At 45.1% G+C, this 57,671-nt stretch carries 61 protein-coding genes and 1 riboswitch (2 of these 62 only partly in view); of the genes, 27 read left to right on the forward strand and 34 right to left on the reverse strand.

Going from position 1 to position 57,671, the window contains the following annotated elements:
* Both motB and motA read right to left on the reverse strand, forming a co-directional pair.
* Window positions 1-757 carry the 5' portion of a flagellar motor protein MotB gene (motB, locus tag ACSQ2E_RS20005; RefSeq protein ID WP_435993496.1) on the reverse strand. Its footprint begins 35 nt before the window's first position, so 757 of the gene's 792 nt are visible here — the first part of the coding sequence; its start codon is at window positions 755-757; its stop codon lies beyond the left edge, outside the window.
* Complete coding sequence (gene motA / locus ACSQ2E_RS20010) at window positions 744-1,535, reverse strand: flagellar motor stator protein MotA (protein ID WP_435993498.1); 792 nt, start codon at window positions 1,533-1,535, stop codon at window positions 744-746. The genes motB and motA overlap by 14 nt, the downstream gene beginning before the upstream one ends.
* Window positions 1,536-1,712: 177 nt before the next feature.
* Between motA and ACSQ2E_RS20015 the strand changes: the two genes are divergently transcribed.
* Window positions 1,713-3,194, forward strand: a complete 1,482-nt coding sequence (locus ACSQ2E_RS20015; RefSeq protein WP_435993500.1) for a methyl-accepting chemotaxis protein — start codon at window positions 1,713-1,715, stop codon at window positions 3,192-3,194.
* A gap of 44 nt (window positions 3,195-3,238) precedes the next feature.
* On the forward strand, window positions 3,239-3,424 hold the full coding sequence (locus tag ACSQ2E_RS20020) for a histidine kinase (protein WP_159361192.1): 186 nt from the start codon (window positions 3,239-3,241) through the stop codon (window positions 3,422-3,424).
* Window positions 3,425-3,462: 38 nt separating this feature from the next.
* Here the strand turns inward: ACSQ2E_RS20020 and ACSQ2E_RS20025 are convergent, their stop codons facing one another.
* Complete coding sequence (locus ACSQ2E_RS20025; RefSeq protein WP_435993503.1) at window positions 3,463-3,840, reverse strand: DUF1992 domain-containing protein; 378 nt, start codon at window positions 3,838-3,840, stop codon at window positions 3,463-3,465.
* Window positions 3,841-4,012: 172 nt separating this feature from the next.
* On the opposite strand from ACSQ2E_RS20025, the gene ACSQ2E_RS20030 reads away from it, so the two are divergent.
* Window positions 4,013-4,180 carry a hypothetical protein gene (locus tag ACSQ2E_RS20030; RefSeq protein WP_435993505.1) on the forward strand — a complete coding sequence of 56 codons (168 nt, stop codon included), beginning with the start codon at window positions 4,013-4,015 and terminating at the stop codon, window positions 4,178-4,180.
* A gap of 165 nt (window positions 4,181-4,345) precedes the next feature.
* Here ACSQ2E_RS20030 and hmpA read toward each other — a convergent pair whose 3' ends face one another.
* Window positions 4,346-5,554, reverse strand: a complete 1,209-nt coding sequence (gene hmpA / locus ACSQ2E_RS20035) for an NO-inducible flavohemoprotein (protein ID WP_435993507.1) — start codon at window positions 5,552-5,554, stop codon at window positions 4,346-4,348.
* A gap of 161 nt (window positions 5,555-5,715) precedes the next feature.
* Between hmpA and ACSQ2E_RS20040 the strand changes: the two genes are divergently transcribed.
* Window positions 5,716-6,168: an Rrf2 family transcriptional regulator gene (locus tag ACSQ2E_RS20040; RefSeq protein ID WP_435993509.1), complete on the forward strand. Its 453-nt coding sequence runs from the start codon at window positions 5,716-5,718 to the stop codon at window positions 6,166-6,168.
* Window positions 6,169-6,299: 131 nt separating this feature from the next.
* Here ACSQ2E_RS20040 and ACSQ2E_RS20045 read toward each other — a convergent pair whose 3' ends face one another.
* Window positions 6,300-6,692 (reverse strand): hypothetical protein, encoded by a 393-nt coding sequence (locus ACSQ2E_RS20045; RefSeq protein ID WP_034761232.1) that lies wholly within the window; start codon window positions 6,690-6,692, stop codon window positions 6,300-6,302.
* A 226-nt stretch (window positions 6,693-6,918) separates the two neighbouring features.
* Here ACSQ2E_RS20045 and ACSQ2E_RS20050 point away from each other — a divergent pair, with 226 nt between their 5' ends.
* On the forward strand, window positions 6,919-8,151 hold the full coding sequence (locus ACSQ2E_RS20050; protein ID WP_435993511.1) for an aminopeptidase: 1,233 nt from the start codon (window positions 6,919-6,921) through the stop codon (window positions 8,149-8,151).
* A gap of 326 nt (window positions 8,152-8,477) precedes the next feature.
* On the opposite strand, the gene ACSQ2E_RS20055 is transcribed toward ACSQ2E_RS20050, so the two are convergent.
* Entirely contained in the window at window positions 8,478-8,921 is a 444-nt protein-coding gene (locus ACSQ2E_RS20055) for a DUF6944 family repetitive protein (RefSeq protein ID WP_435993513.1), read from the reverse strand.
* 184 nt (window positions 8,922-9,105) lie between these two features.
* Between ACSQ2E_RS20055 and ACSQ2E_RS20060 the strand changes: the two genes are divergently transcribed.
* Entirely contained in the window at window positions 9,106-10,395 is a 1,290-nt protein-coding gene (locus ACSQ2E_RS20060) for an MDR family MFS transporter (protein ID WP_435993515.1), read from the forward strand.
* 42 nt (window positions 10,396-10,437) lie between these two features.
* Here ACSQ2E_RS20060 and ACSQ2E_RS20065 read toward each other — a convergent pair whose 3' ends face one another.
* Window positions 10,438-12,027, reverse strand: a complete 1,590-nt coding sequence (locus ACSQ2E_RS20065) for a hypothetical protein (protein ID WP_435993517.1) — start codon at window positions 12,025-12,027, stop codon at window positions 10,438-10,440.
* Window positions 12,028-12,060: 33 nt separating this feature from the next.
* A complete protein-coding gene (locus ACSQ2E_RS20070; protein ID WP_435993519.1) occupies window positions 12,061-13,251 on the reverse strand; it encodes a hypothetical protein in 1,191 nt (396 codons plus the stop codon).
* Between the two features lie 382 nt (window positions 13,252-13,633).
* On the opposite strand from ACSQ2E_RS20070, the gene ACSQ2E_RS20075 reads away from it, so the two are divergent.
* Window positions 13,634-13,762: a YflJ family protein gene (locus tag ACSQ2E_RS20075; RefSeq protein WP_098438104.1), complete on the forward strand. Its 129-nt coding sequence runs from the start codon at window positions 13,634-13,636 to the stop codon at window positions 13,760-13,762.
* A 63-nt stretch (window positions 13,763-13,825) separates the two neighbouring features.
* Here ACSQ2E_RS20075 and ACSQ2E_RS20080 read toward each other — a convergent pair whose 3' ends face one another.
* On the reverse strand, window positions 13,826-15,640 hold the full coding sequence (locus ACSQ2E_RS20080) for a solute:sodium symporter family transporter (protein WP_435993521.1): 1,815 nt from the start codon (window positions 15,638-15,640) through the stop codon (window positions 13,826-13,828).
* Window positions 15,641-15,832: 192 nt separating this feature from the next.
* Window positions 15,833-15,934, forward strand: a riboswitch (purine riboswitch).
* 144 nt (window positions 15,935-16,078) lie between these two features.
* Here ACSQ2E_RS20080 and ACSQ2E_RS20085 point away from each other — a divergent pair.
* The 9 genes from ACSQ2E_RS20085 to ACSQ2E_RS20125 all read left to right on the forward strand — a co-directional run bounded on the left by ACSQ2E_RS20085 (window position 16,079) and on the right by ACSQ2E_RS20125 (window position 25,714).
* Complete coding sequence (locus ACSQ2E_RS20085) at window positions 16,079-17,272, forward strand: NupC/NupG family nucleoside CNT transporter (protein WP_435993524.1); 1,194 nt, start codon at window positions 16,079-16,081, stop codon at window positions 17,270-17,272.
* Window positions 17,273-17,363: 91 nt separating this feature from the next.
* A complete protein-coding gene (locus ACSQ2E_RS20090) occupies window positions 17,364-17,867 on the forward strand; it encodes an acyl-CoA thioesterase (protein WP_435993526.1) in 504 nt (167 codons plus the stop codon).
* Window positions 17,868-18,139: 272 nt separating this feature from the next.
* Window positions 18,140-19,117, forward strand: coding sequence for a BMP family ABC transporter substrate-binding protein (locus ACSQ2E_RS20095; RefSeq protein WP_435993528.1), 978 nt, complete (start codon window positions 18,140-18,142; stop codon window positions 19,115-19,117).
* A gap of 21 nt (window positions 19,118-19,138) precedes the next feature.
* Window positions 19,139-20,800 carry a methyl-accepting chemotaxis protein gene (locus ACSQ2E_RS20100; RefSeq protein ID WP_435993530.1) on the forward strand — a complete coding sequence of 554 codons (1,662 nt, stop codon included), beginning with the start codon at window positions 19,139-19,141 and terminating at the stop codon, window positions 20,798-20,800.
* 456 nt (window positions 20,801-21,256) lie between these two features.
* Window positions 21,257-22,261, forward strand: a complete 1,005-nt coding sequence (mreBH, locus tag ACSQ2E_RS20105; protein WP_435993532.1) for a rod-share determining protein MreBH — start codon at window positions 21,257-21,259, stop codon at window positions 22,259-22,261.
* Between the two features lie 191 nt (window positions 22,262-22,452).
* Window positions 22,453-23,016, forward strand: a complete 564-nt coding sequence (locus tag ACSQ2E_RS20110; protein WP_435993534.1) for an RNA polymerase sigma factor — start codon at window positions 22,453-22,455, stop codon at window positions 23,014-23,016.
* Entirely contained in the window at window positions 23,013-23,723 is a 711-nt protein-coding gene (locus ACSQ2E_RS20115) for an anti-sigma factor (protein WP_435993536.1), read from the forward strand. The genes ACSQ2E_RS20110 and ACSQ2E_RS20115 overlap by 4 nt, the downstream gene beginning before the upstream one ends.
* Before the next feature lie 161 nt (window positions 23,724-23,884).
* Window positions 23,885-25,240, forward strand: a complete 1,356-nt coding sequence (locus ACSQ2E_RS20120; protein WP_435993538.1) for a copper amine oxidase — start codon at window positions 23,885-23,887, stop codon at window positions 25,238-25,240.
* A gap of 252 nt (window positions 25,241-25,492) precedes the next feature.
* The gene (locus ACSQ2E_RS20125) at window positions 25,493-25,714 is read left to right on the forward strand and encodes a hypothetical protein (RefSeq protein WP_435993540.1); all 222 of its coding nucleotides are present in this window, start codon (window positions 25,493-25,495) and stop codon (window positions 25,712-25,714) included.
* Here ACSQ2E_RS20125 and ACSQ2E_RS20130 read toward each other — a convergent pair.
* The 8 genes from ACSQ2E_RS20130 to queF all read right to left on the reverse strand — a co-directional run bounded on the left by ACSQ2E_RS20130 (window position 25,665) and on the right by queF (window position 32,994).
* Entirely contained in the window at window positions 25,665-25,928 is a 264-nt protein-coding gene (locus ACSQ2E_RS20130; RefSeq protein WP_435993542.1) for a nitric oxide synthase oxygenase, read from the reverse strand. The genes ACSQ2E_RS20125 and ACSQ2E_RS20130 overlap by 50 nt on opposite strands.
* Window positions 25,929-25,954: 26 nt before the next feature.
* Complete coding sequence (locus ACSQ2E_RS20135; protein ID WP_435993544.1) at window positions 25,955-26,143, reverse strand: hypothetical protein; 189 nt, start codon at window positions 26,141-26,143, stop codon at window positions 25,955-25,957.
* Window positions 26,144-26,220: 77 nt separating this feature from the next.
* Complete coding sequence (locus ACSQ2E_RS20140; protein WP_435993546.1) at window positions 26,221-27,192, reverse strand: NAD(P)/FAD-dependent oxidoreductase; 972 nt, start codon at window positions 27,190-27,192, stop codon at window positions 26,221-26,223.
* A gap of 86 nt (window positions 27,193-27,278) precedes the next feature.
* Window positions 27,279-29,153 (reverse strand): ribosomal protection-like ABC-F family protein, encoded by a 1,875-nt coding sequence (gene abc-f / locus ACSQ2E_RS20145; RefSeq protein WP_435993548.1) that lies wholly within the window; start codon window positions 29,151-29,153, stop codon window positions 27,279-27,281.
* A 216-nt stretch (window positions 29,154-29,369) separates the two neighbouring features.
* On the reverse strand, window positions 29,370-29,489 hold the full coding sequence (locus tag ACSQ2E_RS20150; RefSeq protein ID WP_435993550.1) for an RAxF-45 family protein: 120 nt from the start codon (window positions 29,487-29,489) through the stop codon (window positions 29,370-29,372).
* Window positions 29,490-29,568: 79 nt separating this feature from the next.
* Window positions 29,569-31,206 carry a DUF2339 domain-containing protein gene (locus ACSQ2E_RS20155; protein WP_435993552.1) on the reverse strand — a complete coding sequence of 546 codons (1,638 nt, stop codon included), beginning with the start codon at window positions 31,204-31,206 and terminating at the stop codon, window positions 29,569-29,571.
* 110 nt (window positions 31,207-31,316) lie between these two features.
* On the reverse strand, window positions 31,317-32,165 hold the full coding sequence (locus ACSQ2E_RS20160; RefSeq protein ID WP_435993554.1) for a YitT family protein: 849 nt from the start codon (window positions 32,163-32,165) through the stop codon (window positions 31,317-31,319).
* A 331-nt stretch (window positions 32,166-32,496) separates the two neighbouring features.
* A complete protein-coding gene (queF, locus tag ACSQ2E_RS20165) occupies window positions 32,497-32,994 on the reverse strand; it encodes a preQ(1) synthase (RefSeq protein WP_034761195.1) in 498 nt (165 codons plus the stop codon).
* A gap of 346 nt (window positions 32,995-33,340) precedes the next feature.
* Here queF and ACSQ2E_RS20170 point away from each other — a divergent pair, with 346 nt between their 5' ends.
* The 4 genes from ACSQ2E_RS20170 to ACSQ2E_RS20185 all read left to right on the forward strand — a co-directional run bounded on the left by ACSQ2E_RS20170 (window position 33,341) and on the right by ACSQ2E_RS20185 (window position 36,100).
* Window positions 33,341-33,991 (forward strand): cobalamin B12-binding domain-containing protein, encoded by a 651-nt coding sequence (locus tag ACSQ2E_RS20170; RefSeq protein WP_435993556.1) that lies wholly within the window; start codon window positions 33,341-33,343, stop codon window positions 33,989-33,991.
* A gap of 106 nt (window positions 33,992-34,097) precedes the next feature.
* Window positions 34,098-34,595: a hypothetical protein gene (locus ACSQ2E_RS20175; protein ID WP_435993558.1), complete on the forward strand. Its 498-nt coding sequence runs from the start codon at window positions 34,098-34,100 to the stop codon at window positions 34,593-34,595.
* A 23-nt stretch (window positions 34,596-34,618) separates the two neighbouring features.
* Window positions 34,619-35,176, forward strand: a complete 558-nt coding sequence (locus ACSQ2E_RS20180) for a beta-class carbonic anhydrase (RefSeq protein WP_435993560.1) — start codon at window positions 34,619-34,621, stop codon at window positions 35,174-35,176.
* A 480-nt stretch (window positions 35,177-35,656) separates the two neighbouring features.
* Window positions 35,657-36,100: an N-acetyltransferase family protein gene (locus ACSQ2E_RS20185; RefSeq protein WP_435993562.1), complete on the forward strand. Its 444-nt coding sequence runs from the start codon at window positions 35,657-35,659 to the stop codon at window positions 36,098-36,100.
* Window positions 36,101-36,145: 45 nt separating this feature from the next.
* On the opposite strand, the gene ACSQ2E_RS20190 is transcribed toward ACSQ2E_RS20185, so the two are convergent.
* Window positions 36,146-36,460: a phospholipase gene (locus ACSQ2E_RS20190; protein ID WP_435993564.1), complete on the reverse strand. Its 315-nt coding sequence runs from the start codon at window positions 36,458-36,460 to the stop codon at window positions 36,146-36,148.
* Window positions 36,461-36,633: 173 nt separating this feature from the next.
* On the opposite strand from ACSQ2E_RS20190, the gene ACSQ2E_RS20195 reads away from it, so the two are divergent.
* Window positions 36,634-37,137, forward strand: a complete 504-nt coding sequence (locus ACSQ2E_RS20195; RefSeq protein WP_435993566.1) for a peroxiredoxin family protein — start codon at window positions 36,634-36,636, stop codon at window positions 37,135-37,137.
* Between the two features lie 44 nt (window positions 37,138-37,181).
* Here the strand turns inward: ACSQ2E_RS20195 and ACSQ2E_RS20200 are convergent, their stop codons facing one another.
* Window positions 37,182-37,622, reverse strand: coding sequence for a hypothetical protein (locus ACSQ2E_RS20200; protein ID WP_435993568.1), 441 nt, complete (start codon window positions 37,620-37,622; stop codon window positions 37,182-37,184).
* A gap of 110 nt (window positions 37,623-37,732) precedes the next feature.
* Here ACSQ2E_RS20200 and ACSQ2E_RS20205 point away from each other — a divergent pair, with 110 nt between their 5' ends.
* Window positions 37,733-38,752, forward strand: coding sequence for an NADP-dependent oxidoreductase (locus tag ACSQ2E_RS20205; RefSeq protein WP_435994661.1), 1,020 nt, complete (start codon window positions 37,733-37,735; stop codon window positions 38,750-38,752).
* 169 nt (window positions 38,753-38,921) lie between these two features.
* Complete coding sequence (aldA, locus tag ACSQ2E_RS20210; RefSeq protein ID WP_435993570.1) at window positions 38,922-40,373, forward strand: aldehyde dehydrogenase; 1,452 nt, start codon at window positions 38,922-38,924, stop codon at window positions 40,371-40,373.
* Window positions 40,374-40,496: 123 nt separating this feature from the next.
* Here aldA and ACSQ2E_RS20215 read toward each other — a convergent pair whose 3' ends face one another.
* Window positions 40,497-40,619, reverse strand: a complete 123-nt coding sequence (locus ACSQ2E_RS20215; RefSeq protein WP_435993572.1) for a hypothetical protein — start codon at window positions 40,617-40,619, stop codon at window positions 40,497-40,499.
* On the reverse strand, window positions 40,613-40,846 hold the full coding sequence (locus ACSQ2E_RS20220) for a hypothetical protein (RefSeq protein ID WP_435993574.1): 234 nt from the start codon (window positions 40,844-40,846) through the stop codon (window positions 40,613-40,615). The genes ACSQ2E_RS20215 and ACSQ2E_RS20220 overlap by 7 nt, the downstream gene beginning before the upstream one ends.
* 397 nt (window positions 40,847-41,243) lie before the next feature.
* Here ACSQ2E_RS20220 and ACSQ2E_RS20225 point away from each other — a divergent pair, with 397 nt between their 5' ends.
* Window positions 41,244-41,531, forward strand: a complete 288-nt coding sequence (locus tag ACSQ2E_RS20225) for a hypothetical protein (protein WP_201714874.1) — start codon at window positions 41,244-41,246, stop codon at window positions 41,529-41,531.
* Window positions 41,532-41,580: 49 nt separating this feature from the next.
* Here ACSQ2E_RS20225 and ACSQ2E_RS20230 read toward each other — a convergent pair whose 3' ends face one another.
* Both ACSQ2E_RS20230 and ACSQ2E_RS20235 read right to left on the reverse strand, forming a co-directional pair.
* Window positions 41,581-43,539 (reverse strand): phospholipase D-like domain-containing protein, encoded by a 1,959-nt coding sequence (locus tag ACSQ2E_RS20230; RefSeq protein ID WP_435993576.1) that lies wholly within the window; start codon window positions 43,537-43,539, stop codon window positions 41,581-41,583.
* A 277-nt stretch (window positions 43,540-43,816) separates the two neighbouring features.
* Entirely contained in the window at window positions 43,817-44,620 is an 804-nt protein-coding gene (locus ACSQ2E_RS20235; RefSeq protein WP_435993578.1) for an RDD family protein, read from the reverse strand.
* A gap of 104 nt (window positions 44,621-44,724) precedes the next feature.
* Between ACSQ2E_RS20235 and ACSQ2E_RS20240 the strand changes: the two genes are divergently transcribed.
* On the forward strand, window positions 44,725-45,681 hold the full coding sequence (locus ACSQ2E_RS20240) for a stage II sporulation protein M (RefSeq protein WP_435993580.1): 957 nt from the start codon (window positions 44,725-44,727) through the stop codon (window positions 45,679-45,681).
* Here ACSQ2E_RS20240 and ACSQ2E_RS20245 read toward each other — a convergent pair.
* The 11 genes from ACSQ2E_RS20245 to ACSQ2E_RS20295 all read right to left on the reverse strand — a co-directional run bounded on the left by ACSQ2E_RS20245 (window position 45,673) and on the right by ACSQ2E_RS20295 (window position 56,428).
* Window positions 45,673-47,031, reverse strand: coding sequence for a DUF58 domain-containing protein (locus ACSQ2E_RS20245; protein WP_435993582.1), 1,359 nt, complete (start codon window positions 47,029-47,031; stop codon window positions 45,673-45,675). The genes ACSQ2E_RS20240 and ACSQ2E_RS20245 overlap by 9 nt on opposite strands.
* Window positions 46,982-47,911: an AAA family ATPase gene (locus ACSQ2E_RS20250; RefSeq protein ID WP_435993584.1), complete on the reverse strand. Its 930-nt coding sequence runs from the start codon at window positions 47,909-47,911 to the stop codon at window positions 46,982-46,984. The genes ACSQ2E_RS20245 and ACSQ2E_RS20250 overlap by 50 nt, the downstream gene beginning before the upstream one ends.
* Complete coding sequence (locus tag ACSQ2E_RS20255; RefSeq protein ID WP_435993586.1) at window positions 47,908-49,038, reverse strand: DUF4350 domain-containing protein; 1,131 nt, start codon at window positions 49,036-49,038, stop codon at window positions 47,908-47,910. Before ACSQ2E_RS20255 ends, ACSQ2E_RS20250 begins: the two co-directional genes overlap by 4 nt.
* 36 nt (window positions 49,039-49,074) lie before the next feature.
* Window positions 49,075-49,704: a DUF4129 domain-containing protein gene (locus ACSQ2E_RS20260; protein ID WP_435993588.1), complete on the reverse strand. Its 630-nt coding sequence runs from the start codon at window positions 49,702-49,704 to the stop codon at window positions 49,075-49,077.
* Between the two features lie 63 nt (window positions 49,705-49,767).
* Window positions 49,768-50,694, reverse strand: a complete 927-nt coding sequence (locus tag ACSQ2E_RS20265) for a hypothetical protein (protein ID WP_435993590.1) — start codon at window positions 50,692-50,694, stop codon at window positions 49,768-49,770.
* Window positions 50,695-50,919: 225 nt separating this feature from the next.
* The gene (locus ACSQ2E_RS20270) at window positions 50,920-51,552 is read right to left on the reverse strand and encodes a response regulator (protein WP_435993592.1); all 633 of its coding nucleotides are present in this window, start codon (window positions 51,550-51,552) and stop codon (window positions 50,920-50,922) included.
* On the reverse strand, window positions 51,545-52,594 hold the full coding sequence (locus tag ACSQ2E_RS20275; protein WP_435993594.1) for a sensor histidine kinase: 1,050 nt from the start codon (window positions 52,592-52,594) through the stop codon (window positions 51,545-51,547). The genes ACSQ2E_RS20270 and ACSQ2E_RS20275 overlap by 8 nt, the downstream gene beginning before the upstream one ends.
* Window positions 52,591-53,322, reverse strand: a complete 732-nt coding sequence (liaF, locus tag ACSQ2E_RS20280) for a cell wall-active antibiotics response protein LiaF (protein WP_435993596.1) — start codon at window positions 53,320-53,322, stop codon at window positions 52,591-52,593. The genes ACSQ2E_RS20275 and liaF overlap by 4 nt, the downstream gene beginning before the upstream one ends.
* Window positions 53,323-53,457: 135 nt before the next feature.
* Window positions 53,458-54,111, reverse strand: a complete 654-nt coding sequence (locus tag ACSQ2E_RS20285) for a PspA/IM30 family protein (RefSeq protein WP_435993598.1) — start codon at window positions 54,109-54,111, stop codon at window positions 53,458-53,460.
* Window positions 54,112-54,126: 15 nt separating this feature from the next.
* Entirely contained in the window at window positions 54,127-54,471 is a 345-nt protein-coding gene (locus ACSQ2E_RS20290; RefSeq protein ID WP_435993600.1) for a flagellar basal body rod protein, read from the reverse strand.
* A 169-nt stretch (window positions 54,472-54,640) separates the two neighbouring features.
* Window positions 54,641-56,428, reverse strand: a complete 1,788-nt coding sequence (locus ACSQ2E_RS20295) for a M3 family oligoendopeptidase (protein WP_435993602.1) — start codon at window positions 56,426-56,428, stop codon at window positions 54,641-54,643.
* Window positions 56,429-56,643: 215 nt separating this feature from the next.
* On the opposite strand from ACSQ2E_RS20295, the gene ACSQ2E_RS20300 reads away from it, so the two are divergent.
* On the forward strand, window positions 56,644-57,363 hold the full coding sequence (locus ACSQ2E_RS20300) for a TspO/MBR family protein (RefSeq protein WP_435993604.1): 720 nt from the start codon (window positions 56,644-56,646) through the stop codon (window positions 57,361-57,363).
* Between the two features lie 235 nt (window positions 57,364-57,598).
* Window positions 57,599-57,671 carry the 5' portion of a hypothetical protein gene (locus ACSQ2E_RS20305; protein WP_435993606.1) on the forward strand. It continues 62 nt past the right edge of the window, so only the first 73 of its 135 coding nucleotides appear in the window; the start codon lies at window positions 57,599-57,601; its stop codon lies off the right edge, out of view.

Genomic DNA, 57,671 nt, shown 5'->3' on the forward strand with positions numbered 1-57,671 from the left:
CCCGACGGTTCTGTCCCCGTCCTTCTGCTGTTCCATTGTCTGCGATCGGTTCGAATTCACCGAATCCTTTCGCGCTGAACCATTGGGGGTCAAGAGCGGAATTGTCTAAAATGATTTTCATGAAATTGACCGCCCGCATGACGCTAAGCTCCCAGTTCGAGTCGAATTCTGCATTCCGGATGGGCACATTATCTGTATGACCGCTGATGATGATGTTTCGCGGAGGATTCATTTCGAGAAGGCCCGATAATTCCTCAGCAACATTCTGGTCACTGCCCTGGACCGTGGCAGACCCCGAGTCGAATAATACATTGTCGCGAATCGTGAGGAGGAGCCCTTCATCCGTCAGCTTGGTGACGAATTGAAGCTCCAGATTATTCGTTTTGATGTATTCGTTTATTTTTTTCTGGATTTCCTTCAGCTCTTCCTGGTCCTTTATAAAGGCCTGCTTTTCAAGTGCTTCTTTACTTAATTCTTTTTCTTTTTCCTTATCTATCCCGGCTGATGCAGCCTGCTTCTGTTCTTGATCGCTTGACTGCTGGGGGGCGACAGGGCTTGGATGCTCCATCATCCCCGTGCCTCCGGTGAAGATTTCACTGAATACCTGAGAGAGTTCCTTGAACTTCTGGGCGTCCACCGAGCTTGATGCGTACAAGACGATAAACAGGGCCAATAACAGGGTGAGTAGGTCAGCATACGGAATGAGCCAGGATTCATCCATATGTTCGTCATCATGTTTCTTCTTACGCCGCCTCATCCTCATCCCCCTTTAGTAACATGATCCGTTCACTTGCCGGCAAATAGGATGCAAGCTTCTGTTCAATCACCCGGGGAGATTCTCCCTCAATGATGGAAAGAATGCCTTCCACCATCATCATTTTCATTTGGACTTCACGCTTGGATTTCCGTTTCAGCTTGTTGGCAAAAGGATGCCATAAAACGTAACCTGTGAAGATACCAAGCAATGTCGCAACGAAGGCTGCAGAAATCGCATAGCCGAGCTCATCGGTATTATCCATGTGGCTGAGGGCTGCGATCAACCCAATGACGGCCCCCAGGACCCCAAGTGTCGGCGCATACGTCCCTGCCTGTGTAAAGATGAGGGCTCCTGCACTATGACGCTCTTCCATGGCATCGATTTCTTCATGAAGCACATCCCTTATGTAATCGGCACTCTGACCATCCACCGCCAAGGAAAGTCCGTCCCTGAGGAATGGATCATCCACTTCCTGGGTTTTCGCTTCCAGTGCTAGCAGCCCTTCTTTCCGTGCAAGATCCGCCACTTGTGAGAAGAATTGGATCGTTTGTTTGGGGTCCTGCAATTTTTGTTCTTTAAACAATATGCCGAAGAGTTTCGGTACTTTTTTGATTTCGTGTGTCGGGAACGCGATGGTCACTGCGGCCACCGTCCCCAGTAAAATAATTAAAATAGCTGCAGGGTTCAATAAGGCAACCGGGCTTACTCCTTTGAACACCATCCCTACTCCCACCGCTATCAATCCTAAAATGACTCCTATTAAAGACGTCTTATCCATCTGATCGCTCCACCTTACTCATCGTAGTCTATTACTAATATCGGATAAAGCCGCTGATTATTGAGTGATAGTTTTATTCAAAATTTTGTAAAAATTACTGTAAAACGTTATGAAGAATCAGTCTGCATTTGTCGATATATGGAATATAAGGGATTTTATTAAAAGGAGAGAAACGTCATGACCCCCAAGCAATTGAAAGAAATCGATAGTAAAAGGAAGAATCTTCTGCTTCTGATCACGTATGGAATCAGCCTTGCTGCTGCGCTCTCGTATTCGATCATCCATAAGTCAGGAACGATTACCGTCACGATATTTTCCCTGCAGATCGCTTTTCTTGCAGGATATTTCGTTGTGCTGCAATTGATATTAAAGAAACCTCATTCCTATGTTTATTTCAGCATCCCGACTGTGTATGCCCTGATGGGAATCTGGCTTTTTCTTGAAGGAGCCAATCCACCCGATTTGGTCATCCTTTTATTTTTAGCAGTAATCAGTGCTATTCACTTTAATCCTGTCATCTTTGGAATCGGCTTCACATCCGGTCTCGTCCTACTCGTCATGAATGGGGTGCTTGCTCCAAAGGGAGATCCGATTTACGCCGAACTATTTGTCCCTGCTTTACTGTGCTATGTATTGCTGGGCATCGTCCTTTGGGTCGTCATCCGCTTAAACCGCACTCAATTCATGCAGCTTCAGGAATTCATTCATCGGACAGAAAGTGAAAGTAAGGAAAAAGAAAACCAGCGAAACTTTTTACAAAAAGAACTGGCGACCATCTCAGGAAGCATTCAACAAATCAATGAACAGGTCCAAACCCATCTCGTCTCCCATGATGAAATGAAGACGGCAGTGAATGAAATTTCAGCAGGGAGTGTCACACAGAGTGATCAGATCAATAACATCGCCCTGGTAACAGAAACGACAATGAGTAAAATGGAAGAAGTCGCAAAGCTTTCAGATGATCTTACCGCCCACTCAACCGATGCGAATGCGATTGCCGCCTCAGGGAGCGAACGGGTCATGGACCTGCAGGAAAACATGATTGAATTGAAAAACATCATCGAAGGCCTACACCAGACCTTTAAAGAGCTCACCAGCAAAATTGAAGAAACCAACAGCTTTATCGGCAGCATCCAGGATATTACAGACCAAACCAATCTTCTCGCTTTGAATGCATCCATCGAGGCTGCACGGGCAGGAGAAGCAGGACGCGGCTTCAGCATCGTAGCCGATGAAATAAGGAAATTGGCCGAAATCACGAGGAATACGGCGACTCGCATCAACGACAATCTCGCATCCGTCAATGCGGTGAACTCCTCTGCTGTTGAAATCATGAATCTAAGCTCTGAGAAACTCAATGAAAATGTGGGGGCTACCGGTGAAGTCACGGCGTATTTCAAATCATTGCGAGAGAAGCTTGACGCTCTGTCAAATGAATTCCAGCGCCTCACCACCACCGCTTCTGACGTAAGGGGGCAGACCGAGGAAGCCGAGCTCTCAACGAAGGAACTGGCGGCTGTCATCCAACAGACATCTGCGGGCCTTGAGGAAATCAGCGCCACCATCGAAACCCTTCACGGTGACAACCGGACGATTGCGCAATATGTTCAAGATACTGCCACAAGTGCAGCCCGTATTCAGAACAGTGTCAACACATAATCTGTGGTAAACTGAGAAGAGAAGCTTTAAAGGATGTGGCACTGTTGAAAAAACGATTCACCATGATCATTCCCATCATGATACTCGTAGCCGTTGCATGTTATTGGATGCTCGGCAAATATTATTCCGAGATCGAACCTGGTTCAAAATTCATGCTGATCATCGGAGGCACTCTACTATCCGGCGTGATTTCCTTCTTCTTATTTAAAGAAGACGGAGAACCAAAATAAAGAAAACACCACTTTCATCACGGAAAGTGGTGTTTTCTTTATTTCAGCAACTTGTCTTCCAGCTTATGCTCATAATTTTTGAATAAGGAACTATTTGTTTTGATTCTCTTCTTCGAAAGCATGCTGTTGTATTTCAGCAATTTCTCATTCAGATTCTGCTTTAATTCCTGTTCTTCCTCTTCATTATCACAGACTCTGATCAAGTCCTCGATCCTCATCATTTCTTTTTTTATATTCATTTCATCGGTTGTGAATCCTGCGTTCTTCATGATGCGATGGGCCATTTTCAGTTCTTCGGGAACGCCTCTATCATCGTCAAGGTTAAGCGGTTTTCCATAGCCGGGAAGGTTCTCGAACTCCCCGTCCTCGTAAGCCTTCTTAATTCGTTGCTCCGAAACAATGGTTGAAAAATCCAACACTATCACCCCTTAGGAATGGATTAAAGTAGCCACCCGTTACTACCAGTATATTCAATCGGACGGGTTGCTGCACATGTGAGATGCGTCTATTTTCTGACAATTCACTTTCACATATTTTCAGTTCCCCTGGAAAAACTACCTGTATCAAAGACGAAAAGGAGTGGCTGATATGGCACGTGGTAAATCTTTCGAATCAAAGAAAAAAGGACACCCGGGGAACTTCCCTCAAAATAGTACATCTAGTAAACATTCTGAGGATGCAATTGGTGATGAAGAATTGATCGTGACACAGGAAGCGTTTAAAAATCGTGAAGATAACGATGAACATCGCTACTAAGGTCGAAAAACGCTAGGAATCCTAGCGTTTTTCTGTTTTCCATCATCGAAATGAACTAAATCTGGATGTTTATTTTCAAATCAGGAGGATTTATTTTCATTGTTACAAGTTTATTTTCAAATCGGCAGCTTTTATTTTCAAAACCGCGATTATATTATCAAATCATTAAACCGTCACACTTTCCTGCTTACTTAAATCCATTGCCGGACCGAAGAACTCGAAACGTACCTTTGCTACACCCATTTCCTTTAATGTGCCGATGACAGCTTTCATAAATGGTGCAGGGCCACACACATAGCATTCGGTTCCAGCGTCCACATACTGTTTCAGGATCTCTTTATTTACATATCCAGTAAAGTGGGATGGAGATTCTTCCCGTGGATTTTCATAAACAAAGCACGCTTCCCCGTTCTCAAGTTCCGTCATAAGCCTTTCGACGTCCCCTTTAAAGGCATGCACGCCTTCATGTCTGCTCGCATGGATAAATGCTGTCTTGCGTTCCGGTGTGGATTTGGCCACTTGTTCGAGCATACTCATCATAGGTGTGATCCCAACGCCTCCGCTTATAAACGCAACAGGTGAGTCCCCATCCTCTAAATAGAAATCCCCGGCAGGCGCGCTGACTTCTATCTCGCTTCCTACGACTGCTTGATCATGTAAGAAGTTGGATACCTTCCCTTGTGGATCGCACTCTGCTTCTCTTTTAACAGAAATTCTGAATTGATGGTCCATGGGCGCACTTGATAAACTGTACTGACGAATATGGGTGAATTCTTCTTCAGGGATCGTCACTCTGACAGATAAAAATTGACCAGGCATGTAGGTTGGGACACTGCCGCCTTCTTTCGGTTGAAGATAAAAAGAAGTGATGACGTCACTTTCCACTACTTTTTTAGCAATGATGAACGGTTTAAAGTCTCTGTAGCCGGCATCCTTGTTTTCAGTTTCTTTATACATTTCTTCTTCTACATCGATGAATACTCCGGCGATGACACCGTATGCGTCTCCCCATGCTTCGATGATCTCATCTGTCGCTGCATCTCCAAGAACCTGTTTGATGGCTTGAAGCAGATGCTCGCCAACGATCGGATAATGCTCAGGCTTAACGCCTAAACTTCTATGCTTGTGAGCGATTTGCTTTACAACAGGCAGGATCATCTCGAGCTTATCGATATTCTGAGCGGCAGCATACACTGTATTGGCCAGCGCGGTTTGTTGTCTGCCCTTTTTCTGATTGGCATGATTGAAAATATTTAGTAATTCCGGGTGATTGGCAAATAAATTTTTATAAAAAACAGATGTAATTTCTGTTCCTTTGACTTCTAATACAGGAGCAGTGGATTTCACGATTTCAATGGTTTTTTGAGATAGCATTTTGGTCACCTCTAAAGATATATTTTGAATACATCTTTAGCCTACTCCTGCTCACGGATTAAAGCAATATATTAAATACATCTTTAACAAAACATTCACATTTAGACACAAACTTGCTTCCTTTTGTATAATGGGGATAATGGAACGGAAAGGTGAGATACATGAGACTAACTTTATACACTGACTACTCACTGAGGGTCCTGATTTTTCTGGCTTCAAAACCGAAGGACGAACTCTCTAATATAAAAGAAATCGCTAATGCCTATAGCATCTCAAAGAATCATCTGATGAAAGTGACATATGAACTCGGAAAAATGGGGATGATCGAAACAATCCGCGGCAGAAACGGTGGAATCAGGCTTGCACAGGCAACAGACGACATCAATATAGGCAAACTCGTCCGTGCGACGGAAGAGGATTTCCACCTTGTCGAATGCTTCGATGCCGCAAACAACTCTTGCATCATCACGCCGGTATGCGGTTTGAAGCATGTCCTTGGCAAAGCATTGAACGCCTATCTCTCTGTCCTAGATGAATACACCCTGTCCGACCTTATCCAGAATCCCATGGACTACCGGTTCCTCTTTCAAGAGCAGAAACAGGTTGAATCGTGAACTTGAAGATACTTCTCACCCATTTGCGGTGGGGAGTTTTTTTATTCAGCTGCTGAATATTTCTCAATAATCAGCAGCTGAACGATTGACCGCCATACACCCAAAAGCCTGCCCTCCAACCAGAACGGGCCTTACTTCTTACTCTCGCTATACTTGAATGTCATCAATAGAAACAGGAAAAAGCTGAGTAACAGCGTGCTTCCCCCAACAATATAAAAGACGGTCGTAAAGCCAGCAGGCAGATTGAATGGATTTAAATTGTACATCCACATCCCGACTGTCAATCCGATCGAACCGATGATCGCCGTCCACACGTGGGCAAATGCCAGTTTAGAAGATTTCGGTACCTGATAGGATCGATAATAGGAAGAGTAGGCAAATAAGCTCAACCACCCGACCACCAGGATATGGGCGTGGATCGGCTTGAAAGCATACGATCCGGCCCCGGCCATATGAGACCCGAGAAACGCTCCGATAAACCCATAAATGGCAGACATTCGTAATAATAGGACATTCCAAGGCATGTCGTTTTCCCCCTTTTTATAAACGCGCTCCCATCATTATAATATAGTTGTCCGAATGGAGGCTATGAATCTTGAGTCGATGCCATACAACGTTCAAATTCAGCCTGAATAAATACTTTCCACTTCTTTAACATACGATACAAAGATAGGTGTAAACACTTGCAAACGGTGGGCGCCCTGATACAATAAGAATGTAATGGAACATTCTGAAAAAAGGAGAATACATATGACTAATTTCCAACAAAATTTAGAGAAATACGCAAGTCTTGCAGTCGAAGTCGGAGTGAATGTTCAAAAGGGTCAGACCCTCGTCATCAACACGTCCATCGACTCTGCAGAATTCGTCCGCTTAGTAGTAAAGAAAGCCTATGAAGTAGGAGCTAAGCATGTATATGTAAACTGGAGCGATGACACTGTCAACCGTACGAAATATGACCTTGCTCCGGATGAAGCATTCCAGGAGTTCCCCGAGTGGAAAGCACGTGAAGTCGAAACGCTTGCTGAAGGCGGAGCTGCCTTCATGAGCATCGTCTCTTCAAGCCCTGACCTGTTAAAAGGCGTCAATCCGGATCGCATCTCGAACTTCCAGAAGGTTGCCGGTAAAGCGATGTCCAAATACCGTCAATTCATCCAATCTGACAAAGTCAGTTGGTGTGTGCTGGCCGCCCCTTCGAAAGACTGGGCTGCAAAAGTATTCCCGGATGCTTCTGAAGAAGAACGAGTGGACCTGTTATGGGATGCGATCTTCAAAGCGGTTCGTGCCGACCAGGCTGATCCTGTTCAGGCATGGAAAGATCACGACGCAAACCTTCACGAAAAAGTGGAATACCTGAACGAAAAGAACTATAAGAAGCTTCATTACACAGCACCAGGGACGGACCTTACTATCGAGCTTCCGAAAGGTCATCTGTGGGTAGGAGCAGGAAGTGTGAACGAAGAAGGAACGACTTTCATGGCGAACATGCCGACGGAAGAGGTATTCACAGTTCCACTTAAAACCGGTGTAAACGGTACGGTATCAAGCACGAAGCCACTTAGCTACGGTGGTAACGTGATCGACAACTTCACGATCACATTCGAAAACGGCCGCATCGTGGACGTAAAGGCTGAAGAAGGCGAAGAAATCCTGAAGCGCCTCGTCGATACCGATGAAGGGTCTCATTATCTTGGGGAAATCGCCCTTGTTCCACATCAATCGCCGATCTCTCAATCGAACGTGTTATTCTACAACACATTATTCGATGAGAATGCATCAAATCACCTTGCCATCGGTAATGCTTATGCATTCTGTATCGAAGGCGGAAAGAAAATGAGCGAAGAAGAGCTTGAGAAAAATGGCTTGAACAACAGTATCACTCACGTTGACTTCATGATTGGTTCTGACAAAATGAACATCGATGGAGTGAAAGAAGACGGCTCGACTGAAGCAGTATTCCGCGATGGCGGTTGGGCGTTTTAATTTTCGTATGTAGTGTGAACCCCTGGGAGGCGGCTTGGCTGTCTTTTTGGGGTTTTTTGTTTTGGATGGGGGGCTGGTTGGTTGGTACACGGACATTTGACTGAGCGCTCACTCGAATGGATACAATTGTAAAAAGACGCAATTCTATTTGAAAAAGACGCAAATATTTAAAAAATGACGCAATAAATTTTATTTTGACGCAATCACCATTAAAAATGACGCAATTCCTTCTTCCAGACTGAGTTTGAAACATTCAATCCCCTTGCCAAACTAGCAAATATCCATTTATTAAGGACAACCTCACTCTTTCAGTCCAAAGATTACCCCTACCCATACTGTTTCGTCAGCGCAATGGCAGCGAGGAGATCGGAATAGGGACGTGTACTTAACGTTGCCCCGTAGGCTTCGAGTCCTGCACCGACAGACTGGACGGTGTCCCCGACTATATCCAGATTCAATCCCTCCACCTCTTTACCGTAAAATTGAAGCTCTGCAGCAAAAACATTCGTGACGTTCCCTGAAGCCTGGATCCAGTCACCGGCCACCCGATAAGTCTCACCTATGGAGCCATCCGACAATTTTTCGGCACCGACACCCTGCAGAGAATTACCAGTAGCCTCAAAACCATTTCCGATGGAGACCAGTCGAAATCCGAGAGGTTCAAGTTCCAATCGCTCTTCCTGGATGATCATAGTCTCACCGATGGCAGCAATCACTGTCCCGACGACCTGGGTCCACGCCCCAGTAATGAGAATTAGTCTATCGCTCACCACCATCCACCCTTTCTTCCTCAGTACTTCTAATGTATTCCAAAAGGTGAACAGGGGATTTCGAGACACCCCACTAGTAGGAGTAAATATTTTGTAAAATTCCAGTAAATCAGTCTTGTTTAATTTGTCCTGTCGAGCTATGATATTCTAGTTCATCTAGAGTTACATAAGGGGAGGGATTTAGGTGAGAATTCGGGATTGGGACCGTAATCTGAAGGTCCGGCTGTTTGGGGAAGCAGCGATTAACATTACTTTCTGGATGTTCTTTCCGTTTTTGACAATCTATTTTACAGAGTCTTTTGGAAAGCAGACGGCTGGATTATTATTGGTTCTTTCACAGGTATTTGCGGTACTTGCGAATCTTATGGGAGGATACTGCGCGGACCGTTTCGGCCGCAAGCGGATGATGGTCATTTCTGCGTTCGGACAAGGCTTTGCTTTTCTAATCTTTGGACTGGCCAGTTCACCTTGGCTGGATTCTGCCATGATCGGATTTATCTGCTTCAGTCTGGTCGGGGTATTCGGCTCGTTTTATTGGCCGGCAAGTCAGGCCATGGTCGCCGATGTGGTGGATGAGAAAGATCGGAGTCATGTGTTTGCCGTCTTCTATACATCCATCAATATTGCCGTCGTGGTCGGGCCGATATTAGGGGGTATTTTCTACGTCCACTATCGCTTCCAATTATTGATTGCAGCAGCACTAATATGTATGCTTTTAGCTCTGTTACTATATAAAATGACGAGGGAAACGGCACCTGCAGATAAGAATAAGCTTCTCGTCACCGAAGGAAAGAAGAAAGCATGGCATAGTGTATTGTCAGATCAATTCAAGGATTATAGTGTCATATTCAAAGACAAAACGTTCTTATTGTTTATTTTAGCCGGAGTTCTTGTAGGTCAGACGTTCATGCAATTGGACCTCTTGATTCCTGTATATATTAAAGATATTATGGATGAGGCCACACTGTTCAGCTTCGGGGACTGGTCATTGACCCTCGTGAGTGAGCAGGTATTCGGATTGATCCTGTCGGAAAATGGGTTCCTGGTGGCCCTTCTGACAGTATTCATTACGAGATGGATCACTAAATTCCGTGAACGAAATGTGTTCATTCTGTCTTCTATTATCTATGCGGTTTCGATCTTCATGTTTGGTCAGACGAGTTCAGTATGGATGTTCGTGATTAGCATGGCTGTGTTCACTTTCGCAGAGTTGATGACGGCCGGTATCCAGCAAAGCTTCGTATCGAAGCTGGCACCGGACCATATGAGGGGACAGTATTTTGCCGCTGCCAGTCTGCGTTTCACGATTGCAAGGACGATTGCGCCTTTATCTATCACCCTGTCGCTTTATGTAGGATATGATTGGACCTTTATCATCCTTTCAATCCTGGCTCTTTTGAGTGCCGGACTCTTCTTCATCATGTTCGAGCGGTTTGAGAAAGAAGAATTTGAACTGAAGAAAGCTGCTCATTAAAAAAAGGAATGATCCGCGATGGATCATTCCTTTCTCTTTCTATTACAGTCCTAAATCAAATCCTTCATCATCAGACTGTAGCATTGTATTTAGACCAAGCTCTGTTGAAAGACCAAGGTTGAACTCTGAATCTGAAGACTCTTCATTTTCCCATTGCGAGTAACTTGCATCTGCATTTACACCAAGGCTTGATAGAAGAGAAGATTCATTGTCCTCATCAGACACTAAGAATCCAAGAGCTGTATCCGTGCCTGCATTCAATCCGGCACTCGTATACTCTTCATCTTCAGAATCCATTGATTCAGCCCATAGTCCTGCATTCACTGCGTTCATGACAGTCGCTGCGGATTCATTGTCTTCATCGTTTGTCATAGCACCAAGCATCAGGTTATTCGCTGCATTTGCTTCGAACTTGGAATAGTCGTCGCTGTTTTCAACAGTCGTCATGACAGAAGTATTGTTCATAGCTTCTACTTTAGAAGAATCACCATCTTCTTTGTCCATTGTTCCAAGTACTAGACCATTTGCAGATTCAGTACCGATTGACGTTTTAGAAGAATCGTTTTCTTCACTGCCTTCTGTCATTACCCATACATCGGAATCGGTCATCGCATCAGCCATTACTTCATTCTCTTCATCAGATGCTGAAGCATTAAGACCAGAAGTAAGGTTCCCGGAAGTAGTAGAAGCATAAGAATCATCTTCTTCATTGTACATTGTTTCGTTCATGATCCCAGCGTCGGACATAGCGTCAACTTCTGCCGATCCGTCTTCTCCTTCAACCGCTGCGTTCACATCCTGGGATGCTCCCGCTTCTGTCTTGGAAGTTGCTGAATCTTCTTCTATTGTCGTTTCATTCATGACAGCTGCGTCTGTGTCTGCATTCACTTCTGCTGATCCGTCTTCTCCTTCAACCGCTGCGTTTACATCCTGGGATGCTCCCGCTTCTGTCTTAGAAGCTGCTGAATCTTCTTTTACTGTCGTTTCGTTCATGACAGCTGAGTCTGTGTCTGCATTCACTTCTGCTGATCCATCTTCTCCTTCAACCGCTGCGTCTACATCCTGGGATGCTCCCGCTTCTGTCTTGGAAGTTGCTGAATCTTCTTCTACTGAAGTTTCGTTCATGACAGCTGCGTCTGTGTCTGCATTCACTTTTGCTGTTTCGTCTTCTCCTTCAACCGCTGCGTTTACATCCTGGGATGCTCCCGCTTCTGTCTTAGAAGCTGCTGAATCTTCTTTTACTGTCGTTTCGTTCATGACAGCTGAGTCTGTGTCTGCATTCACTTCTGCTGATCCATCTTCTCCTTCAACCGCTGCATTCACATCTGAAGTTGCCTCTGCACCGTTGTTGGTCGTAACAGAATCATTCTCTTCATCTACAACCGTTTCATTGACGACGTTTGCATCTGCATCAGCACTTGCATCCGTATTCGATTCGGCGTCTGATCCACCGATGTTCAATCCATCTAATAGTCCATCCTCTGAATCCAGGATGTTGACGTTTTCCAATAATCCATCATTGCTATTCAGCAATGAATCATTCCCTGCTGCTAAGCTTGTGTGACCTCCGATTGCAAGACTTGCTGCTAATCCACCTGTCATAACCAATGTTCTAAATACGCTTTTTCTCATTTTATTTTTCTCTCCTTTTAAAAGTTTTTAAGTTTATATACTTTTGAAAAGAAGAGAATCTTGAGGTGGCTGGGACGGTGGTGCGTTTAACCACTGATCATAGTAGAGATTGGATTTCTCATACATATTGGCTTTTTGAAAGTTGACGGCCGTTGCATATTGCTCCGACACAACCCATAAAGAAGATGATCCTGTTACCTGAGCGCTCGCTCCACTAGTACTGGATGATTGACTTGTTGAATTCATCGTAGTCGTCGTCAGGACCGGTTCCATCTTTTTACGGGGTGGAAAAGGCTGTTCGTTCTGATTTTTAGATTCTGCCATCTTCACGTAACCCGCCTTCTCCACTTCAACCGGCTTTATAAGTATGGTTTCAATTCGTTTTTTGGCTTTGCTGATTTGAATGGAGCTTTGTTCAAGTTCGACTGAAACTTCTTCTTTGCTTGGTTCCTTTCGAACATCTTCTCTCTCCATTTCGACGTCGCGATCTTTATCCTCTGTCTCGACCAAAGACTTGTCGGCCACTTCTGTTTCAACGTCCACTTTGACAGCTGGTTCCTTTGAAACATCGGCGTCGACTACTCCGGTATCCACTTTGACCTGTGGATCTTTGGACACTTCGACATCGACGACCCCTGTATTCACTTTCACTTCAGAATCATCTGACAGATCCACTTCCAACAAAGGTTTATCGTCTGACAATGAGTCCGTCACAGGTTTCGTTGTTTCTTCCACCGTATTGGTGACCGTCTTCGTCGTTGAATCAACCGTTCCAGTTACAGAATTCGTTGTTTGTTCAACAGTTTTTGTAACGATCTTGGTGGTATTGTTCACCGTTTCCGTTACAGGAGCCGCTGAGTCCCCCGCAATATCTGTAACTGGTTTTGTCGCTTGTTCAACGGTGCTGTTCACTGTGTTTCCGACGGTCTTCGTTGTAGCGTTCACTGTACCTGTAACCGATTCTGTCGTCTCATCGACCGTGTCTGTAACCGAATCAACCGTATTGGAAAGAATATTTCCTTTGGTTTGCTGATCATCCTTAGAAGGTTTGTCCTTCTCCTCGTCAGGAGCGGACGCGGCTTCATTCACGGTCGTTGTCGCTTTGTCAGTGACAGCGTTGACTTCATCCGTCACATTGGAGAGAAGTCCTCCCTCTGCTGAAGCAAAGGTTGGAATACTGATGACTCCAAGAAAAAGCAAAGCCTGAATTAGGCGTTTTTGCACTGCGTCTTGTCACCTCCTTCCGATTCAAATAGCGGATGCTGAATTGTTTTTGGGGGTGGTGCTGTATCTGTTGTACCTGGTACAAAAAGCATTCATTGTACCAGGTACAGTTTGCGATCATCACGACAGAAAACCCTCCTGCATCCAATTTTCACAAAGCTAACGAAGCTGGTTTATATTTGGATCATTTTTTTATTAAAAAATATATTTTCTCCTGATAAATTTTCAGAAAAGGAAGAATCCGAAAAATTCCGTCCACCCCCTTTTTTCATCAAAAAAGAGATGTTACAATGTACAACCGTAAGCAATCTTAACGTAGCTCATGTACAGAGCTAGTCGGAGATTCCAATCAATACTACGCAAAGAAAGGATGTTTATTTCAATGCATATCGGAAGCAAAGGCTGGTACGTAGAAGAACTAAAAAAAGCGGGGGTACGCCGCTACGAAGAACGCAAAGTAGAATCCTACAAAAAACACGTCCTGGCAAACCTGTTGGAACGCACAAGATAAAATGAGAGGGACGGACCTCGATTCCTATGACCAGGTCATAGGAATGAAGGTCCGTCCCTTTTTTTATTTTGAGTAGATTGGGTTCAGCTTTGGTTGAATGGTGTATTTTTTTGTCCGATTCAGTTTGTATGTTTTGTTTTTGAGTAAATATTTTCTGTATTTTTGGTTCCAGCTTTTCATCGACCAGACTATGAGTGCTGCTGTTAGGAGGAACAGTCCTCCGGTGGCAGGCCAGAAATATGGTGAAAGGACCGCTGACTCATATGCAAGACCAATCGGTGAAAAGATGAAATACGTCTGTACGACCGAAGCCATCAGGACGATGGATAATGGAATGCTGTATTTCCATGGCATCATGTCCACTTTCGGATTATAACGGTATTCGTACGGCTTCTTCATCGGTTTCCACCAGCCGATCACAAGCATCAGGGCCACTTCTGCTACAAAGAGAATCCCATAGATGTGAATGAAGTTGATATCGATGGTGAATCCGAATAGATGTCCCGTACCCCACACGAGCATATAATACGTGATGACATGAAGGATGATGACCGTTTTCGCAGCCAATGCCGGGATCCGTTTTGTTAATACCCCGACTAGCAAAACCACGATGATCGGGATATTAAAGAATCCCGTGAATCGTCTGATCAAGTCCCACAATCCGTCCGTCGCATTGATTAGTAACGGGGACACACACATGGATACTACGGCCAGCAGCGCTCCGAACCATTTACTGATCGTGATCAATTTCTGATCGCTCACTTCCGGATTGAATTGAGGCTTGTAAATATCAAGAGCAAAAAGCGTCGCTGCACTGTTCAGCAATGAATTAAAGGAGCTTAACACAGCTCCAAGCAACACAGCCAGGAAGAATCCTGTTAAATAAGATGGCAGTACGGCGTTTATCAATGCTGGATAAGCTAAGTCAACACTTTTTAAAGAGTCACCATACAGATGGAAGGCAATGACTCCGGGAAGCATCATCATAAAGGGAACGAGTAGTTTATAGAAACCTGAAATGATGACACCTTTCTGTCCTTCCGCTAAGTTCTTCGCTCCAAGCGTACGCTGAATGACATACTGATTGGAAGCCCAATAGAATAAATTCGCAAAAAGCAGACCGGTAAAGATGGTTGAAAACGGGACGGAATCCGATGCGGACCCGATCGAATTCAACTTCTCAGGGTTCTTTGTTGCAATTTCCTTCACTCCTGAAAGGATGTTTCCTTCCCCCAGAGCATAGAATCCTAAAATCGGGACGAGAATCCCAATGATCAGTAACCCTACTCCATTCAACGTATCAGAGACGGCCACAGCCTTCAGTCCGCCGAAAATAGCATAGATACTGCCGATGATCCCGATTGTCCATACAATCAGCCAAATAGATTGAGTGTATGAAATTCCGAGCAGTTCGGGAACATCGAATAACTTCAAGACAGCAAGTGCCCCGGAATAGAGCATCGATGGAATCGTGACAAACACGTACCCAAGCATAAAGAGAATGGTCGTATATTGACGGACACCCTTGTCATAACGCTGATTCAGAAATTCAGGCAGTGTAGTGAAGCTCCTCCCCAAATATTTCGGAAGCAAGTACAGTGCCATGATGATGATGGCGAAAGCGGCGGTTACCTCCCACGCCATGTTCGACAGGTTGGCACGGAACGCCTGTCCATTCAGCCCAACCAGCTGTTCTGCCGATAAATTTGTGAGTAACAGCGATCCGGCAATGAACGTTCCTGTAAGCCCCCTCCCCGCCAGAAAATAACCAGTGGAATCATTCAAAGACCCCTTCGTTTTTATGTATGAAACCCATGCAACCAATCCCATAAAAAATACACAGGATAAGATTGTAAAAAGCAAACCATTCTCAAACATCGATCCTCTTCCCTTCAAAATTATTACATGTGTTTGAGAAAGTTCCCCAAATGTTATACTAGTAAACTATCATTTTTGGAATTTTGTTAAAAATAGTCATAAGGAACCACCACGTTTTCCCATCGAATTCTTTTTGAAAAAACGGTTGTGGAGGGCTTTCACCCTGTGATAAAGTAAAGAACATATTTTAAAAATAACTTCATACGAATTCCTTATATATCTATGGTGATATGGACCATAAGTCTCTACCTGGCAGCCGTAAAGTGCCGGACTATAAGGAAAGTCTTTCCTATATACTGTCTATAAGTGTGTGGAGGCTTTCCCTATATTAATAGAGAATGTCTTCATGCACTTTTTTATTTATTCTTTTAAGAAGTCTGACATCATACGACATCAACTTGAGGATTCGATGAAGAAACTATTTGGAGGATTGGTATTGTGAGTTTAGTGTATGGAATCTTATCTTTACTTGGCGTTTTATTTCTTGCGTGGCTGTTGAGCAGCAACCGCTCAGCCATCCAATGGCGGACGATCATCATCGGAATCTGCCTGGAATTTTTGCTTGTTCTTTTTGTATTGAAGGTTCCATTTGGACAAACCGTTTTGAAGAAAGCCGCCCTTGGTGTCCAGAAGGTCATAGATTACAGCAATGAAGGAATCATGTTTGTATTCGGAGGATTTTTTGAAAAAGGGACGAACATTTCATTCGTGTTCGCCATCAACGTGTTAGGCGCCATCATCTTTATTTCAGCCCTGATTTCAGCTCTTTATTACTTACGGATCATCCCGTTTTTCGTAAAATATATCGGAATTGGACTCGGAAAAATCCTGGGTACGACAAAGGTGGAATCGTTTAATGCTATCGGGAATTCGTTTCTCGGATTGGCGGAAGCTCCCCTGTTGATTAAGCCTTACTTAGTGAAATTGACACGCTCCGAGCTTTTTGCCGTCATGGTCGGGGGAACGGCTTCAGCAAGCGGGGCCATCCTGATCGGATACTCACTGATGGGGATCGATATGAAATTCCTCCTACTTTCTGTATTCAGTGTTCCCATCGTATCCCTTGTCATCTCGAAGATCATCGAGCCGGAAACGGAAGAATCTCAAACAAATGGAGACATTTCATTAGGGAAAACCAATCATACGAATGTATTTGAAGCAATATCCGAAGGTGCCCTGAGTGGTACACAATTAGCGATTAATATCGGTGGACTACTGATTGCGTTCATCGGGATCCTTGCTGCCGTAAATGGATTGTTGGGACTTGTCGATTTGAGCCTTTCTACGGTATTCGGGTACGTATTCTATCCACTGGCACTCCTCGTCGGGATTCCCATGGATGAAGCATTCCGGGCAGCGTCCATTATCGGGACGAAGCTTTCTGTGAACGAGTTTGTGGCATACAAAGAACTTTCAGGAATGATGAGCGAGCTTTCACCTAAGACCGTTGCGATCCTTTCAGTCGCTCTTTGTAATTTCGCAAACCTGTCGTCAATTGGTCAGTTGATCGTCGGACTTGGTTCTTTAGAGCCGACTCAACGGCCGATGGTGTCCAAGTTAAGCTTGAAAGCCATCCTTGCAGGAACCCTGGCAAGCTTTATCACAGCCATCATCATTAGTATATTTCTATAATTTTTTGTCACATTTATGTTTTTCCCGGCATCATTTAGTGAATAGTAAAAGGTAGCAATCATTTTCACATTGACAACGGAAGGTGAAACCATTGAGAGAAAAAAAGTTTATGAAAGAAACGAAAACAAGTAAAACGACCCACGTTCTTCCACCTGACACGAACCATCATGGTACGCTGTTCGGTGGAAAACTGATGGCCTATATAGACGATGTGGCCTCCATTGCCGCCACCCGTCACGCCCGTAAGCCCGTCGTAACGGCTTCTACGGATTCCGTCGACTTTCTTCAGCCCATTAAAGTCGGAGACGCTGTTACATTGGAAGCGATCGTCACCTACACCGGGCGCAGTTCCATGGAAATTTGTGTGAAAGTGACCTCTGAAGTCCTTCTCACAGGAGAAACCAATGTGGCTGCCATTTCCTTCTTGACGTTTGTGGCCCTGGAAGGAAATAAGCCGGCGATCATTCCTGAAGTCGTGCCGGAAACAGAAGAAGAGAAATGGCTGAACGAAACAGCCCAAAATCGTGCCGAGCACCGTAAAGCACGCAAAAAACATAGTCAAGAGCTGGCGGAATTTTTCCGTAAAGCGTATTAGGATGGTGGGAGATGCTTGTTATAGAGCATCTCCTTTTTTTTATGTGGCAAAGACAGCGTTCGCCGATATTCCTTCCCGCCCCCCCACCTATTCTTGTACGGAAACCTCTCCAAAACCTACTATTCTCTCCCATTCGCAACCACACACGGCACATCCACGCTCCTTCCCCTACTTTTTTCCACATCTCCTTTAAAAATAGGTCCGTCCCTCCGATAATACAGAGGTACGGACATGTAACATGTCTTATTATCACCATATTTGGAGGTTTCGGTTTGAAAAATATTATCAGTATGTTTCTTCTTGTCATGCTTTTCGTGGCAGGGTGTTCTACGCCTATGACAGAAGAAACCAGCACAGAGAAACAGCAAAGTATCGGGATCCTTCTCTCAGACACAGGTCTTGGGGATGGCTCATTTAATGATTCTGCCTTCAGGGGGCTCGAACGTGCCCGTGACGAATTAGGTATTGTATTCGATTATAGAGAAGCTCCTGACGGAAATTTTGAAGGTACCCTTCAGGAACTGGTTGAACAAGATCATGAACTTGTGATCGGACTTGGTTTTTCGATTCAGGAGGCACTTGAAAAGGTCGCAGCAGAAAACCCTGATCAAAAATTCCTGTTGATCGACGGTTATTCAGAAATGGACAATATTACGTCGATTACATTTAAAGAACATGAAGGAAGCTTCCTTCTCGGTATGGTTGCCGCGATGAAAACCAAGACAGGGACGATCGGATTCATCAGCGGAGCCGATGTACCGGTCATCGCGCGCTTTGAAAAAGGATATATACAGGGTGCGAAATATATCAATCCCTCTATTAAAGTATTAAAGGACAATGCCGATAACTTCGGTGACGCAGAACTGGGCAGGCAGATTGCAGAGAAACAAATGAAACAGGGCGCGGACTTTATTTACCCGGCTGCCGGTTTTACAGGGGTAGGGGCCATCCAGGCTGCTCAAAAAGCAGGAAAATTATCTGGCGGAGTCGATTCAGATCAATATTTCATTGCTGAAAAATCCGTTGTCACTTCCATGGTCAAAAAAGTCGACAACGCCGTGTTTAATCTAACGAAAGAACTTATCAAGGACGGTAAAATCTCTCAACATGCTTATGAACTTGGCCTTAAAGAAGACGGTGTCGGTCTTGCCCCGATCCGCGTCACCAGTCTCTCTCCAGAAGAAACAAAAAAACTGGAAGACGCTAAAAACAAGATCATCTCGGGAGATATCACGATTACCCTGCCATAAATTCACCTAAGGAGCAAAGTCATGCCATTAAAAAAACGTTTACTGATCTTGGGGCTGATTCCCCTTGTCCTTTCGACCATTATTATCGGCTACATCGTTTCTCAGTTAATTTCACTCCAGAATTCTGCAAAGGAAGATGTGCAGGTGCTGCTTGAAACGGAAACATTACGAGGGGATCTCATCGTTACGAAACAAGCCCTTTCGAACTACTCGGTCAATTCGACGGAAGAAAATAAACAAATGGTAGAAAGCTTATTGGAACAAACCACGGCTCAAATCACTGAGTTGAAGAAACTTATTTCCATTAATAATCAAACACAGACCCTGTCTTCCATCGAGTCCAAATTCACCGAACTGAAGTCGGCTTCGGATTCCGCTCTAGGTGAAATGAACAAAGCAGAGATCAAACGGCAGTCGATACGTATTTCCGGGGTTCTGAACGATATGTATCTACTGAATAAACAAACAAATGAGTGGTACCAAGGTCTATTAAAAGAGAACAAGCGTGAAATCCAGTTCATCGTCTGGGCTTCGGTCATCGGTTTCATCGTGACGATCCTCCTCTCTCTTTTGGCATCTAACGTGCTTACAAGGAGAATCGTTAAGCCATTGAACCGGATGGTAGAAAACGCTGAAAAAATGGCCGATGGAGATTTAACGATCTCAATCGACCCAGTTAAAGAGAAGAACAGCAGATTCGAAGTCGATAAGCTGCAAACGGCGTTTCACCATATGGTCAATAATCTTCGGAAAACGGTCCAATCCGTCCATGACATCGGATCCAATGTAGAAAGATTCACACAAGATGTCCGTTCTCAAATGTCGAATCTGACAGAAAGCAGCAACCAGGTGGCACTTTCCACGGAGGAGCTCGCCAAAGGGAGCCAATCGATTTCTGAGGATATTCAATCCACCGCTTCCCTTATGGCTGTGATGGGTGATGACTTTGCCCAGAATGTCGAACAGAGTGCAGAATCTGCCGAGAGTAGCAAAGTCGCAATGACATCTATAGGAAACGGACGAACTTCCTTAAATAAGCAGCAGGAATTTGCCGAGATGATTGCCGAATCTTCGTCCTCTATCATGGACTCGGTTGAATCCTTTGCCCAATATACGGGGGAAATCGAGAATGCCGCCGAGGCGGTCAGGGAAATTGCAGATCAAACGAATCTCCTTGCCTTGAATGCAGCGATCGAAGCCGCCCGGGCAGGAGACGCCGGGAAAGGATTCGCCGTTGTGGCTCAGGAAGTCCGGAAGCTTGCGGAAGACTCATCCGTTGCCACAGAGCGGATCGGAAGCATGGTGGGGAATATTAAACAGGGTATTCAGTCCATCATGGATGCTTCCCATAAAGGGAAAACCCTTTCCACCCAGCAGGTGGATTCCATGAGTGTGACGGAGCAGGCTTTTGAAGAGATTTCTGAAAACGTTTCTACAATATTCGATAATCTCGCCAAGCTCGAGAGCGGAATGCTTGCCTCTTCTGAGCGCACCAATCAGGTGATTGCCGCCATTGAAAACATTTCAGCCATCACGGAAGAAACCGCAGCCGGTACAGAAGAAATTTCTTCATCCACGGAAGAACAGCTTCGATACTTTGAACGTATGAATGAGCAAGTTGGCGAATTGAACAAGATGACGGCGGACATGAAGAAAGAATTGGAGCATTTTACGCTTTCATAGAATGAGAGGATGCCTTGTGATGGGGCATTCTCTTTTTTTATTGTGGCAAAGACAGCTTTCGCCGATAAATTGAAGATTCGCTGATATCCCCTTCCCGAAGTCCCGGGTATCTCTCACATTCCACTCAACTTCCACATTCCGACAATAACCTCACACCATTACCCTATACTCCCCTTCCCCCACCCTTAAATACTAGTCAAAATCACCCCTGTGATTATTACAGAACGTTTAAATTTTTTTAACGAACAAAAAGGGAAGGTCCGTCCCTATATACGTATCTGGGTATGTAAAAAGGCTTTGTAGAAACGTTTTGTTTTTTGAAGGGCGCTTTCATATCTGTCATAGTTTGTAACAATTTGTCGGTGGTAAATATCTCCACCTTCATAACCCCCGAAAATCTCCTATACTGTATAGAAGGTTATAGTGTGTAGAATTCTTATAGTTGGAGGAATACTGATGTTATCAAACTCTGAAATTGGGATCGATTTAGGAACAGCAAATATACTTGTTTATAGTAAAAATAAAGGAATTATACTTAATGAGCCATCTGTAGTGGCGATTAACACTGAAAACAAAACGGTTTTGGCCGTTGGTACTGAAGCCAAAAGCATGATCGGGAAAACACCGGGCAAGATTGTAGCGGTTCGCCCTCTTAAAGATGGTGTGATTGCCGACTTTGATGTGACGACTGAAATGTTGAAGCAAGTGATGAAAAAAGCAAGCAAAAAACTTGGATTTTCTATCCGCAAACCGACTGTTGTCGTATGTACGCCTTCCGGTGCGACAAGTGTCGAGAGAAGAGCGATTCAGGATGCTGTGAGAGGAAGCGGAGCGAAATCCGTGACCCTTATCGAAGAACCTGTAGCTGCCGCGATCGGAGCAGACTTACCAGTGGGAGAGCCTGTTGCCAACGTCATCGTTGATATCGGTGGTGGAACGACGGAAGTTGCGATCATCTCTTACGGTGGTGTGGTTTCTTGTAACACAATCCGTATCGGTGGAGACCAAATGGATGAAGATATCGTCCAGTACGTTCGTAAACGTTATAATCTCCTGATCGGTGAAAGAACGGCTGAATTGGTGAAAATCGAAGTAGGTCAGGCATTGATCGACCATGAGGAAAGAACGATGGATATTCGTGGACGTGATCTTGTCACTGGTCTTCCTAAAACGATTGAACTGTCATCGAATGAAATTCAGGATGCATTGAAGGAATCCCTCCTTCACATCTTGGAGACGATCCGTGCGACATTGGAAAATTGCCCTCCTGAACTGAGTGGGGATATTGTCGACCGCGGTGTGATTCTGACTGGTGGTGGAGCATTATTGAACGGACTTCAAGATTGGTTGAGCCAGGAAATCGTTGTACCGGTTCACTTAGCTCCTAACCCCCTTGAATCAGTTGCCATTGGAACAGGACGTTCCCTCTCCGTGATTCACAAACTGCAAAAAGTAAAATAAGAAAGAAGCCATCCCCCATTCGTTGGGGGATTTTCTTATACCCAAAACTTCAAACTCATCTATATACCCCACTTACAATTTTTCAAACATTTGTGATCCAAATCCTTACTACCCTCGTTAGCTTATTAAAATTGAGTTCCGCTCCGTTGTTTAGTATCCTTATTTTATATGTCAAAGATAAGGAGCGTACTATGCCCAATGACCGTCAGGATTTAGAACTATATCAACAAGTTTTGGCAAAAGATTCGACTGCATTACGACAGCTTTATCAGCAATATGAAAAATTGATCTATTCCTTCTCATATAAGATGACAGGAGACCGTGAGATCGCGGAGGAAGTGATCCAGGAGGTTTTCATGAAGCTCTGGAAGAAGCATTCTCCCTATGACCATAGCAAAGGGAAATTTTCGTCATGGCTATTGACGATGACACGGAACACCTGCCTCGATGCCATTCGCAAACGAAAGAAGCATGAGTCTGTTGAATATATAGAAAAAGACTCCCTTCAGGTCACCTATGAAACGCCCGCCGATCAATTGGAGTGGAAAGAAAAAGGGAATGCGATCAGGGATTGCATACAAACCTTGAAAGAGGATCAGCAAAAAATCGTGCAACTTTTCTACTTTAAAGGATTGACTCAAGCATCCATCGCTGAATCCACAGACACTCCACTCGGGACGGTTAAAGGAAGGATCCGTTTAGCTCTTAAACATTTACACACGTGTCTAAAAGGGAAAGGAGGTACATTCGAATGACCACACAACCATGCGATCATTTACTGGATTACTACAACGGACATTTATCTGAACTCGAGAAAGCTCAATTTGAGAAACATCTGAAGATCTGCCCCCAGTGTCAGGAGGAACTTCATGAACTGGAGCAGTTAATGGACTATATGCCGTTCGCATCTGATGTTGTCGAACCTCCCAAGGACCTTGAAGACCGTGTGATGGCCGGCATTCTCGGAGAAGAGAAACGAACCGCAAATGTCGAGCCTCCGTCCAAAAAGAAAACATGGTTCCTCCCTTCTGTCGCTGCCGCTCTATTCCTTTCCTTGATCGGGAATGCCTATTTATTTTCACAGCTTGAAGATCAGGATGAAGTCGTGGAACAGGCAACGATTGATCAGGTCGTACAATATGTCGATCTGGCTGCAGTCAACGGAACCGCCAAGGGAACCGCAAGCATCATCAAGCAGGGTGCACAAACAAGCATGGTCGTCCAGGCTTCTGAACTGCAGGAACTTTCAAATGATGAGGTGTATCAGGTATGGCTCATTAAAGATGATAAGCCTGAGCGCGCCGGTACATTCGTCACCAGCAAGGACGGAAAAGGTTCGGTTGTATTCAAATTCAACGAAGAGTTTACGAAGAAAGATTGGGATACGGTGGCGATCACCCTTGAGCCCGATGCCAATAGCCAGCTTCCACAGGGGGACATCGTGTTAGCTTCCGACATTTAAAACATTTTCATACCTCTTTCCCGTCCGGCAGTCCTTTACTGCCGGGCTTTTTTTTGCCCATAAAAAAGAATTTAAAAAAAGTGTTCAAAAAAGTGATCCATGTTTCAACCTCTGTCGTTAGCTTTATGAAAATATAAAAAACCAAAAGGAGAGATACCATTATGAAAATGAAAAAAAGTTATTTAGCCGTCCCATTAAGTATGACACTACTGATTCCAACTGCAGGTGCTGTATCAGCACATAACGGTGAAGATCATTCACATGACGCTAAAGTAGATACGCCGGCTGGAGAATTAAGAACCACACTGGATCGCTTACTTACAGAACATGCATACTTAGCCGTTGAAGCCATGAGACGCGGAGCAGAAGGCGCTGAAGATTTCGACGCAGCAGCTGGTGCATTAAATGATAACGCAGCCGATTTAAAAGGCGCGATTGCCTCCGTTTATGGTGAAGAAGCTGGAAATCAGTTCAACACGATCTGGACCAATCATATCGGATACTTCGTTGATTATGTCAAAGCGACGGGTGCTAATGATCAGGCTGCAAAAGATGAGGCCCTTAAGAATCTATCAGGATATAAAGAAGAATTCTCTAATTTCCTTGAGACAGCCACTGGTGAACGATTAAAATCGGATAGTCTGGCAGAAGGACTTCAAATGCATATCAATCAACTCATTGGTGCATTCGATAGTTATGTAGCAGGAGATTATGAAAAGGCTTACGAGTATGAGCGTGAAGCGATCGGACATATGGGAATGGTAGCAAAAGGACTATCAAGTGCGATCACAGACCAATACCCGGACAAATTCGAAAATACGATGGCGGTAACACCGGCAACGGATTTACGCTCTACGCTTAACCATCTTTTAACAGAGCATGCTGCCCTTGCGACGATGGCAATGCAAAACGGAATAGACGGTTCTAAAGACTTCGATGCTTCCGTCAATGCCCTGAATGCCAATACGGAAGATCTTTCAGCAGCGATTGCTTCTGTATACGGCGAAGATGCCGGAAACCAATTTAAGGACATGTGGTCAAAACACATCGGATTCTTCGTGGACTATGTAAAGGCGACCGGTGCTGAAGATGAAGCCGCAAAAGAAGAAGCAATCAAGAATCTTGATGGCTACCGTGCTGAATTCTCTAAATTCCTGGAAACAGCCACAGACGGCCGATTAGAATCAGACGCTCTTGCAGATGGCCTTCAGATGCACGTTGAACAACTGATTGGTGCTTTTGACAGCTATGCGGCCGGCGACTATGAAAAAGCGTGGGATGGAATCCGTATGGCATATGAGCATATGCTGAACCCTGCAAAAGGTTTATCAGGAGCTTTCGCTGATCAATTCCCTGACAAATTCAAAGCGAACATGCCTTCTGAAATGCCTAATACCGGTATGGGGGGAACGGCTGAAGACAATGGATTCCCATTCGAATACCTTCTTGCAGCCCTATTGATCATCGCGGGTGGTACAACCCTTGGAATGAAAAAATATGCTTCACACAAACAATAATCTTTAACATGAGAGGGACGGACCTATAATAGGTCCGTCCCCCAGTGTGAAGATGAAAGGAGTGGCTTCACATAATGTATACTATGGGGGTTGTACTACTTGTGCTTGTACGATTGCCCATTTTCTCCTGTTCTTGTCCATAATAATCACTTTCATCTTAACACCTTAAAGCAGCTCGGCTTCTTCCGATGCTGTTTTTTTATGGATATTTTTAGAAGAAAAAGAAACCCTACTAGTAAGGAAGGTGATAGCATGAATGAGGAGCAGTTGGAAGATTTGTTTCAATTTTACGGATATGATGATTTGTACAAACGATTTAAGACTCCCCTTTATGTCACGGGGATCATGGATGATGCCGACGCCGGACTGATCGAGGATTTCTTTGAGAACTTCACATTCGATGGTCCTGTACTATTCGACGAGTTCAGGTTCTGGTTTCAATATTATGAAGTGTCCAAGCGGCCACCGTTATGATGGGTACGCCATGCCACTTCAGTCCAAGGTCCCCGAACCAGTCAAATTCAGGGTGACGAAGAGGTACCTGAAGGGCAAGATGCGGTTTAACTACCCTCATCTCTGGTGGCTGATCCCCAAATTTGCACGACCCAGGGGAGAACATCAAAAAAAGGAGGAAGTGTTCCATGCGCCATCGAAGTACATTTCCCCCCAAAGTTTTTCCTTGGGACATTTGAACAACCGTTGAATTTTAGAGGGTTACCGCTTTTTCATAGCATAGATATTCCTGGTCCCTTTATCCATTTCTTCCTCAAAATAATCCCTGCTTGGGTACTGGTCATTCCATTGCAGCAAGTCCTTTTCATCAAGATCATGTTTACATCTGATATATACGTCCATAATCGTGTCAATCTGCTCTTTCGTTGCCTGTCTTAATTGTATGTTCATGAAATTCCCCTGCTTATCGTTTAGTTTATGTACCTTTTTGTAGTGTTTGTTCAGAATATGGTCGTTATACGGACCGATCATATTCCCTTCAGCTTCTCTGCCAGGCCGTCACCTGCAGACACCCCCGATAAATAGGCACTCTCAAACCGCGTGCGTCCGGCTTCATCATTCTCCCGGAGGAAAGCATCCCCACATAGGATGATCCGTCCTTCTTCACCCACATCCACGAAAGGAGTGCGGACCACAACTTCTGCTTCGGCATACTTCCATCGTTTCAACTGAGCTCCTGTCACCGCGCTTCCTTTTTCAAGATAGCTCTCCGCCACCTCTTGAATTTCCCCTAAGATAGCGTCGTCCTCAAGCCTTTCGTTACGCTTCGACCAATCCCCCTTCATATACACACTGACTGTAACAGTGGAGGAAATGCCTTTCTTATTGTGATCCACCACCCGCTCCACACCGTCAGGGAGCCCTTCATCCACATGACCTGGTGACGGGATTCGGCTTGCTCCGTCAAAGGTGAACATGCCCACGAAGCAGGGGGCAAAAGAAATAGTGGGGACGCGTGACTGTGCCGTTTCCGTAAGCAACTGTATGGCCTGGGGTGCGGGAGCCGTCACGACGCAATGGTTCGTCAGGATCCTTTCTCCATTTTCAAGTTCCACTTCCAGAGGTCCGTCCCTCCCGTCTCGAATGGAAGATACCCTGGCGTTCAGTTTGACAGGGATGGTTACTGCCAGTTGTTTCGCGAGGGTGTTCATGCCGCCTGGGGATGTGTATCTGGGGTAGGGATTGCCAAACCAGCGTTTCACCCACCCTGCTTCCAGCCACTTCCCTACATCCTCTTGCAGTTCCGGGGAACGGACCGTGAAGAACTGGGCTCCAAGATCTGCTTTTCCTTCCCCGATCCGCCTTGTGGCAAGCCTCCCACCGACACTTCTGCTCTTCTCCACTATGAGGATATCCTCTACCCCTTTTTTCATCAGCGTCCTGGCTGCCATGATACCTGACAGGCCGCCTCCAATGATGATCACTTCTTTGGTTTCCATGTTTTCTCATCCTCTCTTTGTTTCATTATACGAATGTAACCTGAAAGATTGGAAGGGAGATGACTCCATCCGTCATCTCCCTTTCCCTAAGCCAATAATTCTTCTAAATCCTGATACATTTTGTTCCGGTCCCGTTCCTTCTGTTCTTTTTCCCTGTACAACTCCTGTATGACATCCAGGTCTCCTTGTAAGAGAAGCTTCTCTTCAATGGCAAAGATCTCTTCTTCTACCTTTTCAAGCCCGGCTTCGATTTCTTCCATCGTTCGGGAAGGCTTCTCCGGGACTGCTTTTGGCCTCGCTTCCTTCACCACCTGTACGACAGGCACTTCCGGTGCGAGTTCAGGCAGCTTCTCCTTCGCCCAGCTGTAAGGCCCGTCAAAGAAATAAAGCTCACCCTGGTGGATCCAATAGGTTTTCTTAAACAGCTTATTCAAAAAGTACCGGTCATGGGAGACGGCGAGGATCGTGCCATTGAAATCCTCCAATGCATCCTCCAATACTTCTCTTGAATCAATGTCCAAATGATTCGTCGGCTCATCTAGGACAAGGAAGTTGATGTCCTGGTGCATAAGCTGGGCAAGTCTTAGCCTCATCTTTTCCCCGCCGCTCAGCTGCCCCACCTTTCGGAACACATTCGGTCCATAAAATAAGAATTTGGCGAGTATATGCCGGGCATCCCCTTCTGTTACCGGTACCTCTTCCCTGAACGCATCGATCAACCGGACAGTCGGGTCTGCCACCGTAAAGTGCTGGGAAAGATAGCCGAGTTTCACATTGCTTCCGATTTTTACCTCACCACTATCCGAGGATTCTTCCCCGAGAAGCATCTTGATGATGGTGGATTTCCCTGCACCATTCTGACCGACGATGGCGGTTCGGTCCTTGAAGTGGACGTGAAGGCCCGCATTCTCAAATAAAATCTTTTCCCCGTAGGCTTTCGAAACCTCCTCCATGGAAAATACGATTTTCCCGCTCCGGTCCGTTTCTTCAAATTCCAGCCCAATTTTCTTGCGGTCCAGGATCGGCCGCTTGATCTTCTCCATCCGTTCCAATGCTCTTTCCATATTCCTCGCCCGCTTGTGCAGGGCCTCATTCGGTGGGTTCGCCTGATTCGCCCATTCCCTCAGCCTTTTGATGGCCTCCTTCATCTTCTTGATTTTCTTCTGCTGCTCCTGGTACGCCTGGAACTCGATCATCAGGCGCTCTTCCTTTTCCTTTACAAATCCTGAGTAGTTCGTATGGTAAATGGTCAGCTCCCCGTCCTCCAGGTCATATACCTTTGTAATGACGTGATCGAGGAAATAGCGATCATGGGAAATGCAGACCACGGTCCCATCATATTCTTTCAAGAAATCCTCAAGCCACTCAACCGCCCCGATATCCAGATGATTCGTCGGTTCGTCAAGAAGCAGCAGGTCCGGCTTCTCGAGGAGGATCAGACCGAGGCAAAGCTTTGTCTGCTCCCCGCCGCTGCACGCATTGAACTCCTTCTCGACCAGTTCCCCAATGGAGAGACCGTTCACGATCTTCGCAATATCGGACTCGATCTCATATCCTCCAGAAAGGGTGAATTGATCCTGAAGCTTTCCGTATTCTTCTAGTAACCGGTTGAGAGTATCCGGGTTCTGTTCATTCCCCATTTTATTTTCAAGTTCTTTTAACCGGTGACCGATCTGGATCAGTTCAGAAAACGCTGAACGCAACACATCGATTCCTTTCGTACCTTCCTTATACTGTGGAATCTGAGCCAAGTACCCCACCTTTGCTCCTTTTTTCAGATGAATGAGCCCCTTATCCGGATCTTCCACCCCTGACAATAATTTAAAGATGGTCGTCTTCCCTGTCCCATTCCGCCCAACAAGGCCAATTCGGGCTCTCTCGGGTATTTCAAAGCTCAAATCCTCAAATATCAAGTGACCACCAAACATTTTACTTAGTTCCTGTGCGCTGCAAATTATCATTTCCCTCTTCCTTTCAAGTATCTATTTAGAGGTAAGAGGTTCATAAAAAAAGCCCTGGGGGAGCAGAAGGCTCTCCCAGGGCTTTACAGAAATGCGGGATTGACTGCACCGCACTTCCACTTTAAAGAAGGGACAAAAAAAAGAGAGCGAAAACGCCCCCTTTTTCCGATTCTTTAAAGAAAGTGATTGGAATTGAGACCTCTTACCGTTCAGTATTCATATCCAATTGCTGAAAAAGGGCATACGTGTCCCCTTGAGCGCAAATGCATGAAAAATTGCACGGCAAATGTAAATAAAGTCTAAATACTTCCCACGCAATCCTACAGAACGATTCATCTCAATTCCACCTCCTTCTTCATTACACGAATGTTGATACCATCATTATATAATTATTCTGAAAGCTTTTGCAATGTGTTTATTCTTTTTTATACAGAATCCTTGATAGCACAAGGCCGATTACGCCGATCGGAATCAGAATCATCGCACGGATCGTGAAATCGAGGAACACGAGATCGGCAAGGAAAAACTTCAACAGAGCCAGGGCAAGGAAGATGATTCCCACCCACCGGTAGAACATGTCCTTTCTGCTTTCCCCATAAATGAGATACCCGATTGACAGCGCGGCAATCGCGACGGTGAAGGCCGTCGTCCGCGGGGTGTAATCCCAGTCGATGACGATGAACTCGGTCAATCTCAGGATGAAGAACATCACGAGCCCGGTCAAGACGACTTTCAGCGTGGTCATTGACACGTTCAGGAAAGAGGATTCCTGCTGATTGAAATGGGAAAACAAATAGACATAGGCAAATGCCAGGATGAAAATCGGCAGTTCAACCGCAAAGAAGTCGGCTTGTGATCCTGTCACCATTCCAAGAAATGAGAACAGCATCAATAACAAGGAACCTGCAAGGCTGACATAACTCTCTCTTCTCCCCGCCAGCCACAGAAGGGTATTGGCTTGTATAGCAATCAATACGAAGCGCCAATCGTATTCAAACAGCTCAAACAGGAAAAGAAGCATATGCAGGAATCCGAGTACGAGCAAAGTATCCTTCGTTCTCTTCATTTCCTTCGGTTCAATAAAGGCAGCCCCGATATAAACGCCTGCAAAGATGACATAGTAGATATGAGGTATCGTCGAATAAACATCATTCAGCAATCCCAGAAGGATGAAACTGCCCGTCACGAGGGCCGGTATCATCTCAGCGGTCACCCGTTCATCCCGGTTAAGGACGATCAGGAGCAGGATATACGCATGCTGAATGGCAAATGGGATGAGGACGGTCAGTGTAATCTCCCCGACGCCAAATGCCGCAAAGAAAAACAGTGAAAAATACAGTAAATAATAATGAATATTCCAGGCTATCCGGTACCTTTTCAACGTACTGAACGTCATCAATACGAAGAACAGCACAAGCTCATAGCCGTAAAACAGCCACTCATTCCGCTCATCCCCTGCGAAAATGAACGGAAACAGGTATGCCCCTGCCCCTATTAAACAAAGAATCAGTTGAGAACTGTGCTTATGAGACGCCCACAGTCCCACAGAAATAATAAGGATTAATAAGAAATTCGTGATGAGGCCACCTATATAACCGTATAGGATATTAGCCGAAAATAATGTAATGATGGCGAGGACGATGCTTCCCGAAAGAAACGTAATGGATAATTTACGCTGATCCCGGCTGAACCTTTCACCAAGCGCATACATCACGATACTGATCACGCCACCCGTCAACACCCGGAGCCCCGGTGAGACCCATCCGTTTTGAGAAGCCGCCATGAATCCCCAAATGCTTCCTATGAGTAGAACGAACAAGAATACTTTCGGAAGCCAGCGTTCGACTGAGAAATCAAAAGGTTCTTTTTCCAAGATGGGCTGTCCTGATTCAGCAGGAATTGGTTTTTCAGGTTCCGGGTAGACCTCTGCTTTTTGGATGACAGGTGACTCATTTTCACTCTTTGCCTGAATCAACTGCCGTTTCACGAGATAAAGCTCTTTTTCCAGAAAGTTGATTTTTTGTTCCAACCTCTTCAGTTCTTCCTTTTCCATACTTCCACCCCCCTACTTCTATTTATACAGGAAGTATGGAATATTTTCCTATATTTTTTTGCTAGCCACGATAAAAAAACTCCACCCTATAAGCAGATGGAGTTTCGTTTCTATGCTAATCGTTTAAAGTTTTGCCCAAGAATTTCGTTCATCGTGTGAACGGTGATGAACGCGCGGTTATCGACCTGGGTGATGAAGCCTTTCAGCTTGGTGAAGTCCTTGCGTCCAAGGATGGTCGTGATGACTTCCTTTTCATCGGATGTGAACGCTCCCGTTGCCGTATGGATCGTCGCCCCTTTTCCAAGTTCGTGAACGATATACGACTTGATCTCATCACTGTAACGGCTGATGATCACAATCTCTTTATTTGAATTGAACTGCTGCAGTGCATAATCGATAACCAGTCCGTTCAGGATGACACCGAAGAATGCATACATTCCGACTTGCGGTCCGAATAATACAGCTGAGGACATGGCGATTGATAAATCGGCCAATAATACGCCTCTGCCTACATCTATATTGAAATATTTATTAAAGATCAGGGCCACGATATCCGTTCCACCCGTTGATGCCTGCTGGTTGAACACAATCGCCATACCGATTGCGGCAATGCATTGACCGATGATCAGTTGAATCAAGATATCATCACTTAGTGGTGCACTCATCGGAGCAACTGTCTCGAGTAGCCAGACATAGAATGAAAGGGCGAAACTCGCGTAAATCGTTTTCGCACCGAAATTAAAACCGAGAAAAATCACACCGACAATAAACAGAATGATATTGATGATAATCATGAACAGTCCAAGAGACAAACCTGGAAACAGATCGTTCATGATGATCGACAATCCACTAACTCCCCCTGTCGCTAAATTATTGGGCGATAAGAAAAAATGGACATTCACCGAAACAAGAAACGCCCCAAGATTCATCATTAAGAAGGAAAATATTCTTTGTCGCATCACCGCAACCTCCTTTTTCTTTAAAATTTATTTTGGTTATCCGTAAATAGTTGAACAACGGGATTATAAAGCCCATCAAGCCTCTTTGTAAAGGGAATCCGGACAAAAAAATAAGGTTTAATAATTGTGAAAATTGGAAGGGTTTTCAGATGTGATGAGGACAAGGATTAGGTTTAGAGATTAATTTTCAGGGTAAAGGGGGAATTTTAGCTGATTTGTTGAAAAATCCGGCCATTCCGACGAACAATCCAGCCGTTTCGGTTTAACAAAAAATCCATATAAAAAACAAAAAAACGATCCCTTTTCAGGAATCGCTCTTACACTTTATCGATTATCGATTATCGATTTTCTCCGGATACAAATCATGGTTCATTAAGCGATGGTCTGCCATCGTCTCATATTTCGTCCCTGGCTTTCCGTAGTTGCAGTATGGATCGATGCTGATTCCTCCACGCGGGGTGAATTTCCCCCATACTTCGATATAACGGGGATCCATCAGTTCGATGAGATCGTTCATGATGATGTTCATGCAGTCTTCATGGAAATCACCGTGATTACGGAAGCTGAACAGATAGAGCTTGAGAGATTTACTTTCCACCATCTTTTCACCAGGGATGTAGCTGATATAGATGGTAGCAAAATCCGGCTGACCTGTTTTCGGGCAGAGACTGGTGAATTCAGGACAATTGAATTTCACAAAATAATCCCGGTTCGGATGCTTATTATCGAATGCTTCCAAGATGTGTGGAGCATACTCGAACAAGTAATTTGTCCCTTGATTCCCTAATAATGATAAATCTGTTAAATCTTCGTCTTTTCTTCCTGACATGTAAAAATCCTCCCCTTCAGAGTGCCTCGAATGAAGGAGGACATAGCATTAGCCTAAGAATCGACATAACAGGCAGGTAAATTGAAAAAAATGTTATATCCTGTTATGCTTAAAGGATAACATGTTTAAGAAAACCCCTTGTTAGATTCATAAAACCATAGTTTTTTATAGAGGGTTAATGCTATGAACCTCTCTCAGGTACTTGAGCGATAATTAGTGTTACAGAGGTTATATTAAATAAGAATTTTGGGAAAGTCAATCCAATTATAGGTTGAAATTTGCAGCAGGAATTTCGATTCTATCTATGGAATATAGTAATTGGTATTTTTGCTGGGAGTGATGATGAATGAATCAGCTGGTCAAGGCTTTCACCAAGTCTATTCTCGCAGGAGACGTGCATTCATTACTGGAACTGCATTCGTCTTCCATCGATTCAAAGATAGATAATTTTACGTTTTACGAGAAAATCATTAAACCATCTATGTATAGAATTGGTGAGCTTTGGGAGAAAAATCAAATTACCGTTGCAGATGAACATTTAGCTACTGCAACCCTTAAATATTTACTTGCTACTGTTTTTACCCATCAAGAGGCTTTAGAAAACCAACCTAAAGCTCTTTTATTTTGTATTGAGGGTGAACATCACAGCTTGGGACTGGAGCTTGCGAACGAAGTATTCAAAGAAAAGCAATGGAATACCCGTTACTTGGGATCCAACGTCCCTGTCAGAGATGCGTTAACCTTCATTAGCGCCTGGAAACCCCATGCCATTGGTATATCCATTGGTATGACGACGGAACTGACCCGATTAAAAGAGTGCATCGAAGAAATCAGAGCGCATCATCAGGAGATTGACATTCTCGTCGGTGGCAGACTCGTCTCCCACTACTCTCTTGATTTCTTGGAAAAATCAAAGGTGACAAGCTTTTATGACTTGTTGGAACTCAATGAGTATCTTAACGATATGTCCAACGGGCTTGTTTCCCTGAAGGGCTAACTCCTTAATCACATACAGCCGACAATATAAGGTTCTGGATTTCGTATCATTCGTCTTTGTACGAGACGCAGAGTGACGTCCGGAACCTTCTCTAAGGAGTGATCATGTGGAAAATTTACACCTATGCCCTATTCCATATCTATTACTGGATAGGCAGTTTAACTTAATAGATGCTTCAAATTCCGGCTATGACTTCTTGATGCCCGGCGAAAACTTCATGTCCATCGTGGAAGAAGAAAGTTCACCAAAGTTTGCCCGGATCATTCATAAGCATCCAAAAGGCGAAATGGAACTGAATCTAAAGAAAAAGGATTCATTTGAGCTATTCGACATCTTCTTTCAGTTTTCAGATGTTCAGCAGTATTTCCATGTTGCCCTTATTGCCAAGGATCATCAATACAAAAAAGTATCCGAGCAAATGAACGGCTTGTTCGATTTGATGGGTAATCCCGCTTATTCGAGGAAAGAACCGAACCTCACAGAAGCATTGGCGAAAATTTCTTCTCTATTTTTAAAACTTTCCAATACATCTGATTGGAATCGGCAAGAAGTTATGGATAAAATAAAAGAGATAGAACATCACATTCAACAAAATGTGAAATAATTTTATTTTATAGGAGAGACAATATGACTTTATTAACGAACATACTTGATTACAACCAACAATTTGTAGAAGAACAATCGTATGAAGAGTACCGGACCACCAAGTTCCCGGACAAACGCTTAGTGATTCTTACCTGTATGGACACTCGTTTAGTAGAGCTGCTCCCTAAATCCATGAACATGAAAAACGGAGATGTAAAAGTCGTCAAAAATGCAGGCGCCATCGTAAGCCACCCGTTCGGCAGCATCATGCGCAGCCTCCTCGTCGCGGTCTATGAACTCCAGGCAGATGAAGTACTTGTCATCGGACACCACGACTGCGGCATGAGTGCCATCAACAGCAACGGCATCATCGATAAAATGAAGGAACGCGGGATTCCGGAAGAAACACTCGACACCGTCAACTACTCCGGAATCGACCTTCACGACTGGTTGAAAGGCTTCAGCTCCGTACAGGAAAGCGTCGCCCACAGTGTCGACATGATCAAGAACCATCCATTGATGGACAAAAAGATCCCCGTTCACGGACTTGTCATCAGTCCTGAAACAGGGAAACTTGATTTGGTCGTCGAAGGGTACTAAGAAAAGCGGAGACGGCTTGAATAGAGGCGACACGCATAACTGTTTAAAAAACCATGAAGGCGAATTCGCCTTCATGGTTTTTTTGTATCCTTTAGAGGGACGGACCTCAAAATCACACTATTTGTGAGGTAAACCTTGTCATATCAATATTTACGGATAAAAAGTGGAGGTCCGTCCCTCGGTATACAATGTAAAGACGTTGAAGTTAAATTTTCCATTATATGTATTTTGACGCATATACACTTGTAAATGACGCAATTCCGTGGAGAATGACGCAATAAATTTTAAAATGACGCAATCAACCAGAAAAATGACGCGATAAATGTTAAATCGACGCAATTCTCTTTTATTTCCCCTGTCTAAATAACCTGATTCCCCACTTAAGCCTCCCGTTTAGTCTATTTTGTTTCAGACTTTACCCTTTTTCACGTCATGTTATTCCCCGTCTATCATAAAATAGTGTATGGAAGGGGGTATTGGATGAAGGTATTTCGTGCTCGCCTTTCAGACTTGGAAGGCCTTGTTGAACTTTTTAATGATTATCGCATGTTTTATCACCAGAAATCGGATACGCATGGAGCGAGACAGTATCTTGAAGATCGCCTATCATATGATGAATCTGTGATTTTTGTCGCCATTCACGATGATGAATATGCAGGGTTCACCCAGCTGTATCCTTCTTTCTCTTCCGTTTATATGGAACGTATCTGGAAGCTGAATGACCTTTATGTCTCAAGAAAAGCTCGTAGACCGGGTGCCGGACAGATGTTACTGGAAGCCGCGAAGGACCATGCGGTGCAAACCAATGCAAAGGCAGTTATTTTGGAAACTGACCGGGACAATGTTCAGGCACAGGCATTGTATGAGAAGAATGGTTATATAAAGGAGGAAACGGTTTATCACTATACCCTGAATCTAAAATAATTGAATCAATGAAAGAAGGTCCAATGAAACGGACCTTCTTTTATATTATATCCAAGACCCCCTGCATCGGCCTCTTCCACATCGATTCCCCTGACACTTAACCTTCGTCTGCAGTTGCATGTATTGATAGAAGAGAAAAGCATGCCGACCTTTTCGGGTATGCGGGTCGATTTCGCTCTCCAGTTTCCTCATGAACATCTTGTCACACTCACATGTCGGGCCATACTGGTCATAGCAAAGGTCATGGGCTTTGCAGGCGGCATCAACCGAATTGACGGGTGCCCCCGGTCCACTGCATCCCGGACCGCACCACTTGTATTCAGGGAAAATACATAGTTTCGGTCTGTCGTTATTTCTCATCGTATTCTTCCTTTCCCGTCATGTTCCACACATTAGTACGTTTCATTTCTCAGCAAAAGGGAAATACACCTTATGAAAGAAAATTACATTACTATATTGTATGTAATCGCAAGAGGTCAGGTTTGTCCTAACGCCTATTTGACTAAAAAGAAAAACAATAGGAGGAATGAATAATGGCAACTTTTCAATTAAAAGATACGGTACCAAATTTCACTCTCCCGGCAGTTTCAGGTGAAACCTTCTCGTTTGAGGATCATCAGAAAGAACATCAAAGCTGGCATCTCATCGTCTTCTTCAGAGGGTCATGGTGCCCTGTATGTCAGGAAGAATTAAGAGAGCTGCAAGCAAATAAAGAATACCTTGAAAAAGAAAATGTTCATTTACTGGCAATTTCAAGTGATAAGATGGCAGATTTACAGGAATTCGCGAACAAAGAAGATCTCACTTTCCCTATATTAGCCGATGAAAAATTAGAGGCGATCAAAGCCTATGATGTCTTTTATCATGGAGAAGATGCTCCCTATGACGATCACGGACAGCATGGTGAACCGGCCTACTTCCTTGTGAATGAAAAAGGACAAGCCATGTACCAGCAAAGACAAACGAGTCCATTCGGACGTCCCCATGCCAATGAACTGCGTAAAATTGTCAAATATATTCAAAAGAATGTGAAGTGAAAGAAGTAGAAAGCCTGGTTGACAAAGAGTCAATCAGGCTTTTTTTATGTCAGGGCAAGCTTCAGGCTTTTCTGAGCTTCCACTATTGTATGGGGCTGTTTTTCATGGTAGCCGTAAAGAAGTAAAACCACGTTCGTATAGATGGCTTTGAACCGCGCGTATTCCAACTCGACCTCTTCTACCTCTCCGTATTCCCTAAAAAAAAATTCACGACCTTCTGGAGTGAGAAAACTGTATACAAGGTTTAAATCAATGGCACGATGACCAAGATGCACATCTCCCCAATCAAGGACCCCTGATAGGATGGCGATCTCACGTCTGGGAAAGCGGAATACCCAAACGCCATTTACTTTCATGACCGTATTGTCAAAACCATAATCCATAATTTCGATCTCAGCAGGGATCAAGTCCTGAAACTGGGACTCGATCATCTTTTTAGCCTGACAAGGGGTGATCGCTACCTCCGCATCCCATAGATGCGTCACATTTACCACACCTTTCTCAAGTGTTATTCTTTGTAGAATCTGAACTTATTGTGATAAGTTTCAAGTAATCGAAAAAAATGAAAATTAATATTCAAGGAGGAATCGTTATGTTGCCTGAAACACAGAAACAAATTCAATTAGTATCCCGCCCTGAAGGAATGCCTGTCAAAGAGGACTTCCTTTACAAGGAAATTGACGTACCAACTCCATCCAAAGGAGAAGTTTTGGTGAAGACGTTGTACCTTTCCGTTGATCCTTATATGCGGGGCAGAATGTCTGATGCCAAGTCCTACGTTGCTCCTTTCCAATTAAACGAAGCGCTCTCCGGCGGAGCCGTTGGAGAAATCGTGGAGTCAGAGTCTGATCATTTCAAAAAAGGGGATTTCGTCGTCGGTATGCTGCCGTGGCAGGAGTATTCCCTTGCCAATGAGAAAGAGGTCCGCTCCATCGATCCGGATGTCGCCCCGATTTCTACTCATTTAAGCATCCTCGGGATGACTGGATTGACGGCATATTTCGGACTTATGGATATCGGCCAGCCGAAAGAAGGCGAAACCGTGGTCGTATCCGGAGCTGCAGGTGCAGTGGGTTCGGTTGTGGGACAAATCGCCAAGATCAAAGGTGCCCGTGTTGTCGGGATTGCAGGATCAGAAGAAAAAGTCAGCTATCTGACCGATACCCTGGGATTTGACGAAGGAATCAATTATAAAACGACGGATAATATTTATAAAACGTTAAAAGAAGCATGTCCAAACGGCATCGACGTGTACTTTGAAAATGTCGGTGGTGAAATCGGTGACGCTGCCCTTAGTTTACTAAATAAACATGCACGTGTACCAGTATGCGGCGCGATTTCTTCTTATAATAAGACAGACAGGGACCTAGGACCGCGTGTTCAGACGAAACTGATCAAATCAAGCGCACTCATGAAAGGCTTTGTCGTCAACGACTACAACGACCGCTTCAAAGAAGGCGCAACAGAGCTTGGCCAGTGGCTCTCACAAGGAAAACTGCAATACGAAGAAACCATCACAGAAGGCCTCGACAACGTAACCGACGCCTTCCTCGGACTCTTCCAAGGAAAAAACATCGGCAAACAACTCGTCAAAATCGCCGACCCAAGTAAATAATCCTTGAGGGACGGACCTCCATATCCTCACCTAAAACCCTGATGTATCAACATTCAGGCAGGTGTGAGAGAGGTCCGTCCCTCTTTCTTTTGCACATCCTTATGTTTACTCCTCCCCATTGGACGGGAAAAGAGGAAGATATGTGATTAACAGTTCAGGAGGAGGAGTAATGGTGAAGAAGTATCAGTTATTTATTAATGGTGAGTTTGTTGATAGTTCGTCAAATGAGACGATGGATGTCATTAATCCTGCGAATGAGGAGACGATTTCTTCCATACCTTTAGGCACGGAAGAGGATGTCAATCAGGCAATCGAATCAGCCCATACGGCTTTCCTATCGTGGAATAAGGTTCCGTCCAAGGAACGGGCGTCTTATTTATATAAAATGGCAGACAAATTGGAAGAGCGGAAAGATCAATTTGTGCAGATGCTGACGGAAGAAAACGGGAAGACATTGGAGGCCTCTGAAGGCGAGTTGGATTTCGCCATCGAGTATTTCCGCTACATGGCGGGATGGGCGCTCCGTTACGAAGGGGAAATCCTTGAGAGCGAACGGTCAAACGAGAACATCCTCGTGTACAAGAAACCGATCGGTGTCGTCGCAGGAATCGTTCCTTGGAACTTCCCGATGTTCATCCTGGCGAGAAAAGTGGCACCGGCTATCGTGACGGGCTGTACCATCGTACTGAAACCCAGTCAGTATACACCGAATACCGCGTGTGAGTTTGCTAAGATTGTAGATGAAGTAGGGCTGCCCAAAGGTGTCTTCAATCTTGTGACAGGGAAAGGATCGGATATCGGGAACCCAATGTCCAGCCACCCTAAAGTGCGCATGGTGTCCATGACCGGAAGTTACCCGGCAGGTTCAAAAGTGATGGAAGCAGCTTCAAAGTCCATCACAAAAGTAAACCTGGAACTCGGCGGCAAGGCTCCGGCCATCGTCACGAAACATGCCAATATTGATCTAGCCGTTGAAAAGATCAAGACATCCAGGATCACAAACTCCGGTCAGGCGTGTACGAATGCCGAACGGGTATATGTTCATGAGGATGTGGCAGAAGAGTTCATCAGTAAAATGACTGAAGCCATGAAAAACACAACGGTCGGGGATCCAACAAACCGCGATAACGAAATCGGTCCCCTTGTGAATAAAGACCGGCTCGAAACCGTGACGAAAATGGTCAACACCGCCGTCGAAAACGGAGCCAAAGTCCTTACGGGCGGGAAACCGGTTAATGTGGAGAAAGGCTTCTATTATAAGCCTACCATCCTTGTCGATGTGAAGCAGGAGATGGACATCATCCAGGAAGAAATTTTCGGACCGGTACTGCCGATTATGACGTACAAGGATTTTGATGAAGTGATTGAACTTGCCAATGATACGGAATATGGTCTTTCATCTTCGATTTTCAGTGAAAACCTGCATGAGATCATGAGAGCCGCAAACGAGCTTCGATACGGGGAAACCTTCGTCAACCGTGAAAACTTCGAAGCCATCAATGGATTCCATGCCGGCCGTGGTCAATCCGGAATCGGCGGAGCAGACGGGAAACACGGACTGAATGAGTACCTTGAAACACATGTTGTCTATCTCGAGTATGATGAAAACTATAAGGGTTAACAGAACGAAAAGCCTGACCGCTATCAATGTGATAGCGGTCAGGCTTTTTATCTTGATACATTTTCCCAACAAAAAAAGCCCTGCGCTTTTTCAGGACTCTTTAATAACCGGTATATGAAACACTTAAGAAATGATAAAGAAATTCGCTAAGGCAATTAATAATAGAATGATAGCAACACCAGAACTCATCCAAAGAATATCGTTAAAATCCATTTTCAACTCAGCCATTTTATCTTTGTTTAGCAACTTACTTCACTCCCTTGAAGGTTTTCAATAAAACCAATGACTTTAAAGAGGGACAGGTCCATTTTAGGATTGGTCGATGTAGAGCAATTCGAGCACTCTATCTGATTTACATTCATCGTGGATCGGAACTCATTCGAACAACGCGTACACTCCAGAATATGTAAGTCCTTCGTCTTCCCCTTCCGATCAAATTGAATGCGCTCTCGTCCCTGGTTAATATAGCTCATGTTATTCTCTCCCGTCGAATGTTATTTAGTACATATTTACCCGGTGGAAAGAACATAAAACATGATTTATCTGATTTCTTGCAGAAAAAATGGCTTGAGGAACATTACGGCTTTTTACCCGGTGACCACGATCGAATTCCCTTTTTTCAAAATAATGTCTAAACACCTTTTCAACCGTTTATATGAAAAGTAACTATTCGATAAGGAGGAGTTCCATGTCTTTAAGGAAAACCTGGCATAACCACAGTGTCCACCGTCCTTCATCTGGACGGTGGTTTTTTGTGGGATAAGAATATTTGCCCCCCTTCCCAACATTAAGAATCAAAAACAATTCCTTCACTCAAACAGGCACACGTCCCCCTTACGTTCATACACTGAAATAAGGAGGTGTGTGTCCGTGCTCTCACGTATAAAATGGTTGTCCTTTTCAATTGAATTATTTTTGGCTGTTCCCATCTTTGGTAATATTGCCGGAGAATCGATTCCTTTTCTCCTCTGTTTAATAGCCCTGTGGCATGCGAGTGTATTGTACATTTCCAAGTCGGAAGATCAGCCGATCCTCGGAAGCATCCTTGGAATCCTCGCTTCCTTCTTGAACTTCTTCCCGATTATCCGATTGATTGCCCATGCAATCACTGCAATTGTCCTTATCTTTGAAATTCAGAAGGCCCCCGGAATGGAATGACCTAGTAAAAAGGATGGTTCTCGAAATGAGAACCATCCTTTTTTCATATTTATTGAAGCATTCCGCCGGCATTCGCGTATCTTGCATTGAACTCCTGCAGGAATTGATTCGTGATGCTATCGTCATGGATGATGAGCATATTTTCATCATTTACATTATTGCCGTTTTCACTCCAGTTGGTCGATCCCACAATGACGGTTGGATCACTGGTGGTATCCGCGTCGATGAGCATTGTTTTGGCATGAAGCTTGCGGCTCTCATTGGCAGCGTACACCGGTGCAGGATTCGCCCAGCGTGTATTTGGGTTATTCGTACTCGTCTGAGAGGCCGTTCTTCCGGTCATTTCGATGCTTGCCGACCACCATTGGTTCCAGAAGCTTGGATCGAATACGCCTTTTACGTCAAAACCTGTCAGCGTTCCCTGATTATCCACATAGCTTCCTTCCCATTTGTTCTTCAATTCGTCCACCAGCGCCTGATCACTCCAGGCGAAAATGGTGAAGTACGCGTTTTCGTCCGCTTCCGTTTTCACGAGATCCCTCATGCGTCCAACAGCGTCATCTCCGGAAGAGAAATAAATTTCAACCTTATCGCCGCCGATCGTCAAGGTATGAGGCGTATTATCGATTTTCCGTGTACTGAAATTTGAAACTGCATTATTGGGTGTCATCGTCCCGCTTCCCCACATCTCTTCAAATTCTGTTTTATAAATCGAAGCAAGCTCAGGAGAATGGACCTCTACGACATGCTGCTGATTCCCATCAAGGATTCCTTGCTCCATGTTTTCTTCCGTTCCATAAAGTCCTGTAACGGTAAAGTTCCAGCTGCCCGTGAAAACCCATTTTCCATCAATCACAGCAAATTTGTTATGCATCTGATTGCCGGGAGAATAATAGCTGTCCGTGTCTTTCAATTCTCCTTCAACAAACATATAGCCTGTTGTCACCGTGTTTCCGACTGTCACGTTCCGCTGTGGGAAATCATTGTAGCTTGCTGGTAAATTAAATGCCGCACGCTTCGTTGCATCTTCTACTACAAACATGGGAGAATCAGATAAAATATGGGCGTCGTCGCCTGTCCCGACTATTCCATCCTTCCCGCGGACAAGCTTCTCCAAGTTTAGTCGCATCGTTTCATAGCGTTCTGCATAGTGGGGATCACTTCCGTCCTTCGCATCTGCCAGAATTCGTACGTCCACCCCTTGAGCGGCTTTTTCCATTAACGCCTCGACTACCCGTGGCAGATTAATTTCGTATGTGGCGAAATCAATGGATGTGCCTGCAGCATTCAGCCGCTTCAATAATCGATCCTCGAGATTGACATTGTAGTTGGCTTCATTACCCGGCATGGCGTATTGAGTAGATGCGCTTTTATTGAAATAGACATTGATGGCACCAAGCTCTTCGCTCACGTTGGTAAGGGATTCACCCCCATTACCCGACGGTGCTGCGGCATTAGCCGCTTTAGGTGTCCCGAATCCACCTTCGTATGAAGTGGTTGCCGTACTCCAATTCGTTGATACGGTTCCACCGACAGATGGATCGATTCTCGACATCGTCGCTTTCGTTGTATTGTCCCCGGCATACCATCCATCCACTTCATCGATGATGGTACCAGATGCATCTTTCAAGTACAGGGTTTCATTGGAATTCCCAAGGCTTCCTGTATATACTTGATCGGCTGCAATGGTTGAAATCGTGCTGTCGCTCGTTCTTTCCAGCAAAAAATAATCCTGTGCCGCAACCGTCCCGCTTAAGACAATGCTCGGTGAACCGTCCCCGGCTTCAAGTGTCCAACCATCAAGGGCAAGATCCGTTGAAGTTGTGTTGTGGAGTTCCATCCATTCATTGTTGTAGGAACCTGTCGTCCCCATCCATGCCACTTCATTGATGACGGCTGACTGGGTTGCAGCTTCCACGCTCTTATTTCCACCCTGTGGCTGAATAAATCCTCCCGTAAGTAAAAACAGGATACTGATGATCGATAGTGATACCTTTTTTGTCCTCATGCCCTTTCCCCTTTCAGAATACAAAGATATTAAAATGATTACAGTACAAGTATATTTTGTCGCATTTTGTAATGTAAGGGGAGAATGGACATGATTTTTCTAACCATTTTGTAAATTTTGTAGATTCAGTGTAAACCGTCATCACTATATTCCTACTAGTTTTACTTTATTTACTAATAGATTTGGTCTATTTGGAAACAAACGTTTACATTAAAGGAAGAAACCCATACAGGTACAAAGACCTAATAAAAACAGCAGAGTCTTCAGACTCTGCTGTTTACAATTCGATTTCCCAATCATCCCTCATTACCAAATACAGAAGGAGAAGCGTATTTTCCAGTTCTTCATAGGTCTTCCCATCCATATCGATTCCAAGTTTCGGAAACAGGATATCGGCCAATTTTTTGCTTAAATGATTCCTCTTTGCAAGGGGCAATTGCAGGAACCGGTTCGCGTACGTCCTGACCAGGTTCCACTCTTTTGTACCGAGCTGCTTCAACGTCCACTCTTCAACTGACAGATTTTCTTGTCTAAGACCACGTTCCCGGATTTCTTTTTCAATGGCCTTCTCTTTCTTCTTCCCTTTCACACGGCGTTCATGCACGACGATGGTTCCTGCCACGATGTCCCCCAGCCGTTTGTGCTTGGAGTGAAGGAAGATCATGATCATCCCGAGAAAATAGGAGACCGGGAGCATGTCGATGATTCTCATCAGATTCCGGATGAAGCAAGATAATAGTGTCACACTGTGGCCATTTTCCTGTATCACACGGATGCCTAACATCCGTTTACCAACTGTTTTCCCTCCCCAGAAGTATTCCAGGGCGAAGAAATATCCCCAATTAATGACGAAGATGGTGATCAAGAAGAACCCCAGGAAAACTGAATTGAAATCGAACATATTTAATTTCAGATTATCGTCTGCGAGGGCGAAAAACAGGAGCACCACAATCAAGATATTAATGATAGTCAATATGATTTGATCGATCATAAGGGCCGCGGCACGGCTTCCAAGGCCCGCCGGCTGAAATTTCAGGGATACATATTCGGGCGTCCGGATATCGACCTGTTCTTCATGCATATCCATCCCCTCCTTTTGGTTGAATTTACCTTTAATGGTTTCTATTTTTTTCTAAACTTACTATAATAAGAGATAAGAAATCCAATGAACGAGTAGGTGTCACAATGAAAGTGAAGCAATTTGTCAAACAGCACCGGGATGATTGGAAGGCTCTTGAGGATCTCCTCGGAACGTTGCGAAAAAGAAAAAATATGAGGGGAACGTCCATTGATCAATTCAATCGCCTCTATCAAAAGGCTGCCCAAAACTTATCGTACAGCCAGACCTATTTTCCCGAAGAAGAAGTGACGGATTATTTAAATGGACTCGTGTCGAAATCTCACAATCTCTTTTATAAAGATCAGATCTCAAGCGGAAAGCAAATCCGGCATTTTTTCTCCACGACGTTTATCGGTCTCCTTCTCGATCAGTGGAAATTCGTTGTCCTGGCAATGGTCTTGTTTACGATCGGCGCACTGGGTGCCTTTCTTTCCGTCGTGAATGATCCCATGCACCTTTATTCCATCCTCCCCCCTGAAATGTCACAGGGAGTGGACCCCGGAAATCTGGGAAAAAGTGACGGTGAGGTGAATTCTTCCATCATGTCGGCTGCCATCATGACCAATAATATCAAAGTGGCCTTCCTTGCTTTTGCAGGCGGTGTCACCTTCGGCTTATTGACGATGTATATGCTTGTATACAATGGCATCATTGTCGGTGCCCTTGCCGCCGTCTTCTGGCATCAGGGAATGAGCTACGAATTCTGGGCGTATATCGTCCCCCACGGCATGATTGAGCTTACGGCCATTTTCATTGCCGGTGGTGCGGGATTGTTGATGGGTTATAAGCTTTTCGTACCCGGACGCTTCACGCGGGGATATCAACTGAAGGAGCAGGCGAAACGATCCGTCCAGCTCCTCCTCGGTACGATTCCGCTATTTATCATCGCCGGGATCATCGAAGGCTTCATCACGCCGGCCGCGATCTCACTTCCTGCGAAGTACATGGTCGCTCTGTTGACAGTTGCCGGTCTGATTCTCTATATGGCCATCGGCAAGCTCCGCCTCAGCAGGCTACACTAATCCGCGATTCATCAAATCTATATAGTACGAAACGGCCGTCGTTGCCAGTTTCTCTTCTCGGGCCTCCACCATCAGGAGGCCCTGTTTCTCCCACTTGGATTTCTCCCTCTTTTTGACGAGCATCTGTTTCTGGGCCATACTCTTCATCATCGCCTGTATCTCGTCAACCGCCTCCGACTTGATCCTTTTCATCAACATGTCATCTTCTATCCCGATCATTAAAAAGAGATGCTGCCTGCGCAGTCGCTGCAGATAATATAGGGCATTATCTTCATGGAGGAAGGTGTGGATATCGCTGAATAATAACAGCAGACTCCGTTTCTTCTGGACCGTCTGGAGGTAATGGAGGACGGCTGCATAATTGGATTCCGCCGCGTCCACCTCGAGATTATAAATGCGGTGAAGGATGGTCTGGAGATGCGCCATCCCCTTGGCAGGCGGGATATACACCTTCACATTCTTACTGAAAGCGAGGACCGATACATAGTCCCCGTTTTGAAGGGCAGCCGCCGTGACGGTCAAGGCGGCTTCAAGGGACCTCTCCAGCCGGTTCCCTTTCTCAAGCTCCGCCCCCATCATCCGTCCGCAGTCAATGAGAATCGTAATATACTTTCCATGCTCAGGTTCATATTCATTTGTCATCACTTCTCTGAGCTTTGCCGTTTGACGCCAGTTGATCTTTCTCGGATCATCCCCGACGACGTAATTCCTGATTTTCGAAAACTCCCCTGCCCCACTCTGCATCTTCCGGATTTTCACCCCTTCGTACAGTAAAAATCGCTGGGCATCTTCGAGTACCCTTCTCGTTTCAGTAAGATCGGGGATGACTTTCACCTTATCCATCGTTTCCACGGTTTTTTGTTTCTCCCATAAGCCCAGAGAGCTCCGGTAGCGGAAATAGAGCCTGGTTAACTGATAATCCCCCCGTACAGGGGTTATCACATCATATGAAGGCTTTAGGGTTGAATGACCGGCAAGCTTCCCTTCAAGTGGGGATGTGGCTTGAAAGCTTTGCGGTGTCCCGTCCAAGATACGGTACGACATTTCCCGATCCGATGTGTTATGGATCGTTAATTCGACCGTATAATCAAGTCCTCTTTCCATTTGATCAGGGATGCTCCTCCTTATTTCAATATTCTTCTTTGAAGGAGTGAACGTTAAATCGATGAGGCTCAAAACGAGAAACAAAGCATTCAATATAAAGATCCATGTCCATGACAGCCCAACCAGCGTACCTCCAAAAAGGATAACTGAAAAGCATGCGTACACGATCAGCAGCCTCCCAGTCGGCAGGACACCCTTATCTTGGAACAGTAATCGACCCAATAAGCTCCTGGATGACTTGGTCAATGGTCAGTCCCTCCAATTCTACGTGCGGAGATAGCTGGATGCGATGTCTGAGGGCAGGTCTTGCCACCATCTTGATATCATCAGGGGTGACATAGTCCCGCCCTGACAGATAGGCCCATGACCTGCCTGCCTTCCCGATTGAAATGGCCGCCCGTGTACTTGCGCCGAAGCGGATCGTTTCCGTTTCCCGGGTTTTCCTGACGATCTGCATGATATAATCCAATACCGCGTCGCTCAGGGTGACATCCTCGATTTCTTTCCTGATGGATAAGAAGGTTTCAATGTCGAGGACGGCCCCCACTTCACTCCGGTCGATATGATTCTCGATCACCTGTTTTAAAACGGACTTCTCTTCTTCAAATGAAGGGAAATCAATATCGAGCTTGAACAGGAAGCGGTCCTGCTGAGCTTCCGGAAGCGGGTAGGTTCCTTCGAATTCAATCGGATTCTGTGTTGCCACAACAAAGAATACATCTTCAAGGGGGTACGTCGATCCTTGGATCGTTACCTGCTTTTCTTCCATGGCTTCCAAGAGTGCCGCCTGGGTCTTCGCCGGTGTCCGGTTGATTTCATCGGCTAATAGGACGTTGGTGAAAATCGGTCCCTTGATCGTTTGGAAACGGTTGTCCTTCATGTTATAAATCGTACTTCCCGTTATGTCACTCGGCAGCAGGTCCGGGGTGAATTGAATCCGGTTAAAGCTTCCTCCAAGCAAACGGGACAATGTTTTGACCATTTGAGTCTTCCCGGTGCCCGGGACCCCTTCGATCAATACATGTCCTCCTGCGAGAATCGAAGACAGCAAGAGTTTAAGATTCGTCCCCTGTCCCACGATGCGCTCTTCAAATATCTCCATTAAGGATGTGATTTCTGGTTTCAACGATCCTCCACCTCTTTCCTGAATAATTCTATTCTTTTCGACCATAAGATATATTCCTGTTTACTGATTCTCTCTTTATTCAGCACACCTTTCATCCCCATTAAAAAGGAGGCGATTTCCTTTTCGGAAACGGTACGGAGTCTCCGTTCCAGCGGTTCTTTCAAGTCCCCCCACTCTTTACTCGTCGGGATCCCCCACCGCTCCTGGAACAGGAGTCTTACATATTCAGCCTGGATCAGAAGTGACGCCTTGTACTGTCTCCCTTTTAAGTACCATGCTGACAATGCCTTGATTCGTTCATCACTGAACCGGACCATTTCCTCCCGGGGTACAAGAATGCCCCCGAACCGTTTCCCCTGCATCCAAAGCCCGAGTAAGGTGAAGATGGCTGATTGAAGGAGCAGGAGCAATAGCCATTGCGGATACAGGGTCGCTAGGGATGCCCCGCTTTCTCCTCCATGGAGGTATTCATCAAACAGGATGGCCCCTTCGTCCGCGCCACCTTCTTTTAACAAAAGAAGGATCAGGGAAAGATGATCCTTCTCAAGGATACTGCCATTCGTCATCCATGCCGGTGTGGTAGAAACAACGAGGTGACCCTGCCCCACTTCAGTCTTATAGGCAATGGTTCCGTCCACATCATCCAGTAGGACCGTATCCCTTTCTCCTTCTTCAAGGCGGACGCTTGATAACGTATCGGTTTTATATGTATTTCCTTCCACATCACGTACAAGAGGAAGCACCGGATCGTTCCCTATCCCTTCCGCCTTGATATCGAACATCCCTTTTGGATTATCTTTCATAAGGAGGATGGTATTGCCCCGCCTCATGAAATCCTCGTACTCTTCCATTTCTTCCTGATCCGGGACTGTAAACGGCTCCGCCATGATCAGAAGCTGGCCGGATCCTTTTTTGGACAACCGGTCTGGTGAAAGGGACCAGCGACGAACGGAATCCCCTTCGTCCTCCAAATAGGTGTAAAGGGCCTTAATCCCTGTTGGAGAGGGGGATTCTGATACATAGGCCGGATACTCCTTCAGCTTTTCCGGAGAAAGAAAGACCCCGATCACGATGAATGCACCAAGAAGACCCACCAGAGGGATCCATCTTTTTATTGTTAACTTCAATGCCCGATCCTACCTCCTTTCCCTTACACTGTCCATCTATGAATCTCCTTTTTCCAACCAGCCGCTGGCTTCCTGTTTATAATGGAGATACTCCTCTTTCTCCACTTCACGTTCACCATACGCAACCTCGTCGAATAAAAGGGCAAGCCGGTAGAATCGATCCGCCCATCCTTGATTCACTTTACGCAGTTCATCGTAATACTCCCAGTTCGTCTTCCACACGCGTGCTTCCAGATACTCCCTTTCATGAAAGTACAGAAGCAGTGCCAGGAACATGTGACGGGTGGCTTTCGTATAATCACCCAGGTCCTCCTGCTTACGCGCTTCCTCGAGATGCCTTGTATAGGACCACTCCATCTCGTTCATGGATTGAAGGGGCTTGTTCGAGCGGAACCTGCGTCTTCTCACCCCGTTTCGCACCACATTGAATGCTATGAGGAGAAGGATGCCCACAACGATGACGATGAGCGTTATCAGGATTCCCGACGCCGCCCCGCCCGTCGGTTCAAGAGAAGGGTTAATATTACCGAGCAGATCCCGGATCCATTCCTTTGCCTTTTCCCACAGGCCCGACAGCAGGTCCTGATTAGCCTGGAGGTAGGCTTTGTATTCTTCCCCTTCCAGAATTTCTTCGAGTCGATCCCTTGCTCTGTTTTCATTCAACACTTTCTTCACCTAGCTTTCAGATCAAAAGCCCGGAACCCCGGGCCAGACTGGATACTTCCTTGGTTAAATCGTATGGTAGTCATCGATCATGTCATTTAAATCATCCGCGTCATGTCTTGTTTTAAGGTCAAAGAACATCACTCCGAAGCCAACAGCGAACAACATGGTCGTAAATAATGTCACTACATTGAGGATCATCCCGTATAAAACACTATTTCCCAATACGAGGCCGAACGTCAATTCAAATGCGGTATTGACGATCCCAAGGATCAGGCCGAACACGATATACAATCCGATGATGGTGAAAGTGCGCTTTTTCGTCAGTCTCCAGCTTCTACCAAGTCCCGGGGCGTCATGCTCAATGGCCGTTGCTCCCAGGTAGAAACTCCAGCGTGCCAAAAGATAAGCGACTATAGCCGCAATGAGGAGGAATAAGACGACGATCGTAATGATCACCCCGACCCCTGTATCAAACAAAGCAGCACTGAATACCCCTGCGATCCCGATTGTGAAAACAGGGACAAATATAAAACCAAACACGATCAATCCAAATAGGATACTGCTTCCGATGATCGGCCAAAAACGAGAGAATCCTTCTTTGATGACCAGCTTGACCGAGTAGTCTTCATTTTTCCTCATATGATTCAGCGTAAATAAAATCGCCGCTTGTGCGATCGGTGTCAAAATCATCGTAATCAAACCGATCAGAGCCGTGCCGAGTTCCGCTCCCACGTTCACTGCCGGTCCTTCCTCGGCTGTAAACTCTCCTGAAAAGCTGTTGACGATTCCATCGAACCAGGTTTCCCCTGATCCTGTCGTTCTAAAAAAACTGACTCCCGACGCGAGTTCAATGAGTGCCTGCAATAAATAGACAGGTCCCAATAATACAAGGACTATCAGGAAAAAATCTTTGAAATGGTTCTTACTCAGTCGAAATGTATGATCCAGTATTTCACCGAATCGTTTTGGCTTACTGAATTGTGCGTTCATATTCTGACCCTCCACTGCTTATTTTTCAAAATTTTACAATATATCGCTTATTTTAACATTATTCCTCCTTCATTTGATGAAATATTTGTCATTTTTTTGCACTTATTTACTTTCAACATCGTATGTCCATTCATATGATTCTATTTACATTTGATGCGCTCTGCTTTCTTCTTTCTATACGAAAAAGTGACCCAAAAAGTTTTCTTTTTGGGCCACTTTCTTAAATTATTTTGCGAGATCATGTTTAAAGGCATAGATGACGGCCTGGGTCCGGTCCTGTACTCCGAGCTTGGAGAGGATGTTGCTCACGTGGGTTTTCACTGTTTTCAGGGCGATGAATAATTCATCGGCGATTTCCTGATTCGTTTTCCCCTGCGTCATGAGAAGGAGGATTTCAAGCTCCCGGTTTGTCAATTCCTCATGAGGATGAGAAACAGTCTTCTGCCTCATCCGTGTCATCATCTTCCCCGTCACTTCGGGTTCGAGTATTGACTGCCCGTTATGGGTTTTACGAACCGCTTCTGCAATTTCACTTGCCTTGGATGTTTTCAGCATATAACTGACGGCCCCCGCTTCAAGGGCAGGATACACCTTATCATCATCGAGGAAGCTTGTCACAATGATGATTTTCGCTTCCGGCCAATCCTGGATGATTTCTTTCGTCGCCTGAATGCCATCCATTTCCTTCATTACAAGGTCCATCAGGATGATATCCGGCCTCAGCTCAAGGGCAAGTTGTACGCCTTCTTTCCCGTCAGACGCTTCCCCTACGACATCGATATCCACCTGGGCCGACAAATAAGATGAGACCCCGATCCGTACCATTTCATGGTCATCGACAAATACTACTTTAATCATTCTTTTCACCTTCATTCTCTACAACGGGAACCTTCACTTCCATGCGCGTCCCCTTATTTGGCACACTGACGACTTTAAACGTCCCACCGATTTCAATGGCCCGTTCCCTCATATTCTGAAGCCCATACGAGCTCGTCACCTTCGATTCATTCACATCAAATCCGAGGCCATCGTCCACCACCCTTAAAATGATGATGGATTCCCTTTTAATGAGGCGGATGTCGAGGGAAGTGGCCTTGGCATGGCGAAGTGTGTTCGAAACCGACTCCTGCAAAATCCGGAATAAATGATCTTCAATTCCTTTATCCAGGCTCATGTCTTCGATTTTCCATTCGATATCAAGAGGCACCTTTTGAGCTAATTCGACCAACAGCTCCTTCATTCCTTCTTGAAGATTCTTTCCTTTTAACGCAACTGGGCGAAGGTGGAGAAGGAGTGCCCTCATTTCAAGCTGCGATTGATGGATCATCTGCTCGACCATTCCAAGCTGTTTTTCTTCATGAGGAGTGCGTCCAGCCGATGGGGTTTCCGTGATGGCAGACATGAGCATCGACGCGGCGAACAGTTGCTGACTGACCGAGTCATGCAATTCCCTTGCCAAACGATTCCGCTCCTGAGATACGATTTCCTGTATCCTTTTTTCCTGCTCCTCGGCTTTTTCATTGGCAAGTTTCTGGGAGTACCTGGCTTGATCGGTGAGATGCTTCCCGAGGGCATCTACCTTTTTCCACACCTGCTGCACTTCGGAGGTTGCCGTTTCAGGAATTGTGATCGTGCGCCCTTGTTCCACATGATGAAGGGCATCTTCCATTTCCCGCAGCTGCCGCTTATCCTTCAAGCCGCTCCGGATGCCGAAAACAATGCCGATCACAATACTGAAAACGAGAATAAATCCTGCTCCTGGTATATCCATGATTTCCACTTCCCATAAAAGGGACCAATCCTGCAACGGATATAAATAAAAGAAGGAAAAGGATAAAAACAACACCATGATAAGTGAAAAGAGGATACCTGCAACGACCTGCTTACTGACCGTACTCATATTCTCTTCACCTCAAGATCCCCGATCCACATGGAGGTGATGATCTTCACCCGCTGGACCGCCTCATCGTATCCTGGTGTTTGATAATAGAGTGACTGATTGATCGCTTTCGGCTCTACTTCATCAAAAATCTCAATGGATCCCGCCAGGACCGAGTGATGCACACTGACTTCCACGTCATATGGGATCAGAATCTCGATATTCCCCAGTATATTCCGGATGGATACAACGGAAGTCCCTTTTGGAAGTACCGTATTCCCGATGTCGATGACCGAGTCCCCGATGACGCCCTGGATGTTGATATCATTCCATTCATACACATCATCCGGCGTCCGCTTTGGACCGAACCATTCATTCTGAAGAGCGGACCTTTTCATGATGAGCGGTTCATGGCTTTGCGAAAATGTTTCCTTGATGGACGGCGTGATGTACTTCGGATGTTTCTTTGAATCGGCGAAGCGTACAATGATAAATAGAAGAATACCGAATAACAAAAACTTAAACGCCACCGTATTGAAGATATTGATCGCTAAACTGATGATCCCGAACCAAAGCAGGATCTTCCCAGACGTCCTCGGCAGTTTTTTGCGTCCGATATATATGCAGAATGCCGCAATCGATAGAAAGACGAGAACCCCCCCATCATAAAAGGAGACTTCCAGCAGTATTAGCAATGTCCCGATTAAAATGATCCAACTGATTCCGTCAGAACGTAAACGATTGAACATGGGGGTCCCTCCTTTCCGGTTATGTATTTAACGTCCCGCAACCGGCTCATATCCTATGATAAAACGGGGTGAACCCATCATGGGCTCCCCCTTTTTAATTGTTATCTTGTTTTTCTTACCCTAGAATACCATGTTTTAGGACGGAATGGCTTCTGTTTCCTCATTTTTCATGTCTTTTTCCAATTTGGCGATCTTCGCGTCGATTGTGTTCCGATAATAGGAAGAATTCACACCATGCTCGAGTTGATCTAAGTATGTCTCAATTTCATCAAACTTAGAGAATACCCTATTGTTGTAACCTGATGATGATTCAAGTACCGAATTCACTTTATTATTGGCGCGGGCAATATTTTCCCTCCCCATCAGTTCCATACGCTTGATGTACATATCCTTTAGTTTGTGCTTCATTTCTTCATATTTACGCTCAAGTTCTTCAAGCTCTCTTGTCGCTTGCAGCTTGGATTCCTGGATCCGCACGGCACGTTCTTCATAGTATTTTTGTTCCTGCAGGGCAAATTCATACAAGCCTTCTTCACTAGCCTTGGACGCTACCTCTGCCTGATACTTTCGTTTGTCGGCTAAAACGGAAGCCTGTTGATACTCTTTCTGAAACTCTTCTTTTAATAAATACTGCCTTTCGACAAGCTTTCTTACCTTTTCCACTTCCTGCTCACATTGCCTTAAGTAATGATTCAGAACCGCAATCGGATTTTTCTTTTCCTTTTTATCAATTGCTTCGTGAAGGTCTGACATGACGGTATTTTTCAATCGTTGAAATAAGTTTGCCATTGTTAAATCTCTCCTTTAGTTTTTTAATTGTGACCATTCTCTTTCAAAGTTCGTGAAGGGATCCGACGTTTTCTCTTCGATGATGACTTCTTCTTTCTTCCAGTTCTTATAGATTACATACAGGACATACAGAGCAACGAGCCCGATGATCGCCGGGAAGTTTGATACGGTTGCACTGAATGCGGCAAGACCGATCAGCGCCCAGAGGATTTTCTTCCCTGTGGAGTCTGTCTTGACGAAACCTTTAAAGCTGTAGTACATGATCAATAAAGAGATCGCAAGCCCCACAATCGGTCCTAAATTGGCCAGCAGTACGATCGCTGCAATTCCTCCAGCTAAAAGCAATCCAACTTTCTTCATATGTTTGTTGCCTCCTTTCTTCTTCATGTCTCTATCCTACCTGGTTTCCCGATTTCCCATAACGAGCCGGAGCTTTATTTTCGTATCAGACTTGAGGCTTAGGTTTGGTAGGACTGAACATTAAAAAGGTCCGTCCCTCAATAGCAGGGACGGACCTCAACACTCTTATTTAGTTCGTCAGTTCGAGGAATTCTTCTACATCCACTATGCAGAGGTTGATTCCTTTTTGCCAGAAGGCTTCTTTGGTAATGTCCTCACCGAGGTGCTTCATGGCAAGGTCCTCCACGTTCATGACGGCTGTGTCACGGAGCAGGGCCATGTATTTCTCTTCATAGCTTTCGCCGGACTCCAGTGCCTTCGCGTAAATGCTCAGTGAGAACAGGTAGCCGAATGTATACGGGAAGTTATAGAACGGCACTCCTGTGATATAGAAATGGAGCTTCGAGGCCCAGAATCGAGGGTGGACCTCTCCCAGTGAACCGGCGAATGCTTCCTTCTGGGCTTCCACCATCAGCTCGTTCAACGTATCGACAGACACGATCCCTTTTTTGCGTGCTTCATAGAAACGGGTTTCGAATAAGAATCGGGCATGGATATTCATGAAGAATGCGACACTCCGCTGAAGTTTATCTTCGACGAGGGCAATCTTTTCTTCCTTCGTTTCTGCTTCCTTCACGGCTGCATCTGCCACAATCATTTCGGCAAAAGTGGAGGCCGTTTCTGCGACATTCATGGCGTAGTTACGGTTCAATGTATGCATTGGCTTTAACGCATAGGAATGGAACGCATGTCCAAGTTCATGGGCAAGTGTCGAAACATTCGACATCGAGCCTGAGTATGTCATGAAGATCCGTGATTGATCGCTTAACGGGAAAGATGTACAGAAGCCTCCGGGACGCTTTCCTGCGCGGTCCTCTGCTTCGATCCACTCGTCCGCAAAGGCTTTTTCTGCAAACTGTGCCATCTCACTTCCAAAACGGGAGAACTGTTTCAGAATGAATTTCGCTCCTTCATCGTATGACATCGTGCTCGTCGACTCTGCCACCGGAGCGTCCAGGTCATACCAGTCCAGTTTGTCCTTGCCGATCAATTTCGCTTTCCGATTTAGATACTGGACGAAAGGCTTTTTGTTTTTACTGATGGCCCCCCACATGGCGTCGAGGGTCTCCTGCTTCATTCTGTTGTACTCAAGAGGCTCCTTCATCAATTCGTCCCAGCCCCGCTTTTTATACACATTCAAGCGAAAGCCGCCAAGATGATTGAGGGTCCGGGCAAAGAGCTCCTCATTCTGTTCCCACGCATCCTCCAATTTATCAAAAACCTCTTTACGGGTTTTCGGATCGGGACTTGATAGGAGATTATTGGCCTGGCCCACCGAGAGATTTTTTCCGTCGTGGGTGATGTCCATCGCCCCGACGATCGTGTCGTACATCTGTCCCCAGCCGTGATATCCATCGACTGCGAGCGCCCCGATCAAGGATTCTTCACTGCTTGAAAGCTTGTCCTTCGCTTTTTGTCTCCATTCATTCAGCACAAACGTAATCTCATTTAAGCGATCATGCTTCAGCAGGTCTTCCCACACTTCTTCTTTGCAATCTGAAAGCTGCTGCTGGAATTTCGTGAAGGTAGATGAGAAATCTGCACTCAGGCTTGTGACTTCGCTTCGAAGAGAATCGGCCTTCCGATCATGCATGTTCTGAGCTTCCAAACAGCTGACAAAAGCACCAGCCTGGCGCAAATACAGCATCACTTCCTTCGCTTCATCAATGAGCTTCCATACAAGCTCCGCATCGTTCGCCGATTGAGGCGGATGAAAGGCAAGGGCATTCTCTGCGAAGTCATTTTTCTTCTTTTCCAATGTATCGAGATGAGTCCTGAATTCCGGTGATTCACTTCCACCTTTGAAAAAAACATCTAAATTCCAAACATTTGAATATGTATGAGTTGTACGGTCCATAATGTCCCCCTAATATAAATGTGTAAATTGTCCTTATCTTATTTCTAATTCTCGATAAAACCTCTAAATCCTTCATGATCTTTAACAATTCCTTTCACCCAAACTCTCTTCATTTGGTTTTTAAACGGATAAAAGTGGAATAGTATATAGCAAACAACAGGTCTCTGAAAGGGACCCTTTCCTGCAGCACCATTATTTTTCAAGGGGGATACACTATGAAGTTGATTTTAAATATTTTAGCCTTCGCATTGGTGATCGTCATGAATACGCTGGCTGTCACACTGCCTTTGAACAATCAATCCACGAGCGAAATCAGTGACAGGCTCGACATCATGATTACACCTGCAGGCTATGTTTTTTCCATTTGGAGCCTCATTTACCTTCTGCTCGCCATCTGGATCATCCGACAATTCCCTAAAGCAAGACGGGAGCTCCCGCTTTATCAGGCAACAAGCGGATTATTCGTACTGAGCTGCCTGTTGAATTCAGCGTGGATCCTGGCTTGGCATTATAACTACTTCCTTGTTTCTGTCTTTATTATGCTTGGACTATTAATCACTTTGATTGCCCTTTATAAGCGCATTAAAAGCACAGGTCCGTCCCTGCTGGATTCCGCCCCTTTTTCGATCTATTTAGGATGGATTTCGATTGCGACGATTGTGAATATCACCTATTATTTAACGGATATCAGCTGGAACGGATTGGGGATTTCCGGGCTAGTTTGGGCTTATCTCGGATTGATTGTCGCGACTGTCCTTGCCTTCTGGTTCCGTATCACGCAGCATGATCTCCTTTACCCACTCGTATTTGTATGGGCCTTTATCGGTATCGGCGTGAAGAATATGGCAGAACACTCCACCTATTCATATACCGCCTATGCCCTTGCCGTCATCATCCTGATCTTTGATCTTGTATATAAGCGTACACGTTCATAAAAGGAGAGTCGCAGGAACTTTTGGATGTAGTGTGTAGTGGTTGATTTCCGCTCCAGGTGCTCGCTTTCCGCCCGAGGAAAGCGAAGTCTTGCACGGAAATCAATAGCGGTGTAACAAGTGATCCTAACTAATTTTTTGATGTCTTTAAAGGAAATGGATTTAGTTATGTCCCGGCCTCTTCTTCCTGTATAGAATGCCCCCATGTGACTGACATTAATGAATAGGGGGTGTTTGGATGGATCAGCAGAAGAGGAATGTTTCGAAAGCAGAGACGGATATCGATGAGGTTAAACGTCGGAACGCACAAT

The organism is Rossellomorea sp. LjRoot5 (genome assembly GCF_964253455.1).
Taxonomy (GTDB): Bacteria; Bacillota; Bacilli; order Bacillales; family Bacillaceae_B; genus Rossellomorea.

Coding starts and splice junctions, on each gene's coding strand:
- ACSQ2E_RS20295 (WP_435993602.1), bottom strand. CDS start 56,428: ATGGACCGTACAACTCATACATATTCAAATGTTTGGAATTTAGATGTT.
- ACSQ2E_RS20075 (WP_098438104.1), top strand. CDS start 13,634: ATGCATATCGGAAGCAAAGGCTGGTACGTAGAAGAACTAAAAAAAGCG.
- ACSQ2E_RS20170 (WP_435993556.1), top strand. CDS start 33,341: ATGAATCAGCTGGTCAAGGCTTTCACCAAGTCTATTCTCGCAGGAGAC.
- ACSQ2E_RS20275 (WP_435993594.1), bottom strand. CDS start 52,594: ATGAGTACGGTCAGTAAGCAGGTCGTTGCAGGTATCCTCTTTTCACTT.
- ACSQ2E_RS20115 (WP_435993536.1), top strand. CDS start 23,013: ATGACCACACAACCATGCGATCATTTACTGGATTACTACAACGGACAT.
- abc-f (WP_435993548.1), bottom strand. CDS start 29,153: ATGATAATTTGCAGCGCACAGGAACTAAGTAAAATGTTTGGTGGTCAC.
- ACSQ2E_RS20300 (WP_435993604.1), top strand. CDS start 56,644: ATGAAGTTGATTTTAAATATTTTAGCCTTCGCATTGGTGATCGTCATG.
- ACSQ2E_RS20050 (WP_435993511.1), top strand. CDS start 6,919: ATGACTAATTTCCAACAAAATTTAGAGAAATACGCAAGTCTTGCAGTC.
- ACSQ2E_RS20240 (WP_435993580.1), top strand. CDS start 44,725: ATGAAAGTGAAGCAATTTGTCAAACAGCACCGGGATGATTGGAAGGCT.
- ACSQ2E_RS20130 (WP_435993542.1), bottom strand. CDS start 25,928: ATGTCCCAAGGAAAAACTTTGGGGGGAAATGTACTTCGATGGCGCATG.
- ACSQ2E_RS20180 (WP_435993560.1), top strand. CDS start 34,619: ATGACTTTATTAACGAACATACTTGATTACAACCAACAATTTGTAGAA.
- ACSQ2E_RS20150 (WP_435993550.1), bottom strand. CDS start 29,489: ATGAATCGTTCTGTAGGATTGCGTGGGAAGTATTTAGACTTTATTTAC.
- queF (WP_034761195.1), bottom strand. CDS start 32,994: ATGTCAGGAAGAAAAGACGAAGATTTAACAGATTTATCATTATTAGGG.
- ACSQ2E_RS20135 (WP_435993544.1), bottom strand. CDS start 26,143: ATGAACATACAATTAAGACAGGCAACGAAAGAGCAGATTGACACGATT.
- mreBH (WP_435993532.1), top strand. CDS start 21,257: ATGTTATCAAACTCTGAAATTGGGATCGATTTAGGAACAGCAAATATA.
- ACSQ2E_RS20110 (WP_435993534.1), top strand. CDS start 22,453: ATGCCCAATGACCGTCAGGATTTAGAACTATATCAACAAGTTTTGGCA.
- ACSQ2E_RS20195 (WP_435993566.1), top strand. CDS start 36,634: ATGGCAACTTTTCAATTAAAAGATACGGTACCAAATTTCACTCTCCCG.
- ACSQ2E_RS20040 (WP_435993509.1), top strand. CDS start 5,716: ATGAGACTAACTTTATACACTGACTACTCACTGAGGGTCCTGATTTTT.
- ACSQ2E_RS20285 (WP_435993598.1), bottom strand. CDS start 54,111: ATGGCAAACTTATTTCAACGATTGAAAAATACCGTCATGTCAGACCTT.
- ACSQ2E_RS20160 (WP_435993554.1), bottom strand. CDS start 32,165: ATGCGACAAAGAATATTTTCCTTCTTAATGATGAATCTTGGGGCGTTT.
- ACSQ2E_RS20230 (WP_435993576.1), bottom strand. CDS start 43,539: ATGAGGACAAAAAAGGTATCACTATCGATCATCAGTATCCTGTTTTTA.
- ACSQ2E_RS20270 (WP_435993592.1), bottom strand. CDS start 51,552: ATGATTAAAGTAGTATTTGTCGATGACCATGAAATGGTACGGATCGGG.
- ACSQ2E_RS20125 (WP_435993540.1), top strand. CDS start 25,493: ATGAATGAGGAGCAGTTGGAAGATTTGTTTCAATTTTACGGATATGAT.
- ACSQ2E_RS20015 (WP_435993500.1), top strand. CDS start 1,713: ATGACCCCCAAGCAATTGAAAGAAATCGATAGTAAAAGGAAGAATCTT.
- ACSQ2E_RS20065 (WP_435993517.1), bottom strand. CDS start 12,027: ATGAGAAAAAGCGTATTTAGAACATTGGTTATGACAGGTGGATTAGCA.
- ACSQ2E_RS20080 (WP_435993521.1), bottom strand. CDS start 15,640: ATGTTTGAGAATGGTTTGCTTTTTACAATCTTATCCTGTGTATTTTTT.
- hmpA (WP_435993507.1), bottom strand. CDS start 5,554: ATGCTATCTCAAAAAACCATTGAAATCGTGAAATCCACTGCTCCTGTA.
- aldA (WP_435993570.1), top strand. CDS start 38,922: ATGGTGAAGAAGTATCAGTTATTTATTAATGGTGAGTTTGTTGATAGT.
- ACSQ2E_RS20100 (WP_435993530.1), top strand. CDS start 19,139: ATGCCATTAAAAAAACGTTTACTGATCTTGGGGCTGATTCCCCTTGTC.
- ACSQ2E_RS20190 (WP_435993564.1), bottom strand. CDS start 36,460: ATGAGAAATAACGACAGACCGAAACTATGTATTTTCCCTGAATACAAG.
- ACSQ2E_RS20045 (WP_034761232.1), bottom strand. CDS start 6,692: ATGCCTTGGAATGTCCTATTATTACGAATGTCTGCCATTTATGGGTTT.
- ACSQ2E_RS20235 (WP_435993578.1), bottom strand. CDS start 44,620: ATGCATGAAGAACAGGTCGATATCCGGACGCCCGAATATGTATCCCTG.
- ACSQ2E_RS20220 (WP_435993574.1), bottom strand. CDS start 40,846: ATGAGCTATATTAACCAGGGACGAGAGCGCATTCAATTTGATCGGAAG.
- ACSQ2E_RS20120 (WP_435993538.1), top strand. CDS start 23,885: ATGAAAATGAAAAAAAGTTATTTAGCCGTCCCATTAAGTATGACACTA.
- liaF (WP_435993596.1), bottom strand. CDS start 53,322: ATGTTCAATCGTTTACGTTCTGACGGAATCAGTTGGATCATTTTAATC.
- ACSQ2E_RS20030 (WP_435993505.1), top strand. CDS start 4,013: ATGGCACGTGGTAAATCTTTCGAATCAAAGAAAAAAGGACACCCGGGG.
- ACSQ2E_RS20155 (WP_435993552.1), bottom strand. CDS start 31,206: ATGGAAAAGGAAGAACTGAAGAGGTTGGAACAAAAAATCAACTTTCTG.
- ACSQ2E_RS20185 (WP_435993562.1), top strand. CDS start 35,657: ATGAAGGTATTTCGTGCTCGCCTTTCAGACTTGGAAGGCCTTGTTGAA.
- ACSQ2E_RS20140 (WP_435993546.1), bottom strand. CDS start 27,192: ATGGAAACCAAAGAAGTGATCATCATTGGAGGCGGCCTGTCAGGTATC.
- motA (WP_435993498.1), bottom strand. CDS start 1,535: ATGGATAAGACGTCTTTAATAGGAGTCATTTTAGGATTGATAGCGGTG.
- ACSQ2E_RS20265 (WP_435993590.1), bottom strand. CDS start 50,694: ATGAACGCACAATTCAGTAAGCCAAAACGATTCGGTGAAATACTGGAT.
- ACSQ2E_RS20290 (WP_435993600.1), bottom strand. CDS start 54,471: ATGAAGAAAGTTGGATTGCTTTTAGCTGGAGGAATTGCAGCGATCGTA.